General features: G+C 64.5%; 54 protein-coding genes and 1 pseudogene (2 of these 55 running past the window's edge). 28 read left to right on the forward strand and 27 right to left on the reverse strand.

The window, feature by feature from the left end; translation table 11 throughout:
* The 3 genes in view from OSH05_RS13860 to OSH05_RS13870 are tightly spaced (at most 59 nt apart) and all read left to right on the forward strand, a layout consistent with a single transcriptional unit that may run on beyond the window.
* On the forward strand, positions 1-75 hold the end of the coding sequence (locus tag OSH05_RS13860; protein WP_104219962.1) for a BaiN/RdsA family NAD(P)/FAD-dependent oxidoreductase. Its footprint begins 1,110 nt before the window's first position; 75 of the gene's 1,185 nt are visible here — the last part of the coding sequence; its start codon lies beyond the left edge, outside the window; the stop codon is at positions 73-75.
* A 59-nt stretch (positions 76-134) separates the two neighbouring features.
* Positions 135-380, forward strand: coding sequence for an antitoxin (locus tag OSH05_RS13865; protein ID WP_104219961.1), 246 nt, complete (start codon positions 135-137; stop codon positions 378-380).
* Positions 377-778: a type II toxin-antitoxin system VapC family toxin gene (locus OSH05_RS13870; protein WP_104220029.1), complete on the forward strand. Its 402-nt coding sequence runs from the start codon at positions 377-379 to the stop codon at positions 776-778. Before OSH05_RS13865 ends, OSH05_RS13870 begins: the two co-directional genes overlap by 4 nt.
* On the opposite strand, the gene gfa is transcribed toward OSH05_RS13870, so the two are convergent.
* From gfa to rplM, 4 genes are all read right to left on the reverse strand, one after another.
* A complete protein-coding gene (gene gfa / locus OSH05_RS13875; protein WP_104219960.1) occupies positions 779-1,354 on the reverse strand; it encodes an S-(hydroxymethyl)glutathione synthase in 576 nt (191 codons plus the stop codon).
* Between the two features lie 110 nt (positions 1,355-1,464).
* Entirely contained in the window at positions 1,465-2,442 is a 978-nt protein-coding gene (gene argC, locus OSH05_RS13880; RefSeq protein WP_104220028.1) for an N-acetyl-gamma-glutamyl-phosphate reductase, read from the reverse strand.
* Positions 2,443-2,584: 142 nt separating this feature from the next.
* Positions 2,585-3,055, reverse strand: a complete 471-nt coding sequence (rpsI, locus tag OSH05_RS13885) for a 30S ribosomal protein S9 (RefSeq protein ID WP_104219959.1) — start codon at positions 3,053-3,055, stop codon at positions 2,585-2,587.
* 2 nt (positions 3,056-3,057) lie between these two features.
* Positions 3,058-3,522, reverse strand: coding sequence for a 50S ribosomal protein L13 (gene rplM / locus OSH05_RS13890; RefSeq protein WP_104219958.1), 465 nt, complete (start codon positions 3,520-3,522; stop codon positions 3,058-3,060).
* Between the two features lie 297 nt (positions 3,523-3,819).
* On the opposite strand from rplM, the gene OSH05_RS13895 reads away from it, so the two are divergent.
* The 4 genes from OSH05_RS13895 (at position 3,820) to OSH05_RS13910 (ending at position 6,928) form a co-directional block, all read left to right on the forward strand.
* Positions 3,820-4,275, forward strand: a complete 456-nt coding sequence (locus tag OSH05_RS13895; protein ID WP_104219957.1) for a VOC family protein — start codon at positions 3,820-3,822, stop codon at positions 4,273-4,275.
* Positions 4,272-5,075, forward strand: a complete 804-nt coding sequence (locus OSH05_RS13900) for an SH3 domain-containing protein (RefSeq protein ID WP_104219956.1) — start codon at positions 4,272-4,274, stop codon at positions 5,073-5,075. The genes OSH05_RS13895 and OSH05_RS13900 overlap by 4 nt, the downstream gene beginning before the upstream one ends.
* A gap of 5 nt (positions 5,076-5,080) precedes the next feature.
* Positions 5,081-5,512 (forward strand): CoA-binding protein, encoded by a 432-nt coding sequence (locus OSH05_RS13905; protein WP_104220027.1) that lies wholly within the window; start codon positions 5,081-5,083, stop codon positions 5,510-5,512.
* A 135-nt stretch (positions 5,513-5,647) separates the two neighbouring features.
* A complete protein-coding gene (locus tag OSH05_RS13910) occupies positions 5,648-6,928 on the forward strand; it encodes an O-acetylhomoserine aminocarboxypropyltransferase (RefSeq protein WP_104219955.1) in 1,281 nt (426 codons plus the stop codon).
* 45 nt (positions 6,929-6,973) lie between these two features.
* Here OSH05_RS13910 and OSH05_RS13915 read toward each other — a convergent pair whose 3' ends face one another.
* The gene (locus tag OSH05_RS13915; protein ID WP_266352472.1) at positions 6,974-7,927 is read right to left on the reverse strand and encodes a glycosyltransferase; all 954 of its coding nucleotides are present in this window, start codon (positions 7,925-7,927) and stop codon (positions 6,974-6,976) included.
* On the reverse strand, positions 7,924-9,744 hold the full coding sequence (locus tag OSH05_RS13920) for a PHA/PHB synthase family protein (protein ID WP_104219954.1): 1,821 nt from the start codon (positions 9,742-9,744) through the stop codon (positions 7,924-7,926). The genes OSH05_RS13915 and OSH05_RS13920 overlap by 4 nt, the downstream gene beginning before the upstream one ends.
* 140 nt (positions 9,745-9,884) lie before the next feature.
* Between OSH05_RS13920 and OSH05_RS13925 the strand changes: the two genes are divergently transcribed.
* The 7 genes from OSH05_RS13925 (at position 9,885) to OSH05_RS13955 (ending at position 18,215) form a co-directional block, all read left to right on the forward strand.
* The gene (locus OSH05_RS13925; protein WP_104219953.1) at positions 9,885-10,286 is read left to right on the forward strand and encodes a hypothetical protein; all 402 of its coding nucleotides are present in this window, start codon (positions 9,885-9,887) and stop codon (positions 10,284-10,286) included.
* A gap of 94 nt (positions 10,287-10,380) precedes the next feature.
* Complete coding sequence (locus OSH05_RS13930; RefSeq protein WP_104219952.1) at positions 10,381-11,601, forward strand: LL-diaminopimelate aminotransferase; 1,221 nt, start codon at positions 10,381-10,383, stop codon at positions 11,599-11,601.
* A 37-nt stretch (positions 11,602-11,638) separates the two neighbouring features.
* Positions 11,639-12,964: a homoserine dehydrogenase gene (locus tag OSH05_RS13935; protein WP_104219951.1), complete on the forward strand. Its 1,326-nt coding sequence runs from the start codon at positions 11,639-11,641 to the stop codon at positions 12,962-12,964.
* A 15-nt stretch (positions 12,965-12,979) separates the two neighbouring features.
* A complete protein-coding gene (gene glpX, locus OSH05_RS13940; protein WP_104219950.1) occupies positions 12,980-14,002 on the forward strand; it encodes a class II fructose-bisphosphatase in 1,023 nt (340 codons plus the stop codon).
* 9 nt (positions 14,003-14,011) lie between these two features.
* A complete protein-coding gene (gene recJ / locus OSH05_RS13945; protein ID WP_266352475.1) occupies positions 14,012-15,820 on the forward strand; it encodes a single-stranded-DNA-specific exonuclease RecJ in 1,809 nt (602 codons plus the stop codon).
* Positions 15,821-15,927: 107 nt separating this feature from the next.
* Positions 15,928-17,481, forward strand: coding sequence for an acetolactate synthase large subunit (locus OSH05_RS13950; protein ID WP_104219949.1), 1,554 nt, complete (start codon positions 15,928-15,930; stop codon positions 17,479-17,481).
* A 2-nt stretch (positions 17,482-17,483) separates the two neighbouring features.
* Entirely contained in the window at positions 17,484-18,215 is a 732-nt protein-coding gene (locus OSH05_RS13955) for an HAD family hydrolase (RefSeq protein ID WP_104219948.1), read from the forward strand.
* Here OSH05_RS13955 and OSH05_RS13960 read toward each other — a convergent pair.
* Positions 18,191-19,189, reverse strand: a complete 999-nt coding sequence (locus OSH05_RS13960) for a nucleoside hydrolase (protein WP_104219947.1) — start codon at positions 19,187-19,189, stop codon at positions 18,191-18,193. The genes OSH05_RS13955 and OSH05_RS13960 overlap by 25 nt on opposite strands.
* 172 nt (positions 19,190-19,361) lie before the next feature.
* Between OSH05_RS13960 and OSH05_RS13965 the strand changes: the two genes are divergently transcribed.
* Complete coding sequence (locus OSH05_RS13965; RefSeq protein ID WP_323181453.1) at positions 19,362-20,834, forward strand: NAD-dependent succinate-semialdehyde dehydrogenase; 1,473 nt, start codon at positions 19,362-19,364, stop codon at positions 20,832-20,834.
* 6 nt (positions 20,835-20,840) lie between these two features.
* On the opposite strand, the gene OSH05_RS13970 is transcribed toward OSH05_RS13965, so the two are convergent.
* Entirely contained in the window at positions 20,841-21,248 is a 408-nt protein-coding gene (locus tag OSH05_RS13970) for a VOC family protein (protein ID WP_104219946.1), read from the reverse strand.
* Positions 21,249-21,762: 514 nt separating this feature from the next.
* Here OSH05_RS13970 and OSH05_RS13975 point away from each other — a divergent pair.
* The 3 genes from OSH05_RS13975 (at position 21,763) to OSH05_RS13985 (ending at position 24,851) form a co-directional block, all read left to right on the forward strand.
* Positions 21,763-22,839, forward strand: coding sequence for a glycosyltransferase family 2 protein (locus OSH05_RS13975; RefSeq protein ID WP_104219945.1), 1,077 nt, complete (start codon positions 21,763-21,765; stop codon positions 22,837-22,839).
* Positions 22,840-22,905: 66 nt separating this feature from the next.
* Entirely contained in the window at positions 22,906-24,306 is a 1,401-nt protein-coding gene (gene hemN / locus OSH05_RS13980; RefSeq protein ID WP_104219944.1) for an oxygen-independent coproporphyrinogen III oxidase, read from the forward strand.
* A gap of 101 nt (positions 24,307-24,407) precedes the next feature.
* Positions 24,408-24,851: a hypothetical protein gene (locus OSH05_RS13985; protein ID WP_104219943.1), complete on the forward strand. Its 444-nt coding sequence runs from the start codon at positions 24,408-24,410 to the stop codon at positions 24,849-24,851.
* 4 nt (positions 24,852-24,855) lie between these two features.
* Here the strand turns inward: OSH05_RS13985 and OSH05_RS13990 are convergent, their stop codons facing one another.
* Entirely contained in the window at positions 24,856-25,590 is a 735-nt protein-coding gene (locus OSH05_RS13990) for a response regulator (RefSeq protein ID WP_104219942.1), read from the reverse strand.
* A gap of 140 nt (positions 25,591-25,730) precedes the next feature.
* Between OSH05_RS13990 and OSH05_RS13995 the strand changes: the two genes are divergently transcribed.
* The gene (locus OSH05_RS13995; RefSeq protein ID WP_104219941.1) at positions 25,731-26,483 is read left to right on the forward strand and encodes a helix-turn-helix domain-containing protein; all 753 of its coding nucleotides are present in this window, start codon (positions 25,731-25,733) and stop codon (positions 26,481-26,483) included.
* Positions 26,484-26,529: 46 nt separating this feature from the next.
* A complete protein-coding gene (locus OSH05_RS14000) occupies positions 26,530-28,428 on the forward strand; it encodes a hybrid sensor histidine kinase/response regulator (protein WP_104219940.1) in 1,899 nt (632 codons plus the stop codon).
* 1 nt (position 28,429) lies between these two features.
* On the opposite strand, the gene OSH05_RS14005 is transcribed toward OSH05_RS14000, so the two are convergent.
* Both OSH05_RS14005 and OSH05_RS14010 read right to left on the reverse strand, forming a co-directional pair.
* The gene (locus tag OSH05_RS14005; RefSeq protein WP_104219939.1) at positions 28,430-29,611 is read right to left on the reverse strand and encodes an acetate/propionate family kinase; all 1,182 of its coding nucleotides are present in this window, start codon (positions 29,609-29,611) and stop codon (positions 28,430-28,432) included.
* A pseudogene (locus OSH05_RS14010) lies at positions 29,608-30,528 on the reverse strand (bifunctional enoyl-CoA hydratase/phosphate acetyltransferase); the annotation flags it as partial. The pseudogene OSH05_RS14010 and the gene OSH05_RS14005, both read right to left, overlap by 4 nt.
* A gap of 301 nt (positions 30,529-30,829) precedes the next feature.
* Between OSH05_RS14010 and OSH05_RS14015 the strand changes: the two are divergent.
* Both OSH05_RS14015 and OSH05_RS14020 read left to right on the forward strand, forming a co-directional pair.
* On the forward strand, positions 30,830-31,558 hold the full coding sequence (locus OSH05_RS14015; RefSeq protein WP_104219937.1) for a CBS domain-containing protein: 729 nt from the start codon (positions 30,830-30,832) through the stop codon (positions 31,556-31,558).
* Between the two features lie 10 nt (positions 31,559-31,568).
* Positions 31,569-32,549, forward strand: coding sequence for a zinc-dependent alcohol dehydrogenase family protein (locus OSH05_RS14020; RefSeq protein ID WP_207778780.1), 981 nt, complete (start codon positions 31,569-31,571; stop codon positions 32,547-32,549).
* Between the two features lie 92 nt (positions 32,550-32,641).
* Here the strand turns inward: OSH05_RS14020 and OSH05_RS14025 are convergent, their stop codons facing one another.
* The 5 genes from OSH05_RS14025 to OSH05_RS14045 form a co-directional block, all read right to left on the reverse strand.
* A complete protein-coding gene (locus OSH05_RS14025; RefSeq protein WP_165801630.1) occupies positions 32,642-34,327 on the reverse strand; it encodes a GH32 C-terminal domain-containing protein in 1,686 nt (561 codons plus the stop codon).
* A gap of 20 nt (positions 34,328-34,347) precedes the next feature.
* Positions 34,348-35,241, reverse strand: coding sequence for a carbohydrate ABC transporter permease (locus tag OSH05_RS14030; RefSeq protein ID WP_104219934.1), 894 nt, complete (start codon positions 35,239-35,241; stop codon positions 34,348-34,350).
* Positions 35,238-36,161, reverse strand: coding sequence for a carbohydrate ABC transporter permease (locus OSH05_RS14035; RefSeq protein WP_104219933.1), 924 nt, complete (start codon positions 36,159-36,161; stop codon positions 35,238-35,240). Before OSH05_RS14035 ends, OSH05_RS14030 begins: the two co-directional genes overlap by 4 nt.
* A 68-nt stretch (positions 36,162-36,229) precedes the next feature.
* Positions 36,230-37,537, reverse strand: coding sequence for an extracellular solute-binding protein (locus OSH05_RS14040; RefSeq protein ID WP_207778779.1), 1,308 nt, complete (start codon positions 37,535-37,537; stop codon positions 36,230-36,232).
* 37 nt (positions 37,538-37,574) lie between these two features.
* Positions 37,575-38,588, reverse strand: a complete 1,014-nt coding sequence (locus tag OSH05_RS14045) for a LacI family DNA-binding transcriptional regulator (RefSeq protein ID WP_104219932.1) — start codon at positions 38,586-38,588, stop codon at positions 37,575-37,577.
* 319 nt (positions 38,589-38,907) lie between these two features.
* Between OSH05_RS14045 and dusA the strand changes: the two genes are divergently transcribed.
* Complete coding sequence (gene dusA, locus OSH05_RS14050; RefSeq protein ID WP_104219931.1) at positions 38,908-39,900, forward strand: tRNA dihydrouridine(20/20a) synthase DusA; 993 nt, start codon at positions 38,908-38,910, stop codon at positions 39,898-39,900.
* A 57-nt stretch (positions 39,901-39,957) separates the two neighbouring features.
* The gene (locus OSH05_RS14055; protein WP_266352478.1) at positions 39,958-40,986 is read left to right on the forward strand and encodes a bile acid:sodium symporter family protein; all 1,029 of its coding nucleotides are present in this window, start codon (positions 39,958-39,960) and stop codon (positions 40,984-40,986) included.
* Between the two features lie 60 nt (positions 40,987-41,046).
* On the opposite strand, the gene OSH05_RS14060 is transcribed toward OSH05_RS14055, so the two are convergent.
* Together OSH05_RS14060 and cobS are read right to left on the reverse strand one after the other, a co-directional pair.
* Complete coding sequence (locus OSH05_RS14060) at positions 41,047-41,226, reverse strand: DUF1289 domain-containing protein (RefSeq protein ID WP_104219930.1); 180 nt, start codon at positions 41,224-41,226, stop codon at positions 41,047-41,049.
* Positions 41,223-42,014, reverse strand: a complete 792-nt coding sequence (gene cobS / locus OSH05_RS14065) for an adenosylcobinamide-GDP ribazoletransferase (RefSeq protein ID WP_104219929.1) — start codon at positions 42,012-42,014, stop codon at positions 41,223-41,225. Before cobS ends, OSH05_RS14060 begins: the two co-directional genes overlap by 4 nt.
* A 142-nt stretch (positions 42,015-42,156) precedes the next feature.
* Between cobS and cobT the strand changes: the two genes are divergently transcribed.
* Positions 42,157-43,185 carry a nicotinate-nucleotide--dimethylbenzimidazole phosphoribosyltransferase gene (gene cobT, locus OSH05_RS14070; RefSeq protein WP_104220021.1) on the forward strand — a complete coding sequence of 343 codons (1,029 nt, stop codon included), beginning with the start codon at positions 42,157-42,159 and terminating at the stop codon, positions 43,183-43,185.
* A gap of 5 nt (positions 43,186-43,190) precedes the next feature.
* On the opposite strand, the gene OSH05_RS14075 is transcribed toward cobT, so the two are convergent.
* Positions 43,191-44,729 (reverse strand): sensor histidine kinase, encoded by a 1,539-nt coding sequence (locus OSH05_RS14075; RefSeq protein WP_207778778.1) that lies wholly within the window; start codon positions 44,727-44,729, stop codon positions 43,191-43,193.
* Positions 44,730-44,957: 228 nt separating this feature from the next.
* Here OSH05_RS14075 and OSH05_RS14080 point away from each other — a divergent pair, with 228 nt between their 5' ends.
* Positions 44,958-45,443 (forward strand): Lrp/AsnC family transcriptional regulator, encoded by a 486-nt coding sequence (locus OSH05_RS14080; RefSeq protein WP_104220020.1) that lies wholly within the window; start codon positions 44,958-44,960, stop codon positions 45,441-45,443.
* 18 nt (positions 45,444-45,461) lie between these two features.
* Here the strand turns inward: OSH05_RS14080 and OSH05_RS14085 are convergent, their stop codons facing one another.
* From OSH05_RS14085 to OSH05_RS14105, 5 genes are all read right to left on the reverse strand, one after another.
* Positions 45,462-46,211: an ABC transporter permease gene (locus OSH05_RS14085; protein WP_266352481.1), complete on the reverse strand. Its 750-nt coding sequence runs from the start codon at positions 46,209-46,211 to the stop codon at positions 45,462-45,464.
* Entirely contained in the window at positions 46,178-46,891 is a 714-nt protein-coding gene (locus OSH05_RS14090) for an ABC transporter permease (RefSeq protein ID WP_207778777.1), read from the reverse strand. The genes OSH05_RS14085 and OSH05_RS14090 overlap by 34 nt, the downstream gene beginning before the upstream one ends.
* Positions 46,892-46,960: 69 nt before the next feature.
* Positions 46,961-47,728 carry an ABC transporter substrate-binding protein gene (locus OSH05_RS14095; protein ID WP_104219925.1) on the reverse strand — a complete coding sequence of 256 codons (768 nt, stop codon included), beginning with the start codon at positions 47,726-47,728 and terminating at the stop codon, positions 46,961-46,963.
* A gap of 118 nt (positions 47,729-47,846) precedes the next feature.
* Entirely contained in the window at positions 47,847-48,464 is a 618-nt protein-coding gene (mobA, locus tag OSH05_RS14100; protein WP_104219924.1) for a molybdenum cofactor guanylyltransferase MobA, read from the reverse strand.
* Positions 48,461-49,663 carry a benzoate/H(+) symporter BenE family transporter gene (locus OSH05_RS14105; RefSeq protein WP_165801634.1) on the reverse strand — a complete coding sequence of 401 codons (1,203 nt, stop codon included), beginning with the start codon at positions 49,661-49,663 and terminating at the stop codon, positions 48,461-48,463. Before OSH05_RS14105 ends, mobA begins: the two co-directional genes overlap by 4 nt.
* 313 nt (positions 49,664-49,976) lie before the next feature.
* Between OSH05_RS14105 and OSH05_RS14110 the strand changes: the two genes are divergently transcribed.
* Both OSH05_RS14110 and OSH05_RS14115 read left to right on the forward strand, forming a co-directional pair.
* Positions 49,977-50,654: a GntR family transcriptional regulator gene (locus tag OSH05_RS14110; RefSeq protein ID WP_104219922.1), complete on the forward strand. Its 678-nt coding sequence runs from the start codon at positions 49,977-49,979 to the stop codon at positions 50,652-50,654.
* Positions 50,655-50,744: 90 nt separating this feature from the next.
* Positions 50,745-51,005 (forward strand): hypothetical protein, encoded by a 261-nt coding sequence (locus OSH05_RS14115; RefSeq protein ID WP_104219921.1) that lies wholly within the window; start codon positions 50,745-50,747, stop codon positions 51,003-51,005.
* 41 nt (positions 51,006-51,046) lie between these two features.
* Here OSH05_RS14115 and OSH05_RS14120 read toward each other — a convergent pair whose 3' ends face one another.
* The 3 genes from OSH05_RS14120 to OSH05_RS14130 form a co-directional block, all read right to left on the reverse strand.
* Positions 51,047-52,873, reverse strand: coding sequence for an ABC transporter ATP-binding protein (locus OSH05_RS14120; RefSeq protein ID WP_104219920.1), 1,827 nt, complete (start codon positions 52,871-52,873; stop codon positions 51,047-51,049).
* 400 nt (positions 52,874-53,273) lie between these two features.
* Positions 53,274-54,338, reverse strand: coding sequence for a Gfo/Idh/MocA family protein (locus tag OSH05_RS14125; RefSeq protein WP_104219919.1), 1,065 nt, complete (start codon positions 54,336-54,338; stop codon positions 53,274-53,276).
* Positions 54,339-54,563: 225 nt separating this feature from the next.
* Positions 54,564-55,323: the 3' portion of a ThuA domain-containing protein gene (locus OSH05_RS14130; RefSeq protein ID WP_104219918.1), read on the reverse strand. The gene runs 29 nt beyond the window's last position; the window shows 760 of its 789 coding nt (coding positions 30-789); its start codon lies off the right edge, out of view; it ends in the stop codon at positions 54,564-54,566.

Here is a 55,323-nt window from a genome sequence, read left to right on the forward strand (position 1 = left end):
GTCACCGGCTGGCTCGGCGGCTACAATTTCCAATGGGCCTGGGCATCGGGCTGGTCGGCGGGGCAGGTGGCGTAGGATATTCTTGTTGTTCGGAAATGGCTGGCCTATGCTTTGGCATATGCCGGAGAATTTTCATGTCCGAGAAGCGTCAGGTCAAACTGTTCCGCAATGGCCGAAATCAGGCCGTCCGGATTCCGCGTGAGTTCGAACTGCCCGGTGAGGACGCCATCATGACCAAGGATGGCGATCGTATCGTTATCGAGCCGGCGAGGGACCATGCGTCGCTCGCCGACATGATTGAATGGCTTCGAACTCAACCGCCGCTGGACGAGCCATTTCCAGAGATCGACGAACTGCCGCACACACCCGTCGAATTCTGATGGCGCTTCTGCTCGATACCAATGTCATTTCAGACATTGCGCGCCATCCCTTCGGAAGCGCCGCCAGCCGGGTCCTCGAACGTCGAGGCGAAACGCTGTTCACCAGCATTATCGTCGTCGCCGAGATTCACTTCGGGCTCGCAAAGTCTGGCTCGGCACGGCTCGCGCAGATTGTCGGCGGCGTGCTCGATTTGATCCGGATTTTGCCTTTCGAGGCACCGGCGGATGAGATTTACGGTCGGTTGCGTGCCGATCTTGAGCGTTCGGGCCAATTGATCGGCCCGAACGATCTGCTGATTGCGGCTCAATGCCTTGCCGGTGACTTCATGCTTGTCACCGACAACATCCGCGAATTCTCTCGCGTGCCTGGCCTCAAGGTCGAGAACTGGATCCGCTGATCAGTCCTTCAGCACGCCCGACTTCTTGGCCGCGAAGGTCGAAAGCGCGTCCATGAGGGGTGGGGAGAGGCAGTCATAGGGTTCGAGGCCGAGTTCGCGGATGCGGCCGCGTATGCCGCCCATCCGGCTCGGGTTCACGCCGCCCTCGATCACCGACGAGACGAAGGCCGCGAATTGCGGTGCCTGCCAGCCGGATTCCCGAGATAGTTCGGTGTGGACGAAGGTGAGGCCCTTGAAGGCATGGTCGCGCTCGACGGGGCCGTGCATATGCACGCCGCAGACCTTGCACGCATGGCGCAGGATGAGGGCGGACGGGTCGACGATGGCGAGCTTGTCGCCGTTGTCGGTCACCGTCACCTTGGGCGTCGGCGCCACGGCAACGACCGAGAATACGGCACCGGTCGGCTTCCAGCATTTGGTGCAGCCGCAGGCGTGGTTATGGACGACCTGGCCCTCGATCTTCACCTTCACCGGCTTGTCGAGGCAGTGGCAGACGAGCGTGCCGCCACTGAAATTATCGGAACCGGCCTTGATGCCGTGATCGATGGCCGGGTGAAGCAGGACCGCCTCTGGCATGTTTCGCTCCCTCTCGTTCTTCAATCCCCGTCCGCGCGGGGTGAACCGAGAGTAGACCCGATCCGACGCCGCGCAAGTCAAGGATTGGAGACCCGCCAGGGAGCGGCTCGTCAGAGGCCGGCGGCCTCGTCGACACCGAGCGCCAGATTGAGGTTCTGCACTGCGGCGCCTGAAGCGCCCTTGCCCAGATTGTCGAGCACTGCCATGGCCACCGCCTGGCCGTTCCGCTCGTTGCCGACGACCAGGATGCGCAGCCGGTTGGTGCCGTTGAGGCTTTCCGGATCGATCAGCTCCTGATAGCCGGCCGCGCCGGCACGAGCCTCCTTCAGCACGGCGGCGTCGCGCGGCGACAGCACCTCAATGAAGGCCTCGCCGTCATAGTGCGCGGCATAGGCATGCTCGAGGTCGACGACGCCCGGCTTGCCCGGCAGGCGATGAAGATGCAGCGGCACCTCGATGATCATGCCCTGTGCGAAGCGGCCGACCGACGGCGTGAACAGCGGAGCCTCGGCGAGGCCGGCATATTCGCGGATCTCGGGCAGGTGCTTGTGTGCCATCGTCAGGCCATAGGGGCGGAACGCGTCGCTCGTTCCCTCGGGCGCCGGCCGCTCGAACTCGGCGATCAGGCTCTTACCCCCGCCCGAATAGCCGGAGATGCCATTGACGAAGATCGGCCAATCGGCGGGAACGAGCCCGGCGCCGACCAGCGGGCGGAGGAGGGCGATGGCGCCGGTGGCATAGCAGCCCGGATTGGCGATCCGCGTCGACTTAGCAATTGCGTCCCGCTGGCCCTTGTCGAGTTCGGCGAAGCCATAGGCCCAGCCGTCAGCGACCCGGTGCGCCGTCGATGCATCGATGATCTTCACGGCCGGATTGGTGACCAGCGAGACGGCCTCGCGCGCGGCATCGTCCGGCAGGCAGAGGATGACGGCGTCGGCACTGTTGATGATCTCGGCCCGTGCCGCCGGATCCTTCCGCCGGTCGGGATCGATCGATAGCAGCTCGATGTCGCGGCGGCCTTCAAGGCGCTGGCGGATCTGCAGCCCGGTGGTACCGGCTTCGCCGTCGATGAAGACCTTCGCTACCATGTTCATCTCCATAGGATGCGGATCTCGCCCGCTATCGGGCGATCCTCGCATGCGGATCATCAAGTGGTTGTGACGGGACAAAAGAAAAGGGCGCCCGGTTTCCCGAAGCGCCCTTTCGAAACAGCGTCGTTGCGACGCGCGATCAGCGCTTCGAGAACTGGAAGCTGCGGCGGGCCTTGGCGCGGCCGTACTTCTTGCGCTCGACCACGCGGCTGTCGCGGGTCAGGAAGCCGCCCTTCTTGAGGACGCCGCGCAGTTCCGGCTCGTAATAGGTCAGAGCCTTCGAGATGCCGTGGCGCAGCGCGCCGGCCTGGCCCGAAAGACCGCCACCGGCGACCGTCGCGTGGATGTCGTACTGGCCCGTGCGATTGGCGACGCCGATCGCCTGGCGAACAAGCATCTGCAGGACGGGGCGCGCGAAATAGACCGAGAACTCCCGATCATTCACGACGATCTTGCCGGAGCCCGGCTTGATCCAGACGCGGGCGATGGCGTTCTTGCGCTTGCCGGTGGCATAGGCGCGGCCCTGCGCATCCAGCTTCTGGACGTGCACTGGCGCGGCGTTCTCCGACGATATCGAGACGAGGTCCTGGAGGGACTGGAGCTCAGCCATGTTCAGGCAATCCTCTTGTTCTTCGGGTTCAGCGCGGCGACGTCGAGGACTTCCGGCTGCTGGGCTTCATGCGGATGCTGCGGGCCGCCATAGACGCGCAGGTTCGAGAACTGGCGACGGCCGAGCGGACCTTCGGGGAGCATGCGCTCGACGGCCTTCTCGATGACGCGCTCCGGGAAGCGGCCCTCGATGATCTGGCGCGGGGTGCGCTCCTTGATGCCGCCGATATAGCCGGTGTGCCAGTAGTACTTCTTGTCGGTGTATTTGCGGCCGGTGAAGACCGCCTTTTCCGCATTGATGATGATGATGTTGTCGCCATCATCGACATGCGGCGTGAAGCTGGCCTTGTGCTTGCCGCGCAGACGATTGGCCACGATGGTGGCGAGCCGTCCAACGACAAGACCTTCGGCGTCGATCAGAATCCACTTCTTCTCGACATCCGCCGGCTTGGTGGAAATGGTGCTCATATCGAAACTCGTTTCCGTTGCCCCAGAAGGGCGGAAGGTGAGGGGCGTCATCGCCCGGAAAACTCATTCTGGGCTTTGGAGGGGCTTCTAGCTGTCCGTCATGGATCCGTCAAGTTGTTAATAGCACGTCGGTGATTGGGAATTCTCGTAAAAACAATGACTTAGAGAAAGCGGTATAATGATACCGTATTCGGCGGCGAATTGGTTGGGCTGCTCACGTCGATCCGGCGCCGTGAACGGCCTGTACCGCGCGGGCCGATCGGCTATGCTGCGCCGCCCTCAGCACGGAGGTCTTTGATGGCCGAACACGGACTTGCGCCCCGCCTCAATATCGTCACGCTCGGTGTGTCGAATGTTGCGAAATCGAGAGCGTTCTACGAGGCGCTCGGCTGGCACCCGTCTTCGGCAAGCCGCGATTCGATCGTGTTCATTGATTTGGGCGGCGTGGTTCTGGCCCTCTTCGATCGCGATCATCTCGCGGACGACGCGACAGTGGCGCCGGCCGGGGATGGTTTCCGCGCTGTCACCCTCGCTCACAATGTCGAGAGTGATGCGGAGGTCGACGCGGCGCTTGCTCATGCGGAGCGGGCGGGAGCGCGCATCGTGAAGCCTGCGTCCAAGGTGTTCTGGGGCGGATATTCGGGCTATTTCTGCGATCCTGACGGGCATCTCTGGGAGGTGGCCCATAATCCCTTTGTTACCCTCGATGGCCAAGGCCGTCTCCAGCTTCCCCCACCTGAGCGCGAATCATGATTCGAACCTATGCCCTTGCTTTGGCGCCGCTGTTTGTTCTCGGCGCGACCGCCGCGATTGCCGCGCCGAAGCCTTATGAACCTCTCACTGTCACCTACGACACGACGGGTTCCGACGATCCCGAGCTGAAGACGTTCATCGAAACGCTGCAGAAGGCGGTCGACAGCGGCGACGTCGCGACGCTGAAGGCCTCCGTCGCGCAGGATCTGAAGATCTACGCGCCGCTCATCGGTTTTCCGGATGAGGCGCCGCCTGCGGCACTCGCCAACCCCGACAAGCATCTCGGCGAACAGCGCCTCGACGAGGCGGCCGCGAAGACCACGTCGTCGGATACGGATTACAGCCGCGAGGATCTGGACAGCCTCATCGTCGATGTCTTCGGCATGGCGCTCGAGCCGAAATCCATCGGCAAGTCCAAGACGGCCGATGGCGCTCTCTGCTCTCCGGCCGAGGCGGCGTTCGACCGGCAGAAGGCGCTCGATATCGCGGCGGCCGCGGATGTGCCGCCGGGCAATCTGTGGATCCTCTCCGATAAGACGGATTTTCGCGAGAAACCGAACCTCTCGGCCCCTGTCGTCGCGACGCTGCCGGCAGGGACGATCGTTCCCTTCCTCGAAGGCTCGGTCGAGGTGACGCCGGCCGAACAGACGGATGAGGACTGGTATTCGGTCGTGCTTCCGTCGGGCAAGATCGCCTATGGCGCCAATGATTCTTCGCTGGCCTTCCAGGCCGTCTCGGTCTGCTACGCGAAGACGGATGGTCACTGGGCCGTGACCGCGATCGTCGTGCCGGGCGTATGAGCATGGTGGACCACGACCATTATGACGACGCCTATCTCCGTGAGATCCTCGCCGGCACCCGCACGATTGCGATGGTTGGCGCCAGTGCCAACGCATCTCGGCCGAGCCATGGGGTTCTCGGCTATCTGATACGGGCCGGCTACGAGACCTATCCGGTGCATCCGGGACTTGCCGGGCAATCGCTGCTGGGCCGGCTCGTCTATGCGCGGCTCGCCGATGTGCCGGTGCCGATCGACATGGTCGACGTGTTCCGCAACTCGGATGCCATCGCCGCGCTTGCCGATGAGGTGCTCGCTCTCCCGACGCTGCCGAAAGTGGTCTGGCTGCAGCTTGGCATCCGCAATGACGAGGCGGCCGCCAAACTTGAGGCGGCCGGCATCCAGGTCGTCATGAACCGCTGTCCGGCGATCGAGCGGCCTCGTCTGCTGGGCGCCTGAACGGCAAGCGTCTGTAGATGGCCCCTCGTGGAATTTCGTCCTCAAGAAGTGATGCCTGACGGTATGGCTTTCTTTGCCGCCGCGCTCGGCTCGCTATATCGGTAGTCAAGCTACGATCTATGAGGGAGGAACGACATGGCTGAAGACAGGCTTCCGGGGTTTTCGACGCTGGCGATCCATGCCGGGGCGCAGCCCGATCCGACGACCGGAGCGCGAGCGACACCGATCTACCAGACGACATCGTTCGTCTTCGAGGATGTCGACCACGCGGCGTCGCTATTCGGCCTGCAGGCCTTCGGCAACATCTATACGCGGATCGGCAATCCGACCCAGGCCGTGCTCGAGGAGCGGGTCGCCGCGCTCGAAGGCGGCACGGCGGCGCTCGCGGTAGCCTCAGGCCATGCGGCCCAGCTTCTCGTGTTCCACACGCTGCTGGAGCCGGGTGACGAATTTGTTGCCGGCAACAAGCTCTATGGCGGTTCGATCAACCAGTTCAATCATTCCTTCAAGAGCTTCGGCTGGAACGTCGTCTGGGCCGATACGGACGACATCGCCTCGTTCGAGCGGGCTATTACACCGAAGACCAAGGCAATCTTCATCGAGTCGATCGCCAATCCCGGCGGCATCGTCACGGACATCGCCGCGATAGCCTCGATCGCTAAGCGTGCCGGCGTTCCGCTGATCGTCGACAATACGCTGGCGACGCCCTATCTGATCCGTCCGATCGAGCATGGGGCGGATATCGTCATTCATTCGCTCACCAAATTCCTCGGCGGCCATGGCAATTCGATCGGCGGCATTCTCGTCGATGGCGGCCGGTTCAACTGGCTGCGCGAGGGGCGCTATCCGAAGCTGTCGCAGCCGCGTCCCGAATATGGCGGCATTGTCATCGGCGAGACCTTCGGCAATTTCGCCTTCGCGATCGCGGCCCGCGTCCTGGGCCTCCGCGATCTCGGCCCGGCGATTTCGCCCTTCAACGCGTTCCTGATCCAGACCGGCATCGAGACGCTGCCGCTGCGCATGCAGAAGCACTCGGACAATGCCCGCGCCGTGGCTGAATTCCTGGCCGATCATCCGGCCGTCGCCTGGGTCAGCTATGCCGGCCTGCCGGGCGATCGCTACTATAATCTCGGGAAGCACTATTCGCCCAAGGGCGCCGGCGCGGTGCTGACCTTCGGCTTGGCGGGCGGCTATGAGGCCGGCGTCAAGCTTGTCTCCTCGGTCAAGCTATTCTCGCACCTCGCCAATATCGGCGACACGCGATCGCTGATCATCCATCCCGCCTCGACGACGCACCGCCAGCTCTCCGACGAGCAGAAGGTGGCGGCCGGTGCCGGTCCCGACGTCGTCCGTCTTTCGGTCGGCATCGAGGACAAGGAAGATATCATCGCCGATCTGCAGCAGGCGCTCGGCTGACGCGATGCGATGGCCGGGCCGCGGCGCTCTCGTCGCGGTCCGGTATCAGTCGAGCGTCTCGCCGTCGAGAATCCGGCGATAGAGTTCGACATAGCCGGCAACCATCGCATCCGCCGAGAAAAGCGTCGCCGCATAGTCGCGGCAGAACCTGGCATCGATGGACGGGACGCCTTCGAAGGCCGCCGCGAATTCAGCATCCGACTCGCACAGAAATCCGACATCCGGCGCGACGATCTCCGGAATCGCTCCGCGCGGACTAGCAATGACGGGCGTTCCAGCGAGCAGCGCCTCGACCGCGACAAGACCGAACGGCTCGTCCCAGCGGATCGGGAAAAGCAGCGACCGAGCTTCCGCCAGCAGCCGCGCCTTGTCCCAGCCACCGACCATGCCGTGAAAGCGGATCTTTGGCGAGAAGGAGCGGCGGAAGGCGCCTTCCTTGCGGACAACGCTGCGGGTCAGCAATTCCCAGCGCGCGCCGCCGGCTATGTCGAGACCGACGTCGAAACGGCGGGAAAGCTCGATGGCACGAGTCACGTTCTTGCCGGCGCGATTGACGCGCGACAGGAACAGGTGCCGATCGCTCTTTTCAGGCTGAAAATAGATCTCGTCGGGCGGAATTCCGTTATAAACGAAGGTCTTGCGACCATGTCTCGAAGCGTGGTCGCGCGAGATGAAGTTCCAGTTCCCCTCGAATCCGAACCCCGGCGCGTTGCCATGCAGCGTCCAGAGCGTCGGCTTGGCGAAGGCGGCGTTGGTCCAGCCATGGGCGTGGACGATGTCGATATCGACCGGCAGGCGGCTGGCAGCCTCTGCGGCGGCGCCGGCCGTGACGAGGCGCGTTCCGGGGATGTTGCTTCCGGCCGGTGCAATCAGCGTCACGCTGTGGCCGCGCCGCAGCAGGCCGCGCGCCATCCATTCGACGATGCGTTCCGTGCCGCCGTAGCGCTCGACGGGAACCCGCTGTTCGCAAATGAGCGCGATCCGAAGCTTGGCACTCAAGACATGACCTTGACGTAGCTGCCCGGCGCATCCTCGATCGTCTTGACGCGCCGCCCGCCCGGCACGCGCGCCTTGACCCGACGATCGTCCCTGGCCTCGATCCAGCTCTGCCAATGCGGCCACCAGGAGCCGGGATGCTCATCCGCCTTGTTCAGCCAGCTCTCATATCCATCGCCGCTGGGCGGGGCTCCCGTCCAGTACTGGTACTTCTTCTTGGCCGGCGAGTTGACGACACCGGCAATGTGGCCGGAGCCGCCCAGCACGAAGGTCACGTCGCCGCCAAAGAAGCCGGAACCGTAGAAGACCGAGCGCGGCGGCGCGATATGGTCTTCCTTCGTGGCCAGATTGTAGATCGGAATCTCGATGTCACCGAGCGACAATGGGATGTCGCCGACCGAAAGCTGGCCTTGGGCGAGCTTGTTGTCGAGATAGCAATTGCGCAGATAATACGAGTGGTTGGCTGCCGGCATTCGCGTGGCGTCGGAGTTCCAGTAGAGCAGATCGAAGGGGATCGGCTCCTTGCCCCGGAAGTAATTGTTCACGACATAGGACCAGATCATCTCGTTCGAGCGAAGCATATTGAACGATGCGGCCATGTTGCTGCCTTCGAGGTAGCCGCGCACGCTCATCTTCTTTTCCAGCGCTTCGAGCTGGCTCTCGTCGATGAAGACCTTCAGATCGCCGGCGAAGGTGAAGTCGACCTGGGTCGCGAACAAGGTTGCGGAGGCGATCCGCATGTCGGAGACGGCCGCCATATAGGCCATGGTGAAGGAGAGCAGCGTGCCGCCGACGCAATAGCCGATGGCGTTGACCTCTTCCTCCTTGGTGATCTTGCCGATCACATCGAGGGATTCGAGAATTCCCTCGCGCATATAGTCTTCAAAGGACTTGGTGGCCTGGCGCTCATCCGGGTTGGCCCAGGAAACGACGAACACCGTGTGTCCCTGCGCGACGGCCCATTCGATGAACGACTTCCCGGGCGAGAGGTCGAGAATGTAGAATTTGTTGATCCAGGGCGGCACGATCAGCAGCGGCCGCTTCAGAACGGTTTCCGTCGTCGGCTTGTACTGGATCAATTCCCGCACATCGTTTCGATGCACGACCTTGCCGGGCGTGAGGCCGAGATTGCGGCCGACCTCGAAGGCGGAGAGATCGGACTGGCGGATCTTGAGTTCGCCGTCGCCCGCCGTGATGTCGTCCGCCAGCATGTTCACGCCCCGAACCAGGTTCTCAGCGCTCGAATCGACCGTGTCGCGCAGCACCTCCGGATTGGTGAAGGGGAAATTCGAGGGGGAGATCGCATTCGCGATCTGGCGCACATAGAAGCGCGCCTGGAGTTGGGTATGCGGATCGAGGCCATCGGCCTTGTCGACCATCTCCTCGGCCCACTGCACCGTAATCAGGTAGAGCTGCTTGAAGAAGTCGAAATAGAGGCTGTCGGTCCATTGCGGATCGCGGAAGCGCTTGTCGCGAGCTTCGGGCTCGGCGACAGGCCGGACGCTCATGCCCGACATGCGCTGCATCATCGCCGTCCAGAGCGCGAAATAACGGCCGAAGAGCTTCGATTGCGCCTCAATGCTGCGCGCCGGCTCGGATCGCCAGTAGTCCACGACCTTTGCCAGCGTTCGTACGATCAGGGCGATCTCGTCCGCGAGATCCGTCGAAACCGCGCCCTCCTCGCGGGGTTTCAGGAAAGCGCGCGCTGCACGGTTCGCTCCCTCTATGATCAGGGCGATGTTGCGCGCCAGGAGTTCCGGATCCTTCACCAGGAAGGGGATCGAGCTGCCGCCGTCCTTGCCCTCAGCGTCCGTTGGCATCGTGCCTCCCCATCCTTTTCACCAGGTCGAGCGGCGCCCGGCTTTCCCCGACGCGACGAGTGTAATAGCTTCGCGTCTCATGGCATATGGCAGGCACGTTTACGAGATGCTTACCTTGACCAAGGAGACTCGCGAAGCAGATGTCTGAGTTCGGAACGTTGCGATGCCGCTCGCTCGCTCTTCTCGGTCTCGCCTTGGCTGTGTCGCTGGTCGCAGGTTGCTCGACCGTGACGCGGACGCTCGACTTTTCAGCCGATCCGGAACTGCAGCGCAAGGGCGCCTACCCAAACATCAACGATTCGGGGAAGCCGCAGCCCGGGAAGCTGATGACGCCGGAAGAACTGGATGCGGCCAAGAAGGCGCTCGCCGCCAAGGCCACGGCGGCAAGTCCCACTGTCGGCGCAGCCGCCCAGGCCGAGGGCACGGCGACTGCGGAAGAGCTGCAGACGCTGGCCAAGACGCATGGGCAGACGACGCTGCAGGAGATCCAGGACGAGTGCGCCAAGGGATCTCCGGCCGACGCCACGAAATGCTCGCAATAGAGGCCTCGTGTCGCCATCGTTCGAGTGATAACTACGCCGCCGACGCCCGAATGAGCGCGGCGGTCAATGAGATAACCCAACCGGATTGCAAGCCATGAGCGAGTTCCACAGCGTGCGGCGTCTGCCGCAATATGTCTTCGAGCAGGTGAACCGGCTGAAGGCGAGCGCTCGGGCCGCAGGCGCCGATATCATCGATCTCGGCATGGGCAATCCCGATCTTCCGACACCCGCGCATATCGTGCAGAAGTTGGCGGAGACGGCGGCGCGTCCAGACGTGCACGGCTATTCCGCCTCGCGCGGCATCAACGGGCTGCGGAAGGCGCAGGCCGCCTATTACGACCGCCGCTTCGGCGTGAAGCTCGATCCGGCGACGCAGATCGTCGCCACGATCGGCTCGAAGGAAGGCTTCGCCAATATGGCGCAGGCGATCACCGCGCCGGGCGACGTCATCCTCTGCCCCAATCCGAGCTATCCGATTCACGCGTTCGGCTTCCTGATGGCCGGCGGCGTGATCCGCTCGGTTCCGGTCGAGCCTGGCCCGTCCTTCTTCCACGCGATGGAACGAGCGGTGATGCACTCGATCCCGAAGCCGCTCGCGGTCGTGCTTTGCTATCCGTCCAACCCTACCGCCCAAGTCGCCGATCTCGAATTCTATCGTGACGTGATCGCGTTCGCGCGCCGCCATGAATTGTTCGTGCTGTCCGATCTCGCCTATGCCGAGATCTATTTCGACGACAATCCGCCGCCTTCGGTCCTGCAGGTGCCGGGCGCGATTGACGTCGCTGTCGAGTTCACCTCGATGTCCAAGACCTATTCCATGGCCGGCTGGCGCATGGGCTTCGCGGTCGGCAATGAGCGGCTGATCGCGGCACTGGCCAGGGTGAAATCCTATCTCGACTACGGCGCCTATACGCCGATCCAGGTGGCGGCGACGGCCGCGCTGAATGGCCCGCAGGATTGCATCGACGAGATGCGCGGGACCTACAAGCACCGCCGCGACGCTCTGGTGGAGAGCTTCGGCCGGGCCGGGTGGAACATTCCGGCGCCACGCGCCTCGATGTTTGCCTGGGTCCCGATCCCGGAGCCGTTCAAGTCCCTCGGCAGCCTCGAATTCTCGAAGCTGTTGATCGAAAAGGCGGATGTCGCCGTGGCGCCGGGCGTCGGCTTTGGCGAACATGGCGACGAATATGTCCGGATCGCGCTGGTCGAGAATGAGCAGCGCATCCGCCAAGCAGGGCGCAACATCCGTCGCTTCCTTGAATCGGCGGATAAAACATTGCACAACGTCGTCCCGATCAGCAGCGCCCGGCGCTAGAGGCAAGAGCCTCCCACCGGGCCCCCAGGGGCGGCTTATGGTTTCTTCTCTAAGGCTCGGCATCGCCGGCCTCGGCACGGTCGGCGCGTCGCTGCTGCGCCTCGTCGACCGGCATGGCATTGAGCTCGCGGCCCGCTGCGGGCGCCCTGTCGTCGTGACTGCCGTTTCCGCTCGTGATCGCAAGCGCGATCGCGGCGTGGATATTTCCAGTCTCGAATGGTTCGATGATCCGGTGGCGCTCGCCCGCTCGGAAGGGATCGACGTGTTCGTCGAACTGATCGGCGGCGCGGATGGGCCGGCGAATGCGGCCGTTCGGGCCGCGATCGAGAGCGGCAAGCATGTCGTGACGGCCAACAAGGCGCTGCTCGCCCGGCACGGCGCCGAACTCTCGGCGCTTGCGGAGCGCAGCGGCGTTTCGCTGAATTTCGAGGCCGCCGCCGCCGGCGGCATCCCAATCATCAAGACGCTGCGCGAGTCGCTGGCCGGCAATTCCGTCGCGCGCCTCTACGGCATTCTCAACGGCACCTGCAATTACATCCTGACGCGCATGGAGCGCGAGGGGCTCTCTTTCGAAGCCTGCCTCGCCGAAGCGCAGCGGCTCGGCTATGCCGAGGCGGATCCGACGTTCGACGTCGACGGCTTCGATACGGCGCACAAGCTGTCGATCCTGACCGCGATCGCCTTCGGTACCGAGATCGACGCCGACGCCATCTATGTCGAGGGCATCCGCTCGATCACGACGGCCGACATCGAGGCAGCGGCCGAACTCGGCTACCGCATCAAGCTGCTCGGCGTCGCCACGAAGTCAGATAGCGGCATAGAGCAGCGCGTTCATCCGACCATGGTGCCGAAATCCTCGCCGATCGCGCGGGTGGACGGCGTCACGAATGCCGTGGCGGTCGAAGCCGATTTCGTCGGCCGCCTGGTGCTGGCCGGTCCGGGCGCGGGTGGCGATGCGACGGCGTCTTCCGTGGTCAGCGACATTGCCGATATTGCTCGCGGCGACGTGGTCGGCACGTTCGGCCGGCCGGCGAGCCTGCTCAAGCCCTATCAGCGCGCGACCATGCAGACGCATGCGGGCGGCTACTACATTCGCTTCGCCGTCTATGATCGCCCCGGCGCTTTCGCGTCGATCGCGACGCGGATGGCCGAGCAGGGAATTTCGCTCGAATCGATCGTCCAGCGCCGCCGTGCGCCGATGGCCGACGCGCCGGATCATCCGCAGCCGCTCGAGCCGCAACCTGTCATCCTGATCACCTACGACACGACGGAGGCGCAGGTGAAGGAGGCTCTCGAGAAGATCACGACCGATGGTCACATCGCGGAGCGGCCACAGATGATACGGATCGAGCAACTGGCATAGGGTGGGAGCATTCCAATGGCGATCGCGGCGGAGAAGGCGGCGGGCCTTGACCGGATACTCACCATGGAGATCGTTCGCGTAACCGAGCGGGCCGCTGTGGCGGCAGCGCGCTGGCGCGGGCGTGGCGACGAAAAATCTGCCGATCAGGCGGCAGTCGACGCCATGCGCAAGGAGCTGAACCGCCTTCCGATCGACGGCACTGTCGTGATCGGAGAAGGCGAGCGCGACGAGGCGCCGATGCTCTTTATCGGCGAGACGGTCGGGACCCGCGTGGGTCCCAAAGTGGATATCGCGCTCGATCCGCTTGAGGGCACGACGATCTGCGCCAAGAACCAGCCGAATTCGCTGGCCGTCATCGCGATCGCCGAGTCCGGCAGCCTGCTTCATGCGCCGGACGTCTATATGCAGAAGATCGCGATCGGTCCGGGCTACCCGGCGGGGACAGTCGATCTCGACTGGTCGGCGGCGAAGAATATTGCCTCTCTCGCCAAGGCGAAGGGCGTTCCGGTCAACGAGATCACGGTCTGCATCCTCGACCGCCCGCGTCACGCCAAGCTGATCGAGGAAGTGCGGCAGACCGGCGCCGCCGTGCGCCTCATCGGCGATGGCGACGTCGCCGGCGTCATCCATGTCACCAATCCCGACGAAACCGGCATCGACATCTATCTCGGCAGCGGCGGTGCGCCGGAAGGCGTTCTGGCGGCGGCGGCGCTGCGGTGCACCGGCGGGCAGATGCAGGGACGGCTCATGACGCAGTCCGATGCCCAACGCGCCCGCGCGATCAAGATGGGCATCAAGGATTTCGACCGGAAATACGCCCATACCGAGATGGCGACCGGCGACGTCCTGTTTGCCGCGACGGGGGTCACGGACGGCAATCTCCTCTCGGGCGTGCGGTTTGCACGCTCCGGTGAGATCACGACGGATACGGTGGTGATGCGCTCGTCGACCGGCACGGTGCGCTGGGTCAAGGCTCTGCATCGCGACCCGGGCAAGTTCGATCCGAAGTCCGATTCCATCCCCAATTCCAAGGGCTGAGGGTCCGCGGTGACTGAACCCGGTCTGCATCGGCGACGTTTCCTCGGCGTCGAACGATCGCTGACCGGGCGGAACTGGGTGGAAAGGCTCGACGAGGCTGGGTCGCTCGCCGCGTCGGCAATGGCGCAGCGCGACGAGATCCCTGAGCTGGTCGCTCGCGTCATGGCGGGACGGGGCGTCCGGATTGAGGACGCGGCCATCTTCCTGGCGCCGACCTTGCGCGCTCTGATGCCGGATCCCTCGACGCTGACCGACATGGACGTAGCCGCGGCGCGGATCGCGGATGCTGTCGTCGCGGATGAAAGCGTCGCCATATTCGGTGACTACGACGTCGACGGCGCCTCGTCCTCAGCCCTTCTGGCCCGGTTCCTTGGCTCGCAAGGTATCGAGACTCGTATCTACATTCCCGATCGCATCTTCGAGGGCTATGGGCCCAATCCCGATGCGATCCGCATGCTGATCGCCGAGGGGGCCGGGCTGATCGTCACCGTCGATTGCGGCTCGACCAGCATCAGCGCGCTGGCCGTGGCGGCCGAACTCGGCCACAGAGCCGTCGTGCTCGACCATCACCAGATGGGCATGGAGCGGCCCGACGTGGTGGCGCTAGTCAATCCCAACCGCCCGGATGATCTGTCGGGGCTCGGCTATCTCGCGGCGGTGGGTGTCACCTTCATGACCATCGTGGCCGTGAACCGGGAATTGCGCCGACGTGGCTGGTATGGCGAGGGGCGGCGCGAGCCGGATCTCCAGCAATGGCTCGACCTGGTGGCGCTCGGCACGGTTTGCGATGTCGTCCCGCTCATCGGCCTCAACCGCGCCTTTGTCGTCCGTGGGCTGGCCAACCTTCGGCAGGCGTCCAATCTCGGCCTTTCAGTCCTCGCCCGCCTTGCGAGGGTCGATGGACCGCTCTCGCCCTATCATCTCGGCTTCCTGCTGGGGCCGCGCATCAATGCCGGCGGGCGGATCGGAGATGCAGCGCTCGGCGCCAGACTGCTGACGCTCGACGATCCGGCCGAGGCGGAGATCGCCGCCGCCACGCTGGACGATCTCAACCGCCAGCGCCAGGCGATCGAGACGGCGATGCTGGAGGAAGCGGTTGCCGAAGCCGAAGCGGAAATCGGAAGCGGGGACGGCCCCGCGGTTCTCGTCACCGCCAATCCTGGTTGGCATCCCGGCATCGTCGGCCTGATCGCCGCCCGTCTCAAGGAACGGTTCCGCCGCCCTGCCTTCGCCATCGCGCTGATGCCGAACGGTACCGGCACCGGATCGGGCCGATCCGTGTCGGGCGTCGATTTAGGGGCGCTGGTGCGCGAGGCCGTTTCGCAGGGCCTCCTCGTCAAGGGCGGAGGCCACGCCATGGCCGCCGGCCTGACGATCGATCCGAAGCGCCTCGTCGAATTCCGTGCCTTCCTGGAGCAGCGTGCCGGCGCTGCCTCCCGCGCCGCCCGGCAGGACCACTATCTCGCCATCGACGGGGCGCTGACCGCGCGTGCCGCGACGCCCGATCTGATCGACATGATCGAGCGATCCGGGCCATTCGGCGCGGGCCATCCGGAACCGATCTTCGCTTTGCCGGCCCACCGCATCACTTATGCCGAAACCGTCGGCAACGGCCATGTCCGCGCCACGATCTCGACCGGCGACCAGACGCTGAAGGCGATCGCTTTCCGCTCGGCCGAGACCGACCTCGGCCGGGCCTTGCTGTCCAATCGCGGCCTGCCGTTGCATGTCGCTGGCATGCTCGGGATCGACCACTGGCAGGGCCGCCGCCAAGCCAGCCTCCGCATCATCGATGCTGCCGAGCCGGGCCGTCTTTAGGTGGCGTTCCTGCGTCGTCCTGTCGGGGGAGCTCGCGTTGACAGGAGACCGCGCGCTTGTAGGCTGCCCCCGCCGAACGGCAATTTGGGTGGTTTGAGGAGATGGCAATGAACGGCGCGGATCGGCTTTGCGACGGGCTCCTCGCTAATGGCATCGATGTCTGCTTCGCCAATCCCGGCACGTCGGAGATGCACTTCGTGGCGGCGCTCGACCGCAAGCCGGCGATGCGCTGCGTGCTCGGCCTGTTCGAGGGTGTGGTCACCGGAGCGGCGGACGGCTATGGCCGCATGGCCGGCAAGCCTGCCGCCACGCTGCTTCATACCGGGCCGGGCCTCGCCAATGGCCTTGCCAATCTGCACAATGCCCGCCGCGCCCATACGCCGATCGTCAATGTCGTGGGCGATCACGCCACCTATCATCTGAGCTATGACGCGCCTCTGACTAGCGACATCGAAAGCCTGGCCAGGCCGATGTCGAAATGGGTCGGCCGCGTTGCGTCTTCTGAGGCCGTCGGCGCTACCGTCTCCGAGGCGGTTCGTGCGGCCGTCGAAACACCCGGCATCGCGACGCTCATCCTTCCCGCCGATTGTGCCTGGGGTGCCGTTGAGCCGGCGGTGATCGAGCCGGCAGCGATTCACCCGCCGCGCGCCGTGGATGCGGGCACGGTTCGCGAGGTTGCTGAAGCTATGCGCGCGCATCGTGGCCGGGTCGGATTGGTGCTGGCCGGCAAGGCGACCCGCGCCGATGCGCTCGAAGTCGCTGGCAGGATTGCAGCCGGCTTTGGCGCGCGGCTTTTCGGCGAGGTCCTGAGCGCCCGGACGGAACGGGGCAGGGGCCGCGTGCCGGTCGAGCGCATTCCCTATCCGATCGACGCGGCTCTCGCGACGTTGAAGGATATCGATCTGCTCATCCTCGTCGGTGGTCAGGAGCCGGTGGCGTTCTTCGCCTATCCAGGCAAGCCGAGCCGGCTCATTCCGGAGGGCTGCCCTGTTCTGACTCTGGCCGAGCCCGCCGAAGACCAGCGCGGTGCGCTCGAAGCGCTTGCCGATGAACTGGGCATCGCACGATCGGCTGCTGCGATCGAGGTGTCGCCCAATGCCGATCTCGGCGCGCCATCGGGGGCACTCACTGACGAGGCGATCTCGCGCATCGTCGCCACGCTGTTGCCGGAACAGGCCATCGTCTGTGACGAGGGTCTGACCTCGGGACGGTCCTTCTTCGCCCACTCGCAATCGGTGGCGCCGCATGACTATCTGATGATCCCCGGCGGGGCGATCGGGCTTGGCATCCCGATGGCGACGGGCGCCGCGATCGCCTGTCCTGATCGGAAGGTCGTCAGCCTGCAGGCCGATGGCAGCGGCATGTATACGGTCCAGGGTCTCTGGACACAGGCGCGCGAGCGGCTCGACGTGGTGACGGTCATCTATTCGAACCGCGCCTATGCGATCCTTCGACTCGAAATGCAGAATGTCGGGGCCGGTCATTTCGGCCGCAACGCCGAACGCATGCTCGATATCGACGATCCGGCGCTCGACTGGGTGAGCCTCGCGCGCGGCATGGGCGTCGAGGCGGCGCGGGCGGAAAGCTGCGAGACGTTCCGCGACCTGTTCGCCGCCGCGCTTCGGCGCCGCGGCCCCTTCCTCATCGAGGCGGTTCTCTGATCATGACCCTCCGTGCGCTGCTCTTCGACAAGGACGGAACGCTGGTCGATTTCGCTCTGACCTGGAACGGTGCGGCCGCTGCCGTGCTGGCGGCGCTTGCCGGCGAGGACGACGCTCTGCATGGGCGCCTTGCGGCCGTGCTGCATTTCGATCGGCAGCGGGCTGTGATCCTGCCGACCTCGCCCTTCGTCGGCAGCACGGTCGACGACATAGCCGTCGAGTTCGCGCCCATTCTCGGGGCGGATGATCTGGCTGTGCTGGCCCGCGAGCTTGCCGTCATGTTCAACGCCGGAGCGCTTGCCTCGGTGGCGCCGATCGGCGATCCGCTGGGGCTTCTCACGTCGCTGAAGGCAGAGAGCTATCTGCTCGGCATCGTCACCAACGACACGGAATCAGGCGCCCGCGCGCAGGCCGAAAAGCTTGGCCTCGACCATCTCTTCGATGCGATCATCGGCTATGATTCCGGCCATGGCCGCAAACCGGACCCGGGCCAGATTCATGCCTTCCTCGACCGCTTCGACGTCGTCCCGGAAGAGGCGGCGCTGATCGGCGATACGATGCATGATCTCGACGCGGCCCGAGCTGCCGGCGTCGTCGCGATCGGCGTTGCCAGCGGCTATCTGAGCGCCGAACAGATGGCGCCCCATGCCGACCACGTCATCGGCTCGATCATGGAACTGCCGGCACTGCTGGATACGATCCCCGGCGTTCAGGCGCCGATGCCCTCCAGATAGAGCGCGACGACCGCGTCGAAATCCATGTCGTGCACGACGGTCACGGGCGGCGGTGCGTCGTCGACTGGGAAAGATGTGTTGGTGTGCCCGATGATGCGCGATCCGGCGCGATAGCCGATGCTCATGCCATATTGGAGGCCCCTTTCGGTCACGACATCGACCGAAAGCGTCTCCGAGCGGAAGAGCGATGGCTCGAGCGCATAGGCGATCGCCGAAAAATCGTAGAGCCCGTAGACGAGGTGGTTCTGGATGCCTTCCATGGCGAAGAGCGGCAGCAGATAGTCCCGGAAGAGTTTGGCCGTGCCCGTCCGCGCCGTCGTAGACGCCGCGATCTTCTCCACGAAAGCACGCGGCAGATGGGTTTTCCGGCAGACATTCATCGGCAGAAGTGCGAGCGGCAGACCCGCCCGGAGAACGATGCGCGCTGCTTCGGGGTCGACCCAGAAGTTGAATTCGGAGACCGGTGTCGAATTGCCCCAGCCACCTGGATAGAGCTGCAAAGCGCCGCCCATGACAACGACGCTCTTCACGAGCGTGACGATCTCAGGCGCCTTGCGGATGGCGACGGCGAGGTTGGTCAGCGGCCCGACGGCGACGATGGTCACTTCATGCGGTGCGGCCTTTATCTGCTCTATGATGAAATCGACCGCGTGGCGGGGGTCCGGACGGATCGTCGGCAAGCCCGGCGGCAGCTCGATGGCCTCCGGATGGGTCGCCCATTGGCCCCACATCTGGTCCGCATAGGCACTGCGCTCATGCAGCAGCGGCCGGTCGAATCCGGCGGAAACAGGAACATCCGTCCGAGCCGCGAATTCGGTGAGGCGGAGCGCGGCGGCGACTTCGAGCTTCAGATCATAGTTGCCCATGACGGGCGTGACGCCCAGGAGCTCGATACGCGGCGAGTGCAACGCGAACAGCGCCGCGATGCAGTCGTCGTTCATCCAGCCGATATCCGTGTCGTAGATTAGCTTCATTGGGTACTTTCGAGAGGTTGGACGACGACCGCGGTTCGAGGTGAACCTCTCGCGACAATGGCGCGGGAGGCTGATCAGCGCTATCTAACCGCGCGAGGCCTCCGGGCGGAAGGCTCCCGGCGTCGGCGTTCCGGCGCACCGCGCGGGCCAATCGGAAACGAGGAATGAAGCGATGGATACGCCAGTGATGACCGAACTCGACCTGATCGACCCCTCGCTGCTCAAATCGCAGTGCTATGTCGACGGAGCCTGGATCGGCGTTCCGGCTATTGATGTCACCAATCCGGCGACCGGGGCTGTCGTAGGCCGCGTTCCGAAATTCGGGGCCGACGAGACGACGGCTGCGGTGGATGCCGCCGCGGCGGCGTTCAAGATCTGGGCGGCAAAGACTGCCAAGGAGCGTTCGACGCTCATCCGCCAGTGGTTTGAACGCATTCGCGCCCATCGCCAGGATCTGGCGCTGATCCTCACGGCGGAACAGGGCAAGCCGCTCGCCGAAGCCCTCGGCGAGATCGACTACGCCGCTTCTTACATCGAGTTCTACGCCGAGGAGGCGAAGCGGATCGCCGGCGAAACGCTGCCGAGCCACCGGGCCGATGCGCGCATCCTGGTCCTGCGCCAGCCGACCGGCGTCGTCGGCGCGATCACGCCCTGGAACTTCCCGGCAGCCATGATCACCCGCAAGGCCGCGCCGGCTCTGGCCGCCGGCTGCACCATGGTGCTGAAGCCGGCCGGCGAGACGCCGTTGACCGCGCTGGCGCTCGCCGAACTCGCCGACCGGGCGGGTATTCCGAAGGGCGTCTTCAATGTCGTTACCGGCGAATCGCGGGCGATCGGCGGCGTGCTCACTTCGCATCCGGCGATCCGCCTGGTGAATTTCACCGGCTCCACCGAAGTCGGCAAGCAGCTGATGCGGCAAGCGGCGGGGACCGTAAAGAAGGTCGCGCTCGAACTCGGCGGCAACGCGCCCTTCATCGTTTTCGACGATGCCGATCTTGATGCCGCGGTCGAGGGCGCGATGGTCTCGAAGTTCCGCAATATGGGCCAGACCTGTGTCTGCGCCAACCGGCTCTACGCACAGGCCGGCATATACGACGCCTTCGTCGAGAAGCTCACGGCGGCCGTCGCCAAGCTCAGGGTCGGCAATGGCGTCGAAGACGGCGTGACCCAGGGGCCGCTGATCAACGGGAATGCCGTCGCCAAGGTCGAGCAGCATCTGAACGACGCGATCGCCAAGGGCGGCCGTGTCGTGCTCGGGGGACATCGCCATGCGCTGGGCGGCAGCTTCTTCGAGCCGACCATTCTTGCCGGGGCCACAAAGGACATGATCCTCGCCAAGGAGGAGACTTTCGGCCCGGTGGCCGCCGTCTTCCGCTTCGAGACGGAAGCAGAAGTGATCCATGCCGCGAATGACACCGAGTTCGGGCTGGCGGCCTATTTCTATTCGCGCGATGTCGGGCGGATCTTCCGTGTCGGCGAGGCACTTGAATATGGCATGGTCGGCATCAATTCAGGGCTCATCTCGACCGAACTTGCGCCCTTTGGCGGCGTCAAGGAGAGCGGCAATGGCCGCGAAGGCTCGCATCACGGCATCGAGGAATTCGTCGAGAAGAAATATCTGCTCGTCGCCGGCCTCGACCGCTGAGCTGCGTCACGCCTCTTCCTCGGCCAGCGGGTCGTAGCTGCCGAAGTGCCATTCATAACCTTCGAGGTCGCGGCAGGAATATTCCCGGGACCCGTAGGCTGTATCTTCCGGCGGGCGGGTTATGACCGCGCCCGCGGCCGCTGCCTTGTCGTGGTGGCCGTCGACATAGGGGATGCAGGCATAGATGCTGGCGACGCCCCCGCTCACCGTTCGCCCGGCGGCGACGGCCTCAGCGTCGAGAGCGCCAATCATGACGATGTCATTGCCAAGCCTGATTTCGGCATGCGCGATCCCGCCTTCCGGCGCTTCGTGGACGGCGTGGACGGTAAAGCCGAACGCGGAGACGAGGAAATCGATCGCCGCCTTGGGATTTCGGTAGCGAAGGCAGGGAAACAGGCGAGATCTTCCGGTCATGGTCGAGCCTCCTGGCTCTGCGTCCTGCGGACTATACGCCAAGCACAGAACGGGCGATCTGGCAGCGACGCGAAATGGCGGCAGATTGTTCCGCCGGTCGGGCGGGATCGCAAGTCGGCATCCTGACGAGTATGGATTCGATTCATGCATGTGGCGAAATCATGGTGACGGAGGTCACTGCGCGCACGGGAGGGCGGGACTATCCATTGGCGCATGGAAGCGCTTTGAAAGGGAGACGAAATCATGCGCACCGCCTTCGCTCTGATGTTCGCCCTGATGATCGGCAGCCTGATCGGCACAACCCTTGGTGTCGGCGCCGTCATCATTCTCTGATCCGGCATCGCCGGACGATCCGGGGCCGTCGCCCCAACCACGGTAAAATGCGTACCTTCCGAGCCGGAGAGTCTTCCTCCCGCGAGATCGGAGCGGTTTGATATCCGGGCCTTGGCAGGCATGCTAGAAGCAGCCAATCAATGGGTTGCCTCTGCCGTCGCCGAAGAGATATCGCCGTCCCATGACTGCCTCTCATGCGCCCGTCCCGGAAACCTCGCCGGTCGTCGCCGCCTCGTCCGAACCTTCGAGCCGTCTCGATGGAGCCGGGGCAGAGCCGCTTCGACGCCTGCTCTCGGTTGTTGTGCCCGTCTACAACGAGGTCGACGTTCTCGACCTTTTCCTCGAGCGCATCGAGCCGGTCCTGCAAAAGGCTGCCGATCAATATGGCCTCGATTGGGAAATCGTCGCGGTCGATGATGGTTCCACGGACGGGACGGGACGGAAGCTGCGGGAATTGGCGATCTCGCACAGAAAATTCGTCGCGGTGCTGCTGGCGCGCAATTTCGGCAAGGAGGCGGCTCTCACCGCCGGGCTTGAGCATGCCATCGGCGAAGCCGTCGTGCCAATCGACGTCGATCTTCAGGATCCGCCGGAACTCATCTTCGAATTCATCCGTCATTGGCTAGCCGGAGCGGACATGGTCGTCGGTGTGCGGTCCGACCGCTCGTCCGATTCGGCGATGAAGCGATGGACCAGCGGAAAGTTCTATCGCGTCTTCAACGCGCTTTGCCGACCCGGCATCCCCGAGAATGCCGGCGATTATCGCCTGATGGACCGCAAAGTTGTCGATGCCGTGCTGAGCATGCCGGAAGGCAACCGATTCATGAAGGGCATCTTCGCCTGGGTCGGGTTCGATACCGTCTATGTCGACTTTGTCCGTGAGGCGCGGTCTGCGGGGCAGACGAGCTGGTCCTATCTCAAGCTCATGCGCTACTCGATCGACGCGATCACCGGCTATTCCACGGTTCCTTTGCGGATCTGGAGTTGGGTGGGGTTCGTCGTTGCATCGATCTCGCTGATCTATGGCATCTATTTCTTCGTGAAGGCTCTGGTGCTCGGCGATCCCGTCGCCGGCTTTCCCACTCTCATCACCGTCACCTTGTTCGCATCCGGCGTGCAGATGATGGGTCTCGGCGTCATCGGCGAATATCTAGGGCGCCTCTATCTCGAGGCGAAGCGCCGTCCCATCTATATCGCCAAGGACGTCATCGGGCGCGGCTCGAAAGACCGCGACGCGCGGCAACTTCCCTCTCGTTGATCCGGATCAAGGCGCGAAGGCGGCTCATTGCTGAGCATGGCGACTATCCTGCGGAGGGTATTTGCCATGAAGGCCGTGTGCGAACTGAAATCCGATTGTGTGCGTTGGAGCCCGTCATCGCCCGCCGCGCTCATCGAAAAATATGACGGGCGGGTGCCGCGTTACACGAGCTACCCGACGGCGCCTCACTTCCATGCCGGAATCGGCGAGACGGAATATCGTCGCTGGCTGGGGGAGGTCGACCCCGCGAAGCCGCTCTCGCTCTATCTGCATGTGCCCTTCTGCCGTCAGCTTTGCTGGTATTGCGGCTGCAACACGCAGGTTACCAATCGCCAGAGTGCCATATCCGACTATGTTGACGCGCTGCTCGGCGAAATATCGCTGGTGCAGCACGCGATCGGAAAAACGGCGCCCGTATCCTCGATCCATCTTGGCGGCGGTACGCCGAACGCGCTGTGGCCCCGCGACCTTGATCGCCTCTTTTCAGCCCTCAGGGGCCATTTCTCGATCGATTCGGGCTGCGAGATTGCCGCCGAACTCGATCCCCGCACGCTCGACCACGCGTGGATAGACGCAGCCGTCGCCAATGGGCTTAATCGCGCCAGCCTCGGCGTTCAGGATTTGGATCCACGCGTGCAGAGCGCGATCAATCGTATCCAGCCGCTCGAAGTGACGGTTCGTGCGGTGGAGCATCTGCGCCGTGCTGGCGTTGAATCGATCAATCTCGACCTGATGTACGGGTTGCCGCACCAGACATCGCACACTATCGCGAGAACCGTGGCCGACATCGTCGGCATCAAGGCCGAACGAATTGCGCTTTTCGGCTATGCCCACGTGCCGTGGATGAAGCCAGCTCAGAAGCTCATTCCCGATTCGACGCTTCCGGGAGCGGTCGAGCGATTCGACCAGCAGGCGCTGGCAGCCGAACTTCTGGTCGAGGCAGGCTACGTGCAGATCGGCCTCGATCATTTCGCGCTTGAGGACGACAGACTTGCGCAGTCCCTTCGCAAGGGCGACATGCGCCGCAATTTCCAGGGCTATACGACCGACCGGGCCGAAACTCTGATCGGGTTCGGCGCATCGTCCATCGGCCGTCTGCCGCAGGGATATGTCCAGAACGCCGTGCGGATCACCGATTGGCGCGACGCTCTGGCCGAGGGCCGTCTGCCGGTGGCGAAGGGCATCGAATTCTCGCGGGATGATCGCGTCGTGGGATCGATCATCGAGACACTGATGTGCCTGTTCCGCATCGATCTCGACGAGGTGAGCCAGGGGTTTGGCCTCGCAGCGGACAGCTTCGACGACGAACTCAGTCGCCTGCAGCCGTTCGAGGACGACGGATTGGTGCTGGTGCGCGGGCGAAACCTGTTCGTCACCGAGCGCGGGCGCCCCTTCGTTCGGTCGATCTGCGCGGTATTCGATCGATATTTCGATCGTGCAGCGACGCGGCATAGCCGCAGCATCTGACGACGTGCAAGCGCTCGACACAACGCGAGCGGCCGAACCAAGAACAACAAGGCGCGGATGAACATACGATTCAACGCGCCGGCGGGCAGGAAAGAGATCCCATGATGGCCCAGGCCTATGAGATCGGTCCGATAGAGGATGAGCAGGTCGACAGCGCCTATCTGCTCGCGCGTTTGGCTGTCCCGACGCTCGAGCTCGACGGTTGGCGGGACCGCTGCCGGCAGTCGCCCGGACGGGAGGCTGACGACATCCTGGTTGCCTCCAATCCCCGCGGCTACGTCCAGGGCCTGGCGATCAGCGCTGTGACGCTGGAGCGGCTCGGGGCTCTGGTTCTCGACATCTCCAGTTTCGTTGTCGTCAGCGCGGCGGATGGACCGGGGGTCGGCGTTGAGCTGTTCGACCACCTGGCGCTCCGGGCCAAGAGGGCCGGATGCGCGTCGATCCGGGTTCACCTGCTCGATCGGTCCGAGCGACAGTTGTCGGTCGACGCAACACGTCAGGAGATCGACGCGCTGCTCCGTGCCGCTTCCCGAGCCGTCTCCTGAACCGTCAGACCGATTCCCGCCCGGTGAAAACATAGCCGATGCCGCGAACCGACTTGACCAGTTTCGGATTGGCCGGGTCCTTTTCGATCTTCTTGCGAAGGCGCGATATCTGCGCATCGATTGTCCGATCGAACGCTTCCTGCGATCGTCCTCGGGTGAGGTCCATCAGGGTCTCGCGGGTGAAGACGTGACCCGGCTGGCGAGCCAGCACGGTGAGGAGATCGAATTCGCCGGTCGTCAGTTCGATCGGGCTTCCGCCGGCGTCATGGAGTTCGCGTCGACCGAGGTCCAGCCGCCAGCCCTCGAAATGAAGTGTGTCCGCACCGCGCGCCTCCGCTTCGGCCCCCGGCTTCGGCTTGCGGCGGCGCAGGATCGTCCTGAGGCGCGCCAGCACCTCGCGGAGGTGAAAGGGTTTGGCGATATAGTCATCGGCACCGATCTCCAGCCCGACGATGCGATCGACCACGTCATCGCGCCCGGTCAGCATGATGATCGGCACATCCGAGCGCCCGCGAATCTCGCGTGCGAGCTCCAGCCCGTCCTCGCCGCCGCCCAGAACGAGATCGAGCAGCACGGCATCGATCGTCCGTTGCTGCAGAGCCTCGCGCATGCTCCTGCCGTCGGCGACCGCCGTCACGCGATAGGACTCGCCCTCGAAATAGCGCACCAGCATCTGCCGGATCCGAGGGTCGTCGTCGACAACGAGAATGTGCTCTGGGTGGGGAGCCGAGCTTGTCATGGGGTCTTCGGAGGAACGAGCCGATCCCGGCGCGCCGTCACAGTTTGTTACACAATCGCACCAAGTCTAACACGCGCATCGATGTGTCGTCACGCGGAGGACCACTAATGGCAGCATCGAACCGATGAGGAGTCCCCACCATGCTGTCCCAAGATTCGATCGCCACGGTCAACCTTCTCGTTCGCTCGCTGCCATGCGAAGCGACGCTGCCTCCCACATTGCAGGGTGTCTTCAGCCGGCAGCCTATCGAGAAGTTCGAGCCGGGAGCCGCCGTATTCTGGGAAGGCGACGAGGCAGAACATGTGTTCGAAGTCGTCGAGGGCGTTCTGCGCGTCTATAAAATATTGGGTGATGGCCGTCGGGTGATCACCGGCTTCATGTATCCTGGCGATCTGATCGGTGTCTCACTCAAGGATCGTTACCTTTATACAGCGGAAGCGGTTACGCGAATCCAGGTTCGTCGTTTCGGACACAATCGATTTCAGGAAGAGATCAATCGGTCTCCGGAACTGAGGCCGCAGCTCTTCGCCCGGCTCTGCGACGAAATGGCTGCTGCGCAGGACCAGATGGTGCTGCTGGCCCGCAAGAGCGCCGAGGAGCGGGTTGCGAGCTTCCTGCTTCACATTGCCCGCCGCCTCGACAACGGACATCCGCCGCTCCGAGTGGTCGAAGTGCCGATGACCCGCCTCGACATGGCCGACTATCTCGGCCTCACGATCGAAACGGTGTCCCGCATCATGACCCGGCTCACGAGCCGCGGCGTCATCGCGCCCAGCGGGCGGCACGCGATTATCGTGCGCAAGAGCGACAAGCTGACGGCTCTTGCCGGTGAGATCGAAGCGGATCATAACGCTTCGCCCGCCTATACAAAGCAGGCGGTCTGGCCGAACTGAATCAGCGAAAGGGCATCCTGCCGTGAGCGAGGGAGCCGTGACGGCGATGGCCGCAGGCCCGCTTGTCGATGAGGTCGCGCGGCTTCTCGACGGCGCCACTATCATCGTCCACGACCTCGACGGACGTATCGGCGTCTGGTCCGGCGGGTGTGAACTGCTCTATGGCTGGAAGCGGGACGAAGCTGTCGGGCGCAACGTTGATGAACTTCTGTCGACCGTCTATCCGGAGCGGCGCGAGGCTATCGTCGATGCCGTGCGTGAGCTGGGCTCCTGGGAGGGCGAGGTCGTCCACCGCGACCGCGAGGGCGGCGAGATCTGGGTTGCCAGCCGCTGGATCGCGCTCACGGGCGCGGGCACCGAGTCCATCGCCATCCTGCAGACCAACAGCGACATCAGCAGCCTGAAGGAAGCGCAGGCGGATCTGGCCAGCCGCGAGGCGCATCTGCGTTCCATTCTCGATACAGTCCCCGAGGCGATGATCGTCATCGACGAGGAGGGCACGATCACCTCGTTCAGCGCCGCCGCGGAGCGGTTGTTCGGCTTCCGCTCGGCGGAGGTTGCTGGCAAGAATGTCCGGGTCCTGATGCCGTCGCCGGACCGCGAGCGTCATGACGGTTATATTCGCCACTATCTGATGACCGGCGAGCGACGCATCATCGGCTATGGCCGGGTCGTCACAGGGCTCAAGAAGGACGGCACGACGTTCCCGATGGAACTGGCCGTCGGCGAGGCGCTGTCGCAAGGGCGGCGTGTCTTCACGGGCTTTATTCGCGACCTGACAAGCCGCCACCGCATGGAGGAGGAGCTCCGCCAGTCGCAGAAGATGGAAGCCATCGGCCAGCTCACCGGCGGCATCGCCCACGACTTCAACAATCTGCTGACGGTCATCAGCGGCAACCTTGAAATGATCGAGCGGCGGCTGGACGATCCGAGGCTTCGCATTCTCCTGAAAGAGGCCCAGGACGCGGCCGATGACGGCGCCAAGCTCACCGGCCAGTTGCTCGCCTTCGGCCGCCGTCAGCCGCTCAATCCGAAACCCACCGATGTCGGCCAGCTCGTCACCAGCTTTGCCGATCTGCTGCGGCGGACGCTTGGTGAGGCGATTGAACTTCGCACCGTCGTCACCGGAGCTTCGCATCTGGCACTCGTCGACGGTTCCCAGCTGCAGAATGCGATCTTGAACCTCGCCCTCAATGCCCGCGATGCTATGGCGCGCGGCGGCCGGTTGACAGTAGAGGTCTCGCGGACGGTTCTCGATCGGGACTATGCCGAGATGTATCCCGGCGTGCGCAGCGGCTATTTCATACTGGTTTCGGTCACCGACACCGGATCGGGCATGACGGCCGAGGTGAAGCAGCGGGCCTTCGAACCGTTCTACACGACCAAGGGACTAGGCTCGGGAACCGGCCTTGGTCTCTCCATGGTCTACGGCTTCGTCAAGCAGTCAGGCGGGCATGTCCAGCTCTATAGCGAGCCGGGGCAGGGAACGAGCGTCCGGCTCTTTTTGCCGAGTTCCGTGACCGTCCACGAAAATGCGCCGGTAGCGCCTGCCGCCCGCCCAGATGCGCTTCCGGAAGGCAGCGAAACCATTCTCGTCGTCGAGGACGATCTGCGGGTACGCCGGGTCGCCGTGGCCAGACTGCGCGAGGGCGGCTACCGCGTTGTCGAGGCCGGGACGGGTGGCGAGGCGCTGGAGCTCCTTCGCTCTGTGCCCGAGATCCGGTTGCTTTTTACCGATGTCATTATGCCGGGCGGAATAGCCGGCGACGAACTGGCACGAGAAGCCCGGCGGCTTCGACCCGATATCAAGGTGCTCTTCACGTCGGGCTATGCCGAACCCACGGTTGCCGGTCGCGAATTTGGCGACGATGAGAGCTGGCTGAAGAAGCCCTATACAGCGCGCGAACTGGCGGTGCGCCTGCGCAAGCTGCTCGATCCGGCCTGAATCATCCCGACGCGAGAATCGACGCGGCCTCTTCGGCGATCACACTCTCCTCGTCCGTCGGCAGCACGAAGACGGCGACACCGCTCGTCCTGGTGCTGATCCGCGTTTCATTGAAGACGTTGGACTGCGCGTCGATGTCGATGCCGGCCCAACCGAGGTGATCGCAGACGGCGGCGCGGAGCGCTGGCTGGTGTTCGCCGATGCCTGCGGTGAAAACAAGCCCGTCCAGCCCCTTGAGGGTGGCCGCATAGGCCGCCACCTGCCGTGCGATCGCGAGGGCGAAGATCGCCATGGCCTCGGCAGCGGCGGGTTCCTCGCTCTCCGTGAGCACGCGGGCATCGGCGCTGATCCCGGACAGACCGAGAAGGCCGGAGCGGTGATAGAGCATGTCCTCCAGATCGGCGACGGCGAGGCGCCTTTCCTGAAGAAGGTACAGCAGGATGCCGGGGTCGATGGCGCCGCTGCGGGTCGCCATCGGGATGCCGTCCAGCGTCGAGAAGCCCATAGATGCGCTGCGGCTGATCCCGCCTTCGAGCGCGCAGAGGCTGGCGCCACTGCCCAAATGGGCGACGACGACTCGTCCAGCGGCGATTTCGGGCGCTTCTCGGGCCAGAGCGCCGGCGATGAACTTGTAGGAGAGCCCGTGGAAACCGTAGCGCTTGACGCCTTCACCAAAGAGTTCGCGGGGCAGGGCGATGCGCCGCTCCGTGTCTGTTTGCGTGCGGTGGAAAGCCGTATCGAAGGAAGCGATCTGCGGCACGTCCGGCCAGATCCGGCGGATCGACTCGATCAGGCGAACGGCGCGAGGCTGGTGCAGCGGCGCCAGATGTCGCAGCGCGGCGATCGCGGCGAGAACCTGGTCGTCAATGCGGGCCGGTCCGCTGAAGCGGTCGCCGCCATGAACCACGCGATGCCCGGCGCCGATGAAATGATCGGAGGCGAAATGCTCCACGAGACTTTCCAGCGTCTCGCTGATCAAGTCGTGCAGATCCTCCTGGAGCGCCGACTTGAGCTCGATGTCGGTCCGCTTCGGCCCCTCCGAGATATGCAGCATCAAAGGCGCAGCGCGCAGGTCGATCATGCCGCCGCCGATGCGCCGAGGCTTCGAATTTGCGTCGGCAAAGAGGCCGAGCTTGATCGTTGAGGAGCCGGGGTTGAAGGTAACGAGGAGGTTCTGGTTCATGAATAATTGAGAACCTTCTGCCGTTCCGATCCGATGAGCTTGGCGAGCGCGGCCGAGGCGCGGCGGACTTGCAGCGAATCTGCACGGCTCGTCAGGATGATCGGCACGCGCGCACCCAGCACCAGCCCGGCCGCTTTTGCGCCGGCGAAATAGATCAGCTGCTTGGCGAGGATGTTGCCGGCCTCGAGGTCCGGCACGACCAGGACGTCGGCGCGACCGGCGACGGGCGAGACGATTTCCTTGATCCTTGCCGAGTCGAGATCGATCGCGTTGTCGAATGCGAGCGGTCCATCGACCTTGGCGCCGGTGATCTGTCCGCGCATGGCCATGACCGTGAGCGCGGCCGCGTCCAGCGTCGTCGGCATCGAGGGTTCGACCGTTTCCACCGCGGCCAGGATTGCCACGAGCGGCTCGGCGACGCCGAGCCGGGTCAGGAAGTCAATCGCGTTCTGGCAGATGTCCCGCTTCTGGAGCAGGGTTGGGGCGATGTTGATGGCGGCGTCGGTCACGACCAGAAGCTTGGAATAGGCCGGCACGTCGAGCACATAGACATGGCTGATCCGGCGGGCAGTCCGCAGGCCGGATGTGGCCGCGACAACGGCGCCGAGCAGTTCGTCGCTGTGCAGGCTTCCCTTCATCAGCGCATGAACCTCGCCGCGGGCCGCCATCTGCGTTCCGCGCTCGGCCGAGGCATGACTGTGCTCGGTAGGCTCGATCTTGAGACCCGACAGGGAAACAACGGCCGCCTCGGCGGCGGCGCGGATCTTATTCTCTGGCCCGACGAGAACCGGAGACAGCAGACCTTCGTCGCGCGCATCGACGGCGGCACGGACCGCTTCCGGCGAGCAGGGATGGACCACGGCCGTCAGCAGCGGCGGCATGCCACGGGCTTCCGTGACGAATGGCTCGAACCGGTCCGTGTGAGAACCAGGCGCGTTCTGATCGTCGTCGCGCATCGTGCCTCCGGTCAGGCAAGCAGGAATATTCACCACATCTTATCGCCCATTTGCCATGATGGCGTGACTGGGATCAAACTGCCTTTGATACGAATTCCCCTCGTCGATTCCGGATCGATTGTTGATGCCACGCAAGGACGGCATCGCCGTTTCGATTGAAGTTCAACACCCATGATGCCGGTTCCGCGCGTCGGCGACCAAGACCGTCCAAGGATGACGCGCTCTGGCCGTCTGCCGGCCGGCTCGTTCTGAGGAGGTCCAGGTGAAGGTTCAGGATATCATGACGACGCCGGTATTCAGCGTCGCCCCATCCACGCCGATCGGAGAGGCTGCGCAGCTGATGCTGGCGCACCATATAAGCGGCCTGCCGGTCGTCGATGCGAGCGGTACGCTCGTCGGCGTCGTGACGGAAGGCGATTTTCTGCTGCGTTCCGAACTCGGCACTGAGCGGAAGCGTTCGCCCTGGCTGCAGTTCTTCCTGAGCGCCGGCAAGGCAGCCGACGAATATGTCCATACCCATGGCCGGCGCGTCGAAGACGTGATGACGCGGGACGTGGTCGCGACCACCCGCGGCGCTACTCTCGAAAATGTCGTCGAGATGATGGGGCGCCGCCATATCAAGCGACTGCCGGTCGTGGAGGACGGCAAGCTGGTCGGCATCATCGCGCGCTCCGATCTTCTGAAGGCACTGGCGCAGCGCCTTACCAGCGAGCCCACCGACGCCGGCGGAGACGATGCCGTGCGCAAGGCAATCATCGCGGAACTCGGCCGCCAGTTCTGGAGTAGCAATGGTCTCGTCCGGGTCGAAGTCGAAGGCGGCAACGTCACCCTCAGCGGTACGATCTTTGATGAGCGGGAAAGGCTGGCAGCTTGCGTTGTCGCCGAGAATGCGGCCGGCGTGAAATCCGTGGAGGACCAACTCGTCTGCGTCGAGCCGATCTCCGGCGTGATCATCATGCCGCCGCCGAAAGATCCCGACGCGCAGAGCTGAGGAGGTGGCTGTGCGGGCCATGGTGCTTCACGCCGTCGGGCAGCCGCTTGTCCTGGAGGAGCGTCCCGTTCCTCTTCCGGGGCCGGGCGAGATCCGTGTTCGGGTCGAGGCCTGTGCCGTCTGCCGCACCGATCTGCATGTCGTCGACGGCGATTTGCCGGACCCGAGGCTTCCGCTGGTTCCGGGCCATGAGATCGTCGGGATCGTCGAGGCGGTGGGCGAAGGGGTGCCGCTCGCCATGGGCCGCCGCGTCGGCATACCCTGGCTCGGCCACACCTGCGGCCATTGTGCCTTCTGCGCCGGCGGGCAGGAAAATCTCTGCGATACGCCGCAGTTCACGGGCTATTCGCGCGATGGCGGCTTCGCCACCCACGTGGTCGCTGATGCGGCGTTCGCTTTTCCGCTCGACGGCTTTGCGGATCCGGTGGCGGCCGCGCCGCTCATGTGCGCCGGCCTGATCGGCTGGCGCTCGCTGGGTTTTGCCGGATCGGCGAAGCGTATCGGGTTCTATGGCTTCGGCGCGGCGGCTCATATCTTGGCGCAGGTCTGCGTCTGGCAAGGCCGCAGCGTCTATGCCTTCACCCGGGAAGGCGACGTCGCGGCCCAACAGATGGCACTGTCGCTTGGAGCCGTCTGGGCCGGCAGTTCCGATGACATGCCGCCCGAGCGGCTCGACGCGGCGATCCTCTTCGCGCCTGTCGGTGCTCTGGTGCCGCAGGCACTGCGCGCCGTCCGTAAGGGCGGGACGGTGGTCTGCGGCGGCATCCATATGAGCCCGATTCCGAGTTTCCCCTACGACATCCTCTGGGGTGAACGGAAGATCGTCTCGGTTGCCAATCTGACGCGCCAGGACGCTCATGAATTCCTTGAGATCGCGCCCCGCGCTGGCGTGAAGACGAGGACGACGGTCTATCCGTTGGAGCGGGCCAATGACGCGCTCGACGATCTCCGGGCCGGGCGTTTTCAAGGCGCGGCGGTGCTCGTCCCTTAGATCGCCAGGCACTCGAATTGGGAGCGTGGGGGCGGATCGGCACCTGCCTCCGAAGGGCGGTCGGCCTCGAGGCTTCGTCCGCCGTAGCCCGCTCAGGCGCCTTGCGGTCGCAGATGGTGGAGCCTCGCCGCACCGATTGTGCCGGGCGCTGCGCTCAGCGTGATCGCCTTGATGGGCTCGTCGCTGTCGATGCGCTTGGTCAGGCACCAGCGGCCGTCATCGACATAGATCTCAATGAGGCCGACATCGACGAAGATGCGGAGGCGCGCCGGCGCAATGTCCTCGATGAAGTAGCGCGGCGACGGGCGGCTGCCGGGCGGCTTGAAGGCGAGTTCGAGCGTGCCGCCCGCATAGCCGAGGGCGATCCCGAATTCCGGATGGCGGAAGGCAAGCTCGAAAGGCACGCCCTTTTCCGCGATCTCGATACCGATCTCGGCGAGGCCGTCCTCAAGCACGACCGGTCGACCGTTCGATGCAATGTCGATGGCAGGTTCCGGCCGCCGCAGCGCCTCGACCGTCTCGATCACCGGCGTGGACAAGGCACCGTCGCGCCAGACGAGCCGGCGCGGTAAGGTCATCGCGCTCGGGAAATCGCGGTCCTTGAACACATCGGTCCAGTTGGCCGCCCAGGAAATGCCGAAGGGACCTGTGCCGAGCGGGCCATCCGTGCCGGCAATGCCCTGGAAGGCGTAGCAATCCGTGCCGTAGTCGAGCTCTTCACGAGCGATGGGCTCGAAGCTGCGGCCGTCAAAACGCCCGACCAGCGCGACCGTGATGTTGCGGCGTCGGCTGACCTCGTCGCGGGAGCCGAGCAGGCCGAAGATCAGCACATGCAGGCCCGCGCCCTCACCATCGAGCGCCACCATGCAGGGACATTCGGCGGGCAGCTTCTGCGTCGTCGGCTCGCGATGCACCACGCCGGCGAAACGCCAGCCTTCGACACCGCTTGCGTCCTCGGTCTCATAGAGCAGGACCAGCGCGGCGGTGTCATCGCCTGCGCCGAGCAGCATCTTCCAGAGCCCGTCTGGACCCTTGAACACATAGGGATCGCGGAAATTCTTGCCGAGGCCCGGCAGCTCCGGCACTTCGGTCACCACCGGCGCCGAGGGGCCGACATCGACGCGGTCGTCCGAGACGGCCGTCATCTGCCATTCCCAATTCGGCGTCCGGTCGTCCTGTCGGTCCGTATAATAGACGCGCAGACCGCCGTCCGGGAGGTTGATGGCCGAGCCCGAAAAGGCGCCGCCGACCTTGGCGTCGTCAGCCAGCAATTCAGGTCGCGGCAGCAGGAAGACGGGCTGGTGGGTCCAGTCGATGCCGTTGGCCGTCACCGCATGGCCCCAGTGCATGGTGTTCCAGCGCAGGCTGTGCGGATAGTGCTGATAGAAGAGATGCGCGAGGCCGCCGGCCTGCGACAGGCCGTTCGGATCGTTCATCCAGCCGAAGGGCGCGGCGAGATGCAGGCGGTAGCGCGCCGAATTCGGCCGGTTGCGCTCTGTCGTGAACAGCGTGCGGATGCCGGTGGTCGCGACGGTCGCCGGATCGAACGCATAGACCAGCGAGACCGCCGTCCCGCCCTCGTCGAAGGCGAGGCTGGCCCGCCCTCCGGCAAGATCCTCTGCAATGCTGAGCGTGAAATCGTCCGATTCGGGTCCGGAAAGGCGCTGTTCCATCCCGTCGGCGGTGGTCAGCGTCACGACAGAACCCGTCGCATCGCCCACCGGCTTCTGGAAGACGTGCAGCGTCTCCCCGGCGTTGAGTTCAATATCGATCTTCATGATGGTCGCATTCCCGGGGATCAGCCTTTGACGGCCGAAGAGATGAACGAACTGACGAACCATTTCTGGAACGCGAGATAGAAGATCAGCACCGGGATCATCATCATGACCGAGGCGGCCATGGCGCTGTTCCAATAGATGCTGTCATGGCCGAAGAACGAGGCGATGCCGACCGAGATCGGGCGGGCCCGATCGGTCTGCGTCACCATCAGCGGCCACAGATATTGGTTCCAGGTTTCGATGCCGAGCAGGATGGCGACCGTCGCCAGCACCGGCAGGCTGATCGGCAGGAACACCGACCAGTAGATGCGGAACGGTCCGGCACCGTCCACGGTCGCGGCATCATAGATGTCGCGCGGTATCTGGATAAAGAACTGGTAGATCAGGAAGATGTACAGCGGGCTGGCCATGAAGGGCAGAATCTGCGCCGCGAAGCTGTCGGAAAGGCCGACGCGGTTGATGATGGTCAGCAGCGGCAGGACGATCGATTCCTGCGGCACGATATAGAGCCCGATCAGCGCCGTCAGGATGATGGCCCGCCCCGGCAGCCGGCCCCAGGCCAGCACGAAGGCCGCCATGGAATTCAGGAAGACGCCGCCGAGAACCGTGACGAACAGGATGACCAGCGAGTTCAGCAGATAGCGGCCGAAGGGCAGCGCGCCGGAGAAGGTCCAGACCTCTCGGAAATTCTGCAGCGTCGGGTCGGATACCCAGAAGGCGCGGAACGAACCCATATCGGCCAGGATCTGGAAACGATCGGCCTTGAGGCTCGCCACGACGAGCAGAAACAGTGGCGAGACGATCACCAGCGCCAGGATCAGCACGGCGACGAACTTGATCACGGCGGTCCAATCACGCGGCAGGCGCGAGGGCGTGCGTGGGGCCAGGGGGCCCGGTCCGGAGATAGTGGTCATTGGCGATCCCTCACCACGAAGCGCTGAACCAGCGAGACGATCAGGACGATGAAGAAGAGGAGGATGGCGACGGCCGAGGCGAGGCCTAGCCGCTGGTCGACGAAGCCGGCGGTGAACATGTAGTGGACCAGCGTGTCGGTGGTGCCGCGCGGGCCGCCCTGGGTCAGGATGTTCACCTGGGTGAACAGCTTGAACGCCTGGATCGTGGTGATGATCAGCACGAAGATGTGGGTCTGGCGCAGCGACGGCATGGTGACATGCCAGAAGCGCTGCCAGCGATTGGCGCCGTCGAGCTCCGCCGCCTCATAGAGCGATTCCGAAATGCCCTGCAGGCCGGCGAGATAGACGATCATCTGGAAACCATAGGCCTGCCAGGCCGAGAGCAGAACGATGGCCGGCATCGACCAGCTCGGATCGCCAAGCCAGTCGATGGGCTGCACCAGACCGAACGACAGGAAGCCGACGATCTGGTTGAACGGGCCGGTCGGATACTGGAACAAAGTCGCCCAGATCACGCAGACGACGACCATCGAGGTGATTGCCGGGAGGAAGAACAAGCCGCGGAAGAAATTGCGGAAGGGCAGCTTCTGATTGAGCAGCAGCGCGATGGCGAGCGCGAAGCCGCACTGGACCGGCAGCACCATCAGCGTGAAGCGCACCACGTTCCACAGCGCCCGCCAGAAATCATGATCGGTCAGGATCTGTTGGAAATTGCCAAGCCCGACGAAGCGCGGCGGCACCGGGCGCGGGATCAGCCGCTCGTTGGTGAGCGCGATGCGAAACGATGACAGGAATGGCAGCAGCAGGAAAATGGCGATGAGCGCCAGCGCTGGCAGCAGCATCGTGATTTCCTGAGCCCGCCCGCCCCAAAGCGCGCTTCGCCGGCGGCCGTTGGCGGCCGGCACCTGACTGATCGACATCCTACGGTTCCTCCCGGCTGGATAGTGTCGCGCCGCATCCTGTGATGCGGCGCGACGGGTTGGATGGCCTAGTTGGCCTGGCCGAAGGGCGCGTAACCCTCATTGTCCTCGATGTCGGCGTCGATCTTCTTGGCCGCCTTGGACAGCTCCTCCTGGGCGTCTGCGCCGTCGAAGATGTTGTTCATCGCCTGCTGGAAGGCGAGCGTGATCGTCGGATAGGCCGGATGCGGCGGACGCGGCACGGCGCTCTTCGAGGCCTGCTCGAACGCGACGGCCATGGCGCCACCCGGCGCATAGAGCGGCGAGGCTGCGGCGAAGGACTTGATGCCCGGGAAGCCGGCATGCTCCGCATAGGCGGCGCGATATTCGGGATCCTGCAGCATGAACGACAGGAACTTGCCTGCCAGCGCCGGATCGGACGCGGTCTTGGTGATCGCGTAGATCCAGGTGCCGTTCGGGCTGGCGCTCTTCTCGCCGAATTTCGGCAGCGGCATCACGACGACATCATCGCCCATCTGGGCCTTGGCCTCGGCATAGAACCAGTGCCCGCCCCAGGCGAGACCGGCCGGCCGGCCCTCGGCGTAGAACTGGTTGCCACCGGCCGATTGCGGCACGACCCAGCCCTTCTGAACCAGTCCCTGCAAGAGCTTGGCCGCCTCGACGCACGTTGCGCCATCGAGTGTCCCGGTCGCCTTCCAACTGGTGCGGTCGATCACGTCGCAGCCCATCGAGACCAGGATCGGCTCATAGGCGTAAGTGATCCACTCGGTCTTGGTGCCATAGGCGCGGAAGAGGTCGATCGGCCATTTTACGCCGGCCGCAGCCAGCTTATCCAATGCGCCGAGGAACTCTTCCTTGGTCCAGGCATCGTCGACCGAGGTCGGGATGCGGATGCCGAGCTCGGTCAGTTGCTTGCGGCTGCCATAGAGCGCCACGGTCGAATCGACCAGCGCCGTCGCGTAGAGCTGCTTGTCGACCGGATAGGTGCCCTGGCTGATGTTGGACGCCGTCATGTCGTCGAGCAGCGCCTTGTCGATATAGGGCGCGATCGGCTGCAGGAAGCCGGACCAGACATAATTGGCGAGGAACGGCGCATCGAGCTCCATGATGTCGGGCAGCGCCCCGGCCGAGACTGCCGCGCCGACCTTCTCGTTATAGGCGTCGTGCGGCGTATTGATCAGTTCAACCGTCGTGCCAGGATTGGCGACCTCGAACTTCTTGGCCGTCTCGGTGATGATCTTCACCTCATAGGGATCGCCCTGAAACATCAGCTTCAGGCTGGCCGCCTCGGCCGCCGACAGACCGGCAAGGCCTACCCCCAGGATGGTCGTGGCGCGAAGCACCGTCAGTAAACGATTACCCAACTGCATCTTCATGGCATTTCTCTCCCTTTAGTGACCGGACCGCTGCACTTCAGACTGAAGCGCGTTCGACAAGGCGGAACGGGATTTCCTCGATGGCTCGGGCCGGGGCGCCGTGCCCGGCCAGGATTTCGGCGGCGCGTCGTCCCATGGCCCTGTGTGGCAGGGCCATGGTCGTCAGGGGCGGATCGAGCCGCGCCGCAATCTCGACCTGGTTGTCGAAGCTCGCGACGGCGACGTCTTCCGGAATGGAAAGGTTTTGGCGGCGCAGCGCGCCATAGACCTCGAGCGCCACGCGGTCATTGCCGCAGAGGATCGCATCGGGCCGGACCGGGCCGGCGAAGAGGTCCGCGACATGCTCGAAGACGAGGCTGCGCGCCTGGTTGGAATAGGTGCCGCGCGTCGACGGACGGATCCAGTCCGGGATGAGGGCGATGCCAGCCTCTTCATGGGCGGCGCGGAAGCCTTCGGCCCGCAGCGTTCCGGCCAGCAACCCGGGCAGGTTTAAGAAGGCGATACGCCGCCGCCCCGCCTCGATCAGCCGGCGCGTGATAGTCTCGGCAGCTTCGCGCTCGGCCGGCACCAGCGCCGGAATGCCCTCGTCCGTGCCGCGGCAATTGATCATCAGACTGATCGCGTCGCGCGCCGGCGTCGGTAGGTCGACAATCTGGTGAAACATGGTTGCGTAGGCGATGGCGCGCGGCATGAAGCGCTGCAGTTCGCCGACGCTGGTCTCGACCGAGCGGCCGCTGCCCGTGCTGGTCACCACCACCGAAAGCCCGTCGGTGCGCACCGAATTGTCGAAGGCGCGCATGATCTCCGTCGCGAAAGGCTGTGTGATCAGGCCGTCGGCGACGATGCCGATGATCGGCATGACGCCCTGCCGCATGCCGCGCGCGACGAGATTGGGCCTGTAGCCGAGTTCGTCGGCCAGTGAGCGGATGCGCTTGCGCGTATCGTCGGCCATGCGGATCGAATCATCGCCGCTGAGGGCGCCCGACACCGTCTTGACGGAGACGCCAAGCCGGCCGGCCAGATCCTGCAAGGAGACTTTCGAGCGCGCCATGTCGGCGTTCCGCGCTTGGGTTATCGTTTACTCACGTTTAGCGGCTGCGAATTTCCTGTCAAGGGGGACAGCTGGCCGCTGGCCCGTCCGGGTCTTTTCCAAGGCACGCATTTATGCCGGCGACACGGGATCCTCGAGGCGCTCCTCATCCTTGCCGTTGAGAACTGTCTGCGTCTGCGCTACCAGTGCGATCGGCCTCGGCCTCGATCCGTCCGAGAATTCGGTCTCGCCAATTATGGTGCAACAAGGCGCGCTGCCGTGGCGGGTTGCCAGTCTATCGTCGTCCGATCGGGCCGGCACAGAGCAAATACGACGTAGAATGAACCATTTCGATAGCCGCTTGGCCATTGCCCCTATGATGGAGTGGACGGATCGGCATTGCCGGTACTTCCATCGTCGTCTCACGTCGCGCGCTCTGCTCTATACGGAGATGGTCGTTGCCGATGCGGTGATTCATGGCCATCGGGAGAAGCTGCTCGGATTCGATCCGTCCGAACATCCTTTGGCATTGCAGATCGGTGGGTCGGAGCCGGCGAAGCTGGCTGCGGCGGCGCGGATCGGCGCGGCGTTTGGCTATGACGAGATCAATTTGAATGTGGGCTGTCCGTCGGACCGGGTGCAGTCCGGCGCGTTCGGTGCCTGCCTGATGCTGGAGCCGCGCCTCGTTGCCGAGTGCGTCGATGCGATGAAGCAGGTGGTCGACATCCCGGTCACCGTCAAATGCCGTATCGGCGTCGACGAGCAGGACCCGGAGGTCGCGCTCGACGAATTGGCCGACCGCGTGCTGGAGGCCGGGACGGACGCGCTCTGGGTCCATGCCCGCAAGGCCTGGCTGAAGGGCCTGTCGCCGAAGGAGAATCGCGAGGTCCCGCCGCTCGATTATTCTCGCGTCTACCGCCTGAAGGCACGGCTGCCGCATGTCTTCATCGGCATCAATGGCGGGATTCGGACGGTCGAGGAGGCGAGGGCGCATCTCGATCATCTCGACGGCGTCATGATGGGCCGGGCGGCCTACCAGACGCCGGGCGTGCTGGCCGGCGTCGATGGCGAAATCTATGGCGAAGGCGAAGCGCCTCGCGACGAGATGGCGGCGGCCGAGGCGATGATCCCCTATCTGGCGGACATGGTATCGCGCGGCGAGCCCATCCACCGCGCGACGCGCCATATGCTCGGTCTCTTTCATGGCCGGCCCGGTGCCCGGCGCTTCCGCCAGGTCCTGTCCAACGAGGCCAATCTGCGCGGGGCTGGACCCGAGGTGCTCGCCAGGGCGCTCGCCGAGATCGGAAGTCGGGACGCGGCGCTTGCGGCCTGAAAGCTGCCGATCGGTCTTTCACTGACGCCGATTGCGGGCTATGGAGGGTCAACGGCCGTGCTGGCCGTCCTCCTCATTCCGGGCGTCCCTTCCATGAAAATTCGCGGTGTCTCGATCGACGGCTTTCTTTTGGCTCTCGTTGCCGTCGTCGCTCTGGCCATCGCATTTCCGGGGCCGGGATCGAGCAACGGCTTTCTGCACATGAAGGAAGTGGCGACCTATGGCGTCGCCGTGATCTTCTTCCTGTACGGGTTGACGCTGGCGCCGGAGAAGATGAAGGCCGGCATCAGCCACTGGCGGCTGCATCTTTGCGTCCAGCTCTGCACCTTCGTGCTGTTTCCGCTCGTCGTTCTGGTGATCGGTACGCCGCTCAAGGGCTTCATCCCCGAAGCCGTCTGGATCGGCTTCTTCTATATCGCCGCCCTGCCGTCGACCGTCTCGTCCTCGGTCGCGATGACTTCGATCGCTCATGGCAATGTGCCGGTGGCGATCTTCAATGCGACGCTGTCGAGCCTGATCGGCGTTTTCGCCACGCCGGCGCTCATGGCCTGGTTCCTGTCGAGGGCGGGCATCGACATTCCGCTCCTGCCGGTCATCGGCAAGATCGTACTGCTCGTTCTCGTGCCGATGATCCTCGGCCAGGTCGCGCGACACTGGCTGCATGGCTGGGCGCATCGCCACAACAAGCAGATCAAGCTCGCCGACCGGGCGATCATCCTGGCGATCGTCTACAACTCATTTTCGGATTCCGTCGTCGAAGGAGTCTGGCAGGGGCATGACGCGCTTCTGATCGTCGAGATCATCGTCGGCGTCATCGCGCTCTTCTACGTCGTCTACTATCTGATGAAGATCCCTTGCCGACTGCTGGGCTTCGACCGGGCGGACACGATTGCCTGCCTGTTCTGCGCCTCGAAGAAGTCGCTCGCGACCGGCGTGCCGCTGGCGCCGGTCATCTTCGCCGGCAACCCGGCGATCGGCCTGATCATCGCGCCGATCATGCTCTATCATTTCTGCCAGTTGGTCATTGTCAGCTTCATCGCTAACGGGCATGCTCGCACCGCCCTGGCCGATCCCGGTGGTCTCTGAAGCGTTTTCGAGCGAAGTGGATTCCGGTTCGCGTGAAGAAAACGCGACCGAACAAGCGCTCTAGGCCGGCTCGGGTTTTGCCAATTTGGCAAGGCGTGACGCGAGCTCGGTCATGATCCGGGCGCGTTCTCCGTCGCTGAACGAAGACCAGCCGGCGATTTCGGCGAGCGTCCGTCCGCAGCCGAGGCAGGCGCGCCGTTCCGCATCGAGCGCACAGAGCTTGATGCAGGGCGTGATCATCGGAACGCCGCCAACGCGAGCAAGGAGGCGAGGGCGGCGAGCTGCTCGGCCGCGCCGAGAATGTCGCCGGTTCGTCCGCCGATGCGTCGCCGGCTCCAATCGGCCGTGACGACAGTCGCAAGCGCCGCGGCGGCGAGCGATATGAGCGCCGCGAAAACGCCGGCTGTCAGCGATCCGGCGATCATGCCGATACCCGCTCCGATGACGAGCGCCGCTCCCATCGCCTCCTGGTCCGGCGCGCCGAGCGTCGCGGCGAGCCCATCCGGCCGCGCCGGTGGCTCATTCGACCAGAGCCAGACGATCGCCGTGCGGCCGATCGCCTCGGTGGCGACGAGGGCCAGCGCGCCTTGCCAGGGCGAGGCCGGCAGATAGGCTGCGAGCAGGGCGACGCGCAGGCCGACCGAAAGGACCAGCGCCAGCGCGCCATAGGTGCCGATGCGGCTGTCGCGCATGATTTCGAGGCGCCGCTCGATCGTGCGCCCGCCAGCAAGGCCATCGAACGTGTCGGCGAGGCCGTCCTCGTGCAGCGCGCCGGTGAGCGCGATCGTCGCGACCACGGCCAGCAATGCTGCTGCGAGCGGCGGAAGATGCAGCGCCGAGGCAAGCAGCAGTACGATGCCCCCCACAGCCCCGACAAGCGCCCCGACAAGGGGGAAGGCGCGAGCGGCGCGGCGGAAATCAGGAAGTTGCCCGCTCTTGGCTTCGTCGCCCATGGACGGAACGACGGTCAGGAACGCGGTCGCTGCGGCGAGGTCGCGTCCGAGCACGTTTCGGAGATAGGGCTGCATGGGCGAACCATCCATTGCTGCGCCGTGCCTCGCCCGCCGCCTGGCGGTGGCGCATCCGGCGGCGGCGCTTGCGATCGTGACCGCGAGGTTTATAGATCGGCCGCGATCCGCCGACCAGCGACACTCTCCCGAAAGCCGAGCCATGCCCCGATCCGCCACCGGACTTCCCTTCGACGATATTCGCGATCTCGTCGCGGCGATGCCCGTTGCCGACGAGGCGGCGCTGGCGGCGATCCGCGAGCGCGACCGCCAGCTTACCAAGCCGGCCGGTTCGCTGGGGCGGATCGAGGCCATCGTCGAATGGCTGGGCGCCTGGCAGGGAAGGGCGGTTCCCGAGGTCCGCCGGCCATTGGTGGCGATCTTCGCCGGCAATCATGGCGTCACGCGCCATGGTGTTTCGGCCTTCCCCGCCTCCGTCACGCAGCAGATGGTCGAGAATTTCGCCGCTGGCGGCGCCGCGATCAACCAGATCTGCATCGCCTATGATCTAGGCCTCAAGGTCTTCGATCTGGCGCTCGATCTGCCGACCGGCGACATCACGGTCGAGCCGGCGCTGGACGAAGCGGCCTGCGCCGCGACCATGGCGTTCGGCATGGAAGCCACAGCCGGTGGCATCGATCTCCTCGTGCTCGGCGAGATGGGCATCGGCAATACGACGATCGCGGCCGCGGTGTCGGCCGGGCTCTTCGGCGGCCTGGCTTCGGATTGGGTCGGTCCGGGAACCGGGCTCGATGCGGAGGGCATCGCGCGCAAGGTGGCGGTGGTCGAGGCCGCGCTCGCCTTCCACACCGGCCATCTGGACGATCCGCTCGAGGTGCTGCGGCGCCTTGGCGGACGCGAGCTCGCAGCGATTGCGGGCGCCATTCTCGCCGCGCGCATGAGCCGAATCCCTGTCCTGATCGACGGCTATGTTGCGAGCGCCGCTGCGGCGGTGCTCTGGCGGCTCGATCATCATGCGCTGGACCATTGCGAGTTCGGCCATCTCTCGGCCGAGCCCGCGCATGCCCGGCTCCTGGCGCGGATGGGCCGGCAGCCGCTGCTCGATCTCGGCATGCGGCTCGGCGAGGGCAGCGGCGCGGCTCTGGCGGCTGGCCTGGTCAAGGCAGCGGCGCAGATCCATTCCGGCATGGCAACCTTCGCGCAGGCGGGGGTCGCTGATCGCGCCGAATAGGGCAGCTAGCCGGCGCTGCGCCAGCGCGAGCGCGGCTTCGCCTCTTCCTCAGCGATCGGGGCGAGTGGCTCCATGACGCGGGAGCGCGGGAAGCAGATGATCGCTTCCGTGCCCTCGCGCAGCTTCGAGCGGAGTTCGAACGTTCCATCGTGCATTTCGGCCATCGCCTGTACGATGGGCAGGCCCAGACCCGTGCCCTGCTCCGCGCTCTTGATGGCGATCGCGCCCTGGCCGAAAGCGGAGAGGACGATCGGGATTTCCTCCTCGGGAATGCCGGGGCCGTTGTCTCGCACGGAGACATATTCGCCGCCGCCGGCGGTCCAGCCGACGGAGATCGCGATCTCTCCGCCCGGCTGCGTGAACTTGATGGCGTTGGAGAGCAGATTCAGCACCATCTGCCGCACCGCGCGCTCGTCGGCCCAGAGGCGCGGCAGGTTCGGCTCGACCTGGCGAGTGATCTTCTGGCCTTTCTTGCCGGCCCGCAGCCGCATCAGGTTCTCGCAATCCTCCACGAGATGCACCAGCGTCACCGGCTCCTCGTTGAGTTCGTAGCGACCGGCCTCGATGCGCGAGAGATCCAGAATTTCATTGATGAGATCGAGGAGATGCTGGCCGCTCGAATGGATGTCGCCGGCATATTCGCGATAGGTCGCATTCTGCATCGGGCCGAGGACTTCGTTCTGCATCACCTCGGAGAAGCCGAGGATCGCATTGAGCGGCGTGCGCAATTCATGGCTCATCGTGGCGAGGAATCGCGACTTGGCGAGGTTGGCTTCCTCGGCGCGCCGGCGCGATTCGTCCGAGATCGCCTTGGCGGTACCGAGTTCGGCGATGAGCAGGTCCTTCTCGGCGCGATAATGCATCATCGCCATGGTGGCCGCCTGCAGGCGTTGCGACAGCGTCAGGAAGAAGATCTCACTGCCGATCGAGAGGAAGCTGAGCGCCAGATAGAGAACGTCCTGACGGAGCGCGAAGAGCGCCACCATGGTGAGCGCAATCGGAGCGGTGCCGGCCACGGCGCCGGCCGGCAGGCTGGAGGCGAACATGGTGCCGACCGCGAGGATCGTCAGCATCGTCGCGAACTGGAAGATCTCGATGCCCGGTGCATGGACCGTCGACGTCGCGAGCAGTAAGCCGATCCAGGGTAGGCCGTTCAAAAACTCAAAGACAACAAAAGCTTTTGACCATTTTCTTAAGTCTGGCCGGTCAACAGCCTGACGCACGAAACGGCGGCACAGCCAGAAGCCGCCCGCATGAATGACAAGTGTCGCGGCCGCCCAGATGACGATTGCCGGAAGGCGTAGCCAGAGTGTCGCAACGAGGCCGACGAGGACCACGAGCATCGGCAGGGCATAGGCCGCGGCGAGGCGCGTCGTGGCGTAGTGGAGCAGGAGTTCCTGGTCGAAGGCAGGGCTGGTACCGCTGGTCGAGGTCAATCGCTCGCGCAGATCGCGAACCGTGCGCGCGGCTGCCCGCCGCCGCTCGGCGCGGTCGCGGTTCATCAGCGTCTTGTCGTCCGCGGCTTGGGCGGGCCCTGCCTGCATGAATCCGGCTTTCCAGGGTGCGTCTCTCACTGTCGACCCTAAACCATGATGGTTTAAGCCCTCTTTCGATTGGCTGGTTAACGACATGCCAATCGCGCTGGGATTGACAGAGAAGCCCGAGTTCGTCAGGAATATGAGAATGATATTCTATTGAGCGCATGCTTTCGAAGGTCAATTAGAAATTAGTCCTTCGATGTCGGCGAAATGCGATAGCGGAGTTTCGTTATGATTGATCGGCTCGACAGGAAAATCCTCCAGATCCTGCAGGAGGATGCAACGATTCCCGTGGCGGAGATCGGTCGCAGGGTCGGCCTGTCGACGACGCCGTGCTGGCGAAGGATACAGAAGCTGGAGGAAGATGGCGTGATCCTGCGCCGGGTCGCGATACTCGATCCACGCAAAGTCAACGCCAAGGTGACCGTGTTCGTGTCGATCACCACGAGCCAGCACAACGACGAATGGCTGAAGCGTTTCGCCGAGGTTATTCGCGACGTGCCGGAAGTAGTCGAGTTCTATCGCATGAGCGGTCAGGTCGACTATCTGCTGCGCGTCGTTGTGCCCGATATCGAGGCCTATGACGCATTCTACAAGCGGCTGATCTCGAAGATCGACATTGCCGACGTCTCGTCCGCCTTCGCGATGGAGCAGATCAAATTCGCGACGACGCTGCCGCTCAACTATGTGCCGCTCGAGAAGGATAAGAACGTCGTCTGACGTTTCGCCCAGCGTCGTCTACGAGCCGCTATTCGTGGAAACCGACGAGGGCTGCGCGCGTCCAAGGTGGCGCGTGAGCCTGTCTTCCATCCGGTCCCAGAGACGGCGCAGCGTTTCCACCATGGCGAGGTAGAGGACGGCGGCCCAGAGATAGACCTGGAAGTCGAACGAACGGGAATAGGCGAGGCGGGTCGCTCCCATCAGGTCGAAGACGGTGACGATCGCAGCGACCGACGAGCCCTTGATCATCAGGATAATCTCGTTGCCGAGCGGGCGGAGCGCGATGAGGAAGGCCTGCGGGATCACGACGCTACGGAAGACCTGTCCGCGTCGCAGGCCCAGCGACAATGCAGCCTCGATCTGGCCTCGCGGAACGGCAAGGATGGCGCCGCGATAGATCTCCGCCTGATAGGCGGCGGTGTTGAGCGTGAAGGTCAGGACGCAGCAGAAGAAGGCGTCCTTGAACAGCCACCAGAGTCCGATCGCGTCCAGCTCGTGACGGAACTGGCCGGCGCCATAATAGACGAGGAAAGTCTGGGCCAGCAGCGGCGTGCCGCGCACGGCGTAGACATAGGCGAAGGCGATCGCCCGGATCGGCAGGAAGCGGCTCATGCGGGCGAGCGCGATCGGCAGAGCCAGCAAGGCGCCGAAGAAGATGGAGATCGCCACAAGTTCGATCGTGACCAGCAGGCCTTCGAGCATGCGCGGGCCATAGGCGGCGAGAAGTTCCCAGTTCATGCCGTCCTCCTCTGGCCGCGACCCGCCCATCGCTCGATGGCCGAGATTCCGACCGAGGAGACGATCGACATCGCCAGATAAAGCAGGCAGGCGATGCCGAAAAAGAAGAATGGCTCCTTGGTGACGCGCACGGCGAGACTGGTCATGCGCAGCAGGTCGTTGATGGCGATGACGGAGACCAGCGACGTGTCTTTGAGCAGCGCCAGCCAGAGATTGGCGAGGCCGGGCAGGGACAGCCGGACGAGCTGTGGCCAGATGACGAGGCGGAATGTGGTGAAGCGCTTCAGTCCCAGTGACTGCGCCGCCTCATATTGACCGGCCGGAATGTTGCGGAAGGCGCCGAGGAAGACTTCCGAGGAATAGGCCGAGAAGACCACCCCCAGCGCGATCATGCCGGCGAAAAACCCGTTCACCTCGAAATCGCCCGTGACGCCGACAAAAGTCGCTATGCGTCGCAGCAGGATCTGCCCGCCGAAATAGACGATGAAGATAGTGAGCAGTTCCGGCAGGCCGCGGAAGACCGTCGAATAAACATTGCCGAGGGCTCGCGGCAGGAAGGATGAGCTTCGTCGGGCGACAGCGATGAGGAGGCCGAGGGCCAGACCGAAGGGAAGCGTGGCGAGCGCGAGGCGGATCGTCAGGAACGCCCCGGTGAGAAGCTCATCGCCCCAGCCATCGGGCCCGAAGCTCAGGAGTCGAAACAGATCCAACCGGCGCGCCCCTTCCCGTCGCATCCGGAAGGGTAGCCAGCGCGGCCACCCTTCTGGAAGTCGTGTCGATCAGTTCATCCAGATCGAGAAGGGGAAGTACTTCGCGTTGATCTTGTCGTAGGTGCCGTCAGCCTTGATCTCGTTGATCGCCGTCGAAATCGCGTCGCGCAGATCGGTGTCTTCCTTGCGGACCGCCGCGCCGATGCCGCTTCCGATCGGGATATCGGGTCCGACGACCTCGCAGCAGGCACCGTCAGCGGTCTTGAGCCAGTCCATGCCGACGACCTTGTCGACGAACAGCGCGTCGATGCGGCCGGCGACAATGTCGAGATTCACTTCGTCCTGGCTCGGATAGAGCTTCATGTCGAAGCCGGGATAGTTCGCCTCGAGATAGCTGGACTGGATGGTTGACGACTGGGCGCCGAGCGTCTTGCCCTTGAGCGCTTCGGGCGACACGTCCTTCAGGGCCGAAGCCTTCGGGGCGATGAAGGCGGAGGGCGTGTTGTAATAGGCGCGGGAGAAGTCGACGACCTTCTTGCGCTCATCCGTGATGGTCATGGACGAGAAGATCGCATCGAACTTGCCGGCCTGCAGTGCCGGAATGATGCCGTCCCAATCCTGGGCGACGAAGGTGCAGTTCGCCTTCAGCTTCTCGCATACGGCCTTGGCGATGTCGACGTCGAAGCCCTGTATCTGCTGCGCCGAGTCGATGAAGTTGAACGGCGGATAGGCCGCTTCGACGCCGATCCGGATTGTCGACCAATCCTTGGCCTCGGCCCCAGCGACGGCGGAGACCGCGAGCAGTGCCGAAAGGGCGATTTTCTTCAGTGAAAACATGGGTACTACCTCTGAATCTTGCGGCCGACGCGACTTCGGCGCAGGAACCCTGCAAACTCCCCCACGGAGCCCCAGCCTTACGGAATATGCCCAATCCGTAGGCTTGCCGTATGATCCATCACAAATGCGCTTCCGCCGCAAGCAATCCTTCGGCGCGCGCATGTTCCTCGGGTGTATTCACGTTCAGGAACGGGTCAAGGGCTGAGACCAGGAACGGGAAGTCGACAACGGTAAAGCCGATCGTCGCCAGAAACGAGCGGACACCATGGCTCTTCGCCGATCGGCGCCAATCCGCGAGCGTTCCGGAGAGCCCGACAGGCCAGAGCCCGACCACAGGATGGTCGCGCTCGCCCGAGGCGGCGATCACCACGCCGCCGGGGTTCTCCCGTGACGCCGCCTCAAGGCGTTGTACAAGATCGGCGGGGATAAAGGGGGAATCGACAGGCACCGTCGCAAGATAGTCCGGCGCTGGGGCGAGGCTTTCAGCCCAGAGCAGTCCGGCAAGGACGCCGCCGAGCGGTCCGGTATCGGGCAAGTCGTCCTGTAGTATCGGGAGGCCGAGTGCCGAGAAGCGGGCTGGATCGCCATTGGCGTTGATCGCGAGGCGATCGACCTGTGGCACAAGCCGGTCGATCACACGCTCGATCATGAGCCTCCCGCCCAGGGGCAGAAATGCCTTCTCGCGGCCCATGCGCCGCGACTGCCCACCCGCCAGAATGAGGCCTGCTACTGTCATCGCCTCCAGCGTCGGTTGAGGAGCATCAGCGCTCCGCCTGCCACAAGCCCCCAGAATGCAGCACCGATACCGAAAAAGGAAAGCCCTGATGCAGCGGTAACGAAGGTCACCATTGCCGCATCCCGTTCCGCTGGGACGGAGACGGCGCCGGCCAGCGATCCGCCGAAGGCGCCAAACAGGGCGAGGCCCGTCGCGGCCTGGATCAGGACGGGTGGCGCGATTGTGACCAAAGCCGCCGCCGTCGTCGCGCCGAGGCCGAGCAGCACATAGGTGATCGAGCCGGAGACCGACGCGATCCAGCGGCGGCTTGGATGGGGGTGTGCGTCCGGCCCGGCGCAAAGCGCCGCTGTGATGGCCGCGAGATTGAGGGTATGGCCGCCGAAGGGAGCGACGAGGATGCTCGCAATGCCAGTGCCGACGAAGATCGGCCGGAGCGGCGGATCGTAGCCATTGATCTTCAGCACCGCGAGGCCGGGAAGGTTCTGCGAGGCCATGGTGACGATGAACAGCGGTATAGCGATCGAGATCACGGATTGTGCCGAGAGCGCCGGCCAAACGAAGGTGAGGTCCGGAACGAGGCTCGGCAATTCGTGACCGCCGGCCGGGGCATGCAGTGCGATCATGATGATCGCCGTCGCCACGGCGGCGGGAACTGCCCAGATCTTGCGGATGCGGCCGACGATCGCCCAGACCAGGATGATCGGAAGCGCCAGCGCAGGCTCCGCTGCCACGGCCTTGGCCGGGGCTAGGCAGAGGCCGAGCAGGATGCCGGCAAGCATGGCATTGGCCAGCACGGTCGGAATCGACGAGACGAGCCGCCCGAACGGCTTGATGAGTCCCACTGCGATGATGAGGACGCCTGTCACCATGAAGGCGCCAAGCGCCGCCGGATAGCCGCCATCGATGATGCCGGTCGCGGCCAGCAGCACTGATCCCGGCGTCGACCAGGCGATGATGATCGGAATACGATAGCGGCGGCTGAGCAGGACCGAGAGCAGCGCCTGCGCCACGCAGATGGCCAGCAGGCCGGAGGCCGCCTGCTGGCGGGTCGCGCCTACGGCAATGAAGCCCTGCAGCACGACGGTGAACACGCCGGCGAAGCCGACGATGGCCGCGATGGTGCCCGCAATGATGGGCTGGAAGTCATGGCCGCGTGCAAGACCGGCGCGATCGTCATCGGGACTGGCCGTGGGGTCCATGTCGGAATCCATTGGTAAGAGCGTCATGAATTGTTAGATTGGATCCAATCGACAGGCAAGGGTCGGAGCCGATGGTCTTGTTCGTTGGAAGGGATGCACGGCATCGTGGGGAGGGAAGCCAAATCCATGACTGCTATTCCGCTGCCCATGCCGCAGACCCCGGCCCCAGCCCCAGCCCAAGCCCCGCCGTCATCCAAGGCGGCGCGCCAGCTCAGACCCGGGAGCCATCCAGCCGGAGCGGAAATTGGTGTGGTGCCTCGGCTGCAAGGATCCCGGCTTTCGCCGGGATGACGGAAGTTGGGGAGGCACCGCGTTGACGGACACCCTGGCCCAACTGGTCCGGTCCGTCGGAGCGCCGCGATACCGGACCGCGACGGAATATGTCGAGGCAACGCTGAAGGCGGCCATCCTCTCGGGGACGCTCGCGCCGGGAACGCCCTTGCGGCAGGAGGAACTGGCGGCCGCTTTTCAGATGAGCCGCATGCCGATCCGGGAGGCGTTGCGCCAATTGGAGGCGCAGGCGCTGGTCGATTTCGAGCCGCACAAGGGCGCGGTCGTCGTTGGTATCACTTTGCTGGAATCGCTCGACAACTACGCCATCCGCAGCGCGCTCGAGCCGCAGGCGCTACGGCTGTCGCTGCCGCATCTCACCGAGGCGGATTTCGAAATCGCCGAGGAAATCCTGCAGGAGATCGACGGCGAGGGCGATGTCGGGCGCATGGGCGAACTCAATCGCCGCTTCCACATGACGCTCTATGCCCAGGCGGGCCTGCCACGCCTGATCGCGCTGACCGAGCAGCACCTGGCCGCAGCCGACCGGCATCTGCGCTTCCATCTCGCCGCGTCCGGCGATATGGGGCAGGCTGAGCATCGCAGCTTGCTCGCCGCCTGCATGCGCGGCGATGAGGCGGAAGCCGTCGAAATCCTCGCCATGCATCACCGGCGCGCGATGGAGCGGATTCGTGAATTCTTCGAGAGCAGGACCGGCTAGCCGGAAGAGCCAAATCCACGGGAACGCATTCGATCTTGAGTCGTTTGCCCATCAGTCGGCGCGGTGCGCCGAAGCGATGGAGGATCCAATATGAAGAAGATACTGGCCCTTGGCGCGATGCTCGCCATCGCCGTTCCTTTCACCGTCGTTCCGGCGGAAGCCGTCAGCTCCAGCTCGGCCCGGCAAACCTGCATCACGGCGGCCGCTAAGCAGCATGGCGACCTGCAGGGCAATGTGCAGGTCCGCAAGGTCTCCAAGCAGGGCTCCGGCTATCAGGTCAATCTCCAGATCCAGGGCGCCGAGATCAACTGCATAGTCACCAGCAGTGGCAAGATCCGCTACATGAACTGATCTGGCGAGCGGGCGGCTTAACGCCGCCCGCTTACATTGCTTTACGCCGCGACGTCGAGGCCCTTGGCGAGTTCCTGGGCCTGGCGTTCGAACAGGCGGCGGTAGATACCATCCTCCCGCTGGACCAGCGCGCCATGCGTGCCTTCCTCTGCGATTGTGCCGCGATCGAAAACCAGCAAACGGTCCATCGAGCGAACCGTCGAGAGGCGATGTGCGATGACGATCGCAGTCCGCCCCTCCATCAGCCTTTCCATCGCTTCCTGGATCAGCGCTTCCGATTCCGAATCGAGGCTGGACGTGGCCTCGTCGAGGATCAGCACCGGCGCATCGGCTAGGAAGGCGCGTGCCAATGCGACGCGCTGGCGCTCGCCGCCCGAGAGCTTGACGCCGCGTTCACCGACCAGCGTCTGATAGCCCTTCGGCAGCCGTTCGATGAAATCATGCGCATTGGCGAGTTTCGCCGCCGCGACGATTTCCGCCATGGACGCGCTGGGGCGCGCATAGGCGATGTTCTCGCTGATCGAGCGATGAAACAGGATCGGCTCCTGTTGCACGATCGCTATCTCGGCCCGCAGCGAGGACTGCGTGACATGGGCGATGTCCTGCCCGTCAATCACGATGCGGCCCTTGTTGACGTCATAGAGCCGCTGGATCAGCTTGACGAAGGTCGTCTTGCCCGATCCGGAGTAGCCAACAAGGCCGATTTTCTCGCCGGCCGAGATGGTTACGTTGAAGTCCTCATAGAGCGGCGTGACGTGACCCGCATAGTGGAACGTCACGTTCTCGAAGCGGATCTCGCCAGCGCCAATGCGCATCGGTGTGGCGCCGGGCCGATCTTCGACGCCGAGCGGAAGCATTTCCAGCGCCACCAGTTCCTCCATGTCGTTCACCGCGCGCTGAAGGTTGCGGACATGCATGCCGACATCAAGCAGATAGCCTTCGAGCACGAAGAACGAGGTCAGCACGAAGGTGACATCGCCCGGCGTCGCCCGGCCGTTCCACCACAGCCAAAGGACGAGGCCGATGACGGCCCCGCGCAGGATGACGACCATCGCGTTCTGCGCCGTGCCGTTGTTGGTGCCGCGCACCCAGGTGCGGCTCGTCCGGCTGCGCCACTTGGCGAGGACGCCGCCCAGCCGCGCATCCTCGCGCGCCTCGGCCCCGAAGGCCTTGACCACGGAATTGCAGCTTACAGCGTCGGCGAGCACGCCGCCGAGCTTGGTGTCCCATTTGTTGGCGAGGCTTGCCGCCGGCGCGACATAGACGAGCGACAGCGTGATGGTGACGGCAAGGTAGATCACCGTTCCTACCGCGACGATCAGGCCCATTGCCGGCCAGTAGAGACCGAGCAGCACCGCCGTGCCGACGAGCACGACCAGCGAGGGCAGCAGCGCCAGCAGGAGCGTGTCGTTCAACTGGTCCAGCGCCCACATGCCGCGCGTGATCTTGCGCACTGTTGAGCCGGCGAAGTTGTTGGCTTGCCAGTTGGTCGAGAAGCGCTGGACTCGGAAGAAGGCGTCCTGCGCCACGCTCGACATGATGCCCAGCGTCAGGCGGATGATGCCCATAAAGGCCAGGTGGCGAGCCACGACCATGCCGATGCTGAGCGCCATCACGACGAGGAAGGCATTCGTGGCCGAGGCCATGGCCGCGTCGCGGTTCGGCGTGCCGGAAGCGAGCGCATCGACGATGCGGCCGGCGAAGAGGGGCAGCAGGACATGCGCGCCCGTTTCCAGAAGCATGGCCGACGCCGTGAACAGCGCGGCCGCCTTCTCCTCCCGCCAGCGGTGGAAGGTGAAGCCGAGGACCGTCGGAAACGGGCCGGAGAGCCAGCGGCCCTGCCGCCGCGAAGGAAGAAGACGAACCATGATGATATCCCGGACGCGCAGGGCGCGGCTCCGGCCTCAAAAGGAATGACGATCGGCGGACGGAAGCCCAAAGGGCGTGTCGTCACGCTGCGAAGATGAAAAGCGGGGAGGGAGGGCAGCTACGCCGCGGCGATATGCCGGGGCGGGCGCCGGTCGTCCAAACTAGCGCCCGGCCTCAGCCGTAGCCGGGAAGCCTGATGCGGCAGCCATACTCATCGATGCCATGCAGTCCTCCCTTGTTGGACGTTGAGCGAAGCGGTCTTCTACCCTAGCGGGGCGCAGACGGCAAGACGCCGACGCGGCATTCGGCCGCATCGGCGCTTCGTAGCGTCAGGGTCGTTGCCGATCGGCCACAGGCTGCGATCGGTGGAAACAGTCCGGTCGAAACCGGACCGTTCGGTCAACTGGCGACGGCGGGAGCCGCGGCGTTCAGGGCGCGGGCGGCGTCCTGGGCGAAGCATAGATCCAAAATGCGCTGCACCTCGGCGGCGCGGCGGAAGGTCGGATCGCCATTGACGCCGGTGTTGCAGGCGATGACGAAACGCTCATAGGTGGTCGGAACCGGCGGGCAGACGACATCCTTCCAGACCTGGGTGTCGATGTCGGGGCCGGAGCATATCTTGAGCGACGAGGCCTTGCCGTCGGTCTTCACGTCGAGTGCGCCCGCCGTGCCAAACAGGCGCAGCGTCAGGTCGTTCGCATGGCCGGTGGCGAAGCGGGTCGCGGTGATCGTGCCGAGCGCGCCGTTGGCGAGTTCGGCCGTCATGACGACGCTGTCATTGGCGTCGAGCGGATAGTCGCCGATCTTGTCGCCCTCGGCCTTGTGGAATGTCTTTAGGCGGCTGTCGACATTGGCGACGGCGCTGTCAGCGGCGAAGGTCGCGAAATCGACGATGTGGACGCCGACATCGCCAAGCACGCCCTTCGAGCCGTGCTGCTCGGACAGGCGCCAGAGCCAGCGCGATTCGGTCCGCCAGTCGCCCCACTGCTTGCCGACCAGCCAGCTCTGCAGATAGGACGCCTCGAAATGGCGGATCTCTCCGATCGCGCCGGCAGCCACCAGTTCGCGCGCCTTCTGCAGTGCCGGCGAGTTGCGATAGGTAAAGTTCACCATGTTGATGACGCCCTTCGCCTCGGCCGTTTCGGCCATCTCAAGGGCGAGGGGATAATTGGTCGCCAGCGGCTTCTCGCAGAAGACGTGCTTGCCGGCCTCGAGCAGGCGCATCGTCGTGGGATAATGCACGGCATCCGGCGTCACATTGGCGACGGCATCAAATCCGCCCCAGGCGATCGCCGATTCGAGATCGGCAAAGAGGTTGGTGATGCCGAACTGCTTGCCGAACACCTCGCGACGCGCAGCGTCGGTCTCGATGGCCGCGACGACTTCGCTGTTCTTCGCGGCGCGGAAGGATTCGGCATGGTTCACGGCCATGCTGCCGGTGCCGAGAATGAGAATCTTGACCATGATGGGGTTCGCTCTTGGAGGGGTAGGAGCAGGAGGTCCGGGTGCCTCGGTCCTGTGTCGGGTTTCCCCGCCCAGGGGGTGCTTCGAATGGCCGGCGCGGCTTCGCGGCCCGGAAACTGTCTCGCCGCCCGTTCGCGTCATCCCAGGTCTTCGCCCGGGATGACGGCGGATCAATGGCCGAGAGGCGGGATAGCTCCACCGAGATCGGCGGCTCTGTTCTCCGCCTCAGCGGAAGCCGGCCTCGCCGGGCTTGTGCAGCGTGCCGCCCTTGATCGTCAGCGGGCCATTCGGCGCCTTGTCGGCCGGGGTGTTCGGCGCCTTGGCGATGCCGGCCCAAGCCGGAGCCGGGTTGTAGGCCCATTTCACCGCGTTCTGGAGGACGCGCTTGACGTCCGGGTTGTAGTAGATCGGGTATGTCTCGTGGCCGGGCGAGAAGTAGAAGACCTTGCCGCCGCCGCGCGTCCAGGTGAGGCCCGAACGGAAAACTTCACCGCCCTCATACCAGGTGACGAACACCGTCTCCTGTGGCTCGGGAACCGTGAAGGGTTCGCCATACATTTCGGTCTGCTCGATCTCGAAATAGTCCGAGAGACCCTGCGCGATCGGATGGTTGCGATTGATGACCCATACGCGCTCCTTCTCGCCGGCCTCGCGCCACTTCAGCGAACAGGGCGTGCCCATCAGCTTCCTGAAGATCTTCGAGAAATGGCCGGAATGCAGGACAATGAGGCCCATGCCTTCCCAGACGCGGTTGGCGACGCGTTCGACAATGGCATCGGAAACCTCGCCATGCGCCTTGTGGCCCCACCACACCAGCACGTCGGTCTCGGCAAGGCGCGCCTCAGAAAGGCCGTGCTCCGGCTCCTGCAGCGTCGCGGTCGAGGACTTCAGCACCGGGTCCTCGGCGAGCGCCTTGGCGATCGTCGTGTGCATGCCTTCCGGATAAATGGCGCGGACTGTCTCGTTCTCCTGCTCGTGGACGTTC

This window comes from Kaistia algarum, assembly GCF_026343945.1.
GTDB classification, from domain to species: Bacteria; Pseudomonadota; Alphaproteobacteria; order Rhizobiales; family Kaistiaceae; genus Kaistia; species Kaistia algarum.

Bases quoted from the DNA above. Each gene is read 5' to 3' on its own strand.
- OSH05_RS13865 (WP_104219961.1), top strand. From the start codon at position 135: ATGTCCGAGAAGCGTCAGGTCAAACTGTTCCGCAATGGCCGAAATCAG.
- gfa (WP_104219960.1), bottom strand. From the start codon at position 1,354: ATGCCAGAGGCGGTCCTGCTTCACCCGGCCATCGATCACGGCATCAAG.
- argC (WP_104220028.1), bottom strand. From the start codon at position 2,442: ATGGTAGCGAAGGTCTTCATCGACGGCGAAGCCGGTACCACCGGGCTG.
- rpsI (WP_104219959.1), bottom strand. From the start codon at position 3,055: ATGGCTGAGCTCCAGTCCCTCCAGGACCTCGTCTCGATATCGTCGGAG.
- rplM (WP_104219958.1), bottom strand. From the start codon at position 3,522: ATGAGCACCATTTCCACCAAGCCGGCGGATGTCGAGAAGAAGTGGATT.
- OSH05_RS13895 (WP_104219957.1), top strand. From the start codon at position 3,820: ATGGCCGAACACGGACTTGCGCCCCGCCTCAATATCGTCACGCTCGGT.
- OSH05_RS13900 (WP_104219956.1), top strand. From the start codon at position 4,272: ATGATTCGAACCTATGCCCTTGCTTTGGCGCCGCTGTTTGTTCTCGGC.
- OSH05_RS13910 (WP_104219955.1), top strand. From the start codon at position 5,648: ATGGCTGAAGACAGGCTTCCGGGGTTTTCGACGCTGGCGATCCATGCC.
- OSH05_RS13920 (WP_104219954.1), bottom strand. From the start codon at position 9,744: ATGCCAACGGACGCTGAGGGCAAGGACGGCGGCAGCTCGATCCCCTTC.
- OSH05_RS13925 (WP_104219953.1), top strand. From the start codon at position 9,885: ATGTCTGAGTTCGGAACGTTGCGATGCCGCTCGCTCGCTCTTCTCGGT.
- OSH05_RS13930 (WP_104219952.1), top strand. From the start codon at position 10,381: ATGAGCGAGTTCCACAGCGTGCGGCGTCTGCCGCAATATGTCTTCGAG.
- OSH05_RS13935 (WP_104219951.1), top strand. From the start codon at position 11,639: ATGGTTTCTTCTCTAAGGCTCGGCATCGCCGGCCTCGGCACGGTCGGC.
- glpX (WP_104219950.1), top strand. From the start codon at position 12,980: ATGGCGATCGCGGCGGAGAAGGCGGCGGGCCTTGACCGGATACTCACC.
- OSH05_RS13950 (WP_104219949.1), top strand. From the start codon at position 15,928: ATGAACGGCGCGGATCGGCTTTGCGACGGGCTCCTCGCTAATGGCATC.
- OSH05_RS13955 (WP_104219948.1), top strand. From the start codon at position 17,484: ATGACCCTCCGTGCGCTGCTCTTCGACAAGGACGGAACGCTGGTCGAT.
- OSH05_RS13960 (WP_104219947.1), bottom strand. From the start codon at position 19,189: ATGAAGCTAATCTACGACACGGATATCGGCTGGATGAACGACGACTGC.
- OSH05_RS13965 (WP_323181453.1), top strand. From the start codon at position 19,362: ATGGATACGCCAGTGATGACCGAACTCGACCTGATCGACCCCTCGCTG.
- OSH05_RS13970 (WP_104219946.1), bottom strand. From the start codon at position 21,248: ATGACCGGAAGATCTCGCCTGTTTCCCTGCCTTCGCTACCGAAATCCC.
- OSH05_RS13975 (WP_104219945.1), top strand. From the start codon at position 21,763: ATGACTGCCTCTCATGCGCCCGTCCCGGAAACCTCGCCGGTCGTCGCC.
- hemN (WP_104219944.1), top strand. From the start codon at position 22,906: ATGAAGGCCGTGTGCGAACTGAAATCCGATTGTGTGCGTTGGAGCCCG.
- OSH05_RS13985 (WP_104219943.1), top strand. From the start codon at position 24,408: ATGATGGCCCAGGCCTATGAGATCGGTCCGATAGAGGATGAGCAGGTC.
- OSH05_RS13990 (WP_104219942.1), bottom strand. From the start codon at position 25,590: ATGACAAGCTCGGCTCCCCACCCAGAGCACATTCTCGTTGTCGACGAC.
- OSH05_RS13995 (WP_104219941.1), top strand. From the start codon at position 25,731: ATGCTGTCCCAAGATTCGATCGCCACGGTCAACCTTCTCGTTCGCTCG.
- OSH05_RS14000 (WP_104219940.1), top strand. From the start codon at position 26,530: ATGGCCGCAGGCCCGCTTGTCGATGAGGTCGCGCGGCTTCTCGACGGC.
- OSH05_RS14005 (WP_104219939.1), bottom strand. From the start codon at position 29,611: ATGAACCAGAACCTCCTCGTTACCTTCAACCCCGGCTCCTCAACGATC.
- OSH05_RS14025 (WP_165801630.1), bottom strand. From the start codon at position 34,327: ATGAAGATCGATATTGAACTCAACGCCGGGGAGACGCTGCACGTCTTC.
- OSH05_RS14030 (WP_104219934.1), bottom strand. From the start codon at position 35,241: ATGACCACTATCTCCGGACCGGGCCCCCTGGCCCCACGCACGCCCTCG.
- OSH05_RS14035 (WP_104219933.1), bottom strand. From the start codon at position 36,161: ATGTCGATCAGTCAGGTGCCGGCCGCCAACGGCCGCCGGCGAAGCGCG.
- OSH05_RS14040 (WP_207778779.1), bottom strand. From the start codon at position 37,537: ATGAAGATGCAGTTGGGTAATCGTTTACTGACGGTGCTTCGCGCCACG.
- OSH05_RS14045 (WP_104219932.1), bottom strand. From the start codon at position 38,588: ATGGCGCGCTCGAAAGTCTCCTTGCAGGATCTGGCCGGCCGGCTTGGC.
- dusA (WP_104219931.1), top strand. From the start codon at position 38,908: ATGAACCATTTCGATAGCCGCTTGGCCATTGCCCCTATGATGGAGTGG.
- OSH05_RS14060 (WP_104219930.1), bottom strand. From the start codon at position 41,226: ATGATCACGCCCTGCATCAAGCTCTGTGCGCTCGATGCGGAACGGCGC.
- cobS (WP_104219929.1), bottom strand. From the start codon at position 42,014: ATGCAGCCCTATCTCCGAAACGTGCTCGGACGCGACCTCGCCGCAGCG.
- cobT (WP_104220021.1), top strand. From the start codon at position 42,157: ATGCCCCGATCCGCCACCGGACTTCCCTTCGACGATATTCGCGATCTC.
- OSH05_RS14075 (WP_207778778.1), bottom strand. From the start codon at position 44,729: ATGCAGGCAGGGCCCGCCCAAGCCGCGGACGACAAGACGCTGATGAAC.
- OSH05_RS14085 (WP_266352481.1), bottom strand. From the start codon at position 46,211: ATGGGCGGGTCGCGGCCAGAGGAGGACGGCATGAACTGGGAACTTCTC.
- OSH05_RS14095 (WP_104219925.1), bottom strand. From the start codon at position 47,728: ATGTTTTCACTGAAGAAAATCGCCCTTTCGGCACTGCTCGCGGTCTCC.
- mobA (WP_104219924.1), bottom strand. From the start codon at position 48,464: ATGACAGTAGCAGGCCTCATTCTGGCGGGTGGGCAGTCGCGGCGCATG.
- OSH05_RS14105 (WP_165801634.1), bottom strand. From the start codon at position 49,663: ATGGACCCCACGGCCAGTCCCGATGACGATCGCGCCGGTCTTGCACGC.
- OSH05_RS14115 (WP_104219921.1), top strand. From the start codon at position 50,745: ATGAAGAAGATACTGGCCCTTGGCGCGATGCTCGCCATCGCCGTTCCT.
- OSH05_RS14120 (WP_104219920.1), bottom strand. From the start codon at position 52,873: ATGGTTCGTCTTCTTCCTTCGCGGCGGCAGGGCCGCTGGCTCTCCGGC.
- OSH05_RS14125 (WP_104219919.1), bottom strand. From the start codon at position 54,338: ATGGTCAAGATTCTCATTCTCGGCACCGGCAGCATGGCCGTGAACCAT.